This is a genomic window from Enterococcus sp. AMC1086, from assembly GCF_058216575.1.
This window is the reverse complement of the sequence record NZ_CM177100.1, coordinates 2,421,100-2,478,770: the sequence shown is the minus strand read 5'-3', so window position 1 is coordinate 2,478,770 and position 57,671 is coordinate 2,421,100. Positions and strand designations below refer to the sequence as shown.

General features: G+C 35.3%; 58 protein-coding genes, 1 other RNA gene and 1 pseudogene (2 of these 60 only partly in view). 46 read left to right on the top strand and 14 right to left on the bottom strand.

The genetic code is table 11. The features are described 5' to 3' along the window. Both AC4BC4_RS11665 and AC4BC4_RS11660 read right to left on the bottom strand, forming a co-directional pair. A protein-coding gene (locus tag AC4BC4_RS11665; RefSeq protein WP_438756959.1) for a metal ABC transporter ATP-binding protein crosses the window boundary here: on the bottom strand, positions 1 to 470 show its 5' portion. The gene continues 286 nt to the left of window position 1, outside the view; only the first 470 of its 756 coding nucleotides appear in the window; its start codon is at positions 468 to 470; its stop codon lies beyond the left edge, outside the window. A 192-nt stretch (positions 471 to 662) separates the two neighbouring features. Beyond that, on the bottom strand, positions 663 to 1,859 hold the full coding sequence (locus tag AC4BC4_RS11660) for a serine hydrolase domain-containing protein (RefSeq protein ID WP_438756958.1): 1,197 nt from the start codon (positions 1,857 to 1,859) through the stop codon (positions 663 to 665). Positions 1,860 to 2,101: 242 nt separating this feature from the next. Between AC4BC4_RS11660 and AC4BC4_RS11655 the strand changes: the two genes are divergently transcribed. The 5 genes from AC4BC4_RS11655 to mnmA all read left to right on the top strand — a co-directional run bounded on the left by AC4BC4_RS11655 (position 2,102) and on the right by mnmA (position 7,083). Then, entirely contained in the window at positions 2,102 to 3,067 is a 966-nt protein-coding gene (locus AC4BC4_RS11655) for a ribose-phosphate diphosphokinase (protein WP_438756957.1), read from the top strand. A gap of 129 nt (positions 3,068 to 3,196) precedes the next feature. Then, entirely contained in the window at positions 3,197 to 4,093 is an 897-nt protein-coding gene (gene rarD, locus AC4BC4_RS11650) for an EamA family transporter RarD (protein ID WP_490475801.1), read from the top strand. 84 nt (positions 4,094 to 4,177) lie between these two features. Further along, complete coding sequence (locus AC4BC4_RS11645) at positions 4,178 to 5,323, top strand: cysteine desulfurase family protein (RefSeq protein WP_490475800.1); 1,146 nt, start codon at positions 4,178 to 4,180, stop codon at positions 5,321 to 5,323. An 82-nt stretch (positions 5,324 to 5,405) separates the two neighbouring features. Further along, the gene (locus AC4BC4_RS11640; protein WP_438756954.1) at positions 5,406 to 5,747 is read left to right on the top strand and encodes a DUF1831 domain-containing protein; all 342 of its coding nucleotides are present in this window, start codon (positions 5,406 to 5,408) and stop codon (positions 5,745 to 5,747) included. 211 nt (positions 5,748 to 5,958) lie between these two features. Further along, the gene (gene mnmA / locus AC4BC4_RS11635) at positions 5,959 to 7,083 is read left to right on the top strand and encodes a tRNA 2-thiouridine(34) synthase MnmA (protein WP_490475799.1); all 1,125 of its coding nucleotides are present in this window, start codon (positions 5,959 to 5,961) and stop codon (positions 7,081 to 7,083) included. 150 nt (positions 7,084 to 7,233) lie between these two features. On the opposite strand, the gene AC4BC4_RS11630 is transcribed toward mnmA, so the two are convergent. Beyond that, a complete protein-coding gene (locus tag AC4BC4_RS11630; RefSeq protein ID WP_490475798.1) occupies positions 7,234 to 7,689 on the bottom strand; it encodes a hypothetical protein in 456 nt (151 codons plus the stop codon). 166 nt (positions 7,690 to 7,855) lie between these two features. Here AC4BC4_RS11630 and AC4BC4_RS11625 point away from each other — a divergent pair, with 166 nt between their 5' ends. Then, the gene (locus AC4BC4_RS11625) at positions 7,856 to 8,221 is read left to right on the top strand and encodes a DUF1033 family protein (protein ID WP_438756951.1); all 366 of its coding nucleotides are present in this window, start codon (positions 7,856 to 7,858) and stop codon (positions 8,219 to 8,221) included. An 88-nt stretch (positions 8,222 to 8,309) separates the two neighbouring features. Here the strand turns inward: AC4BC4_RS11625 and AC4BC4_RS11620 are convergent, their stop codons facing one another. Beyond that, positions 8,310 to 9,023 (bottom strand): DsbA family oxidoreductase, encoded by a 714-nt coding sequence (locus tag AC4BC4_RS11620; protein ID WP_490475797.1) that lies wholly within the window; start codon positions 9,021 to 9,023, stop codon positions 8,310 to 8,312. 186 nt (positions 9,024 to 9,209) lie between these two features. Between AC4BC4_RS11620 and AC4BC4_RS11615 the strand changes: the two genes are divergently transcribed. The 8 genes from AC4BC4_RS11615 to cydC all read left to right on the top strand — a co-directional run bounded on the left by AC4BC4_RS11615 (position 9,210) and on the right by cydC (position 19,088). Further along, entirely contained in the window at positions 9,210 to 11,291 is a 2,082-nt protein-coding gene (locus AC4BC4_RS11615) for a DNA topoisomerase III (protein WP_490477376.1), read from the top strand. Between the two features lie 126 nt (positions 11,292 to 11,417). Continuing rightward, positions 11,418 to 11,912 carry a nucleoside deaminase gene (locus tag AC4BC4_RS11610; protein WP_490475796.1) on the top strand — a complete coding sequence of 165 codons (495 nt, stop codon included), beginning with the start codon at positions 11,418 to 11,420 and terminating at the stop codon, positions 11,910 to 11,912. 7 nt (positions 11,913 to 11,919) lie between these two features. Continuing rightward, positions 11,920 to 12,219 carry a nucleoside triphosphate pyrophosphohydrolase family protein gene (locus AC4BC4_RS11605; RefSeq protein WP_438756947.1) on the top strand — a complete coding sequence of 100 codons (300 nt, stop codon included), beginning with the start codon at positions 11,920 to 11,922 and terminating at the stop codon, positions 12,217 to 12,219. A gap of 82 nt (positions 12,220 to 12,301) precedes the next feature. Beyond that, positions 12,302 to 12,748 (top strand): hypothetical protein, encoded by a 447-nt coding sequence (locus AC4BC4_RS11600; RefSeq protein WP_490475795.1) that lies wholly within the window; start codon positions 12,302 to 12,304, stop codon positions 12,746 to 12,748. Positions 12,749 to 13,160: 412 nt separating this feature from the next. Next, positions 13,161 to 14,579 (top strand): cytochrome ubiquinol oxidase subunit I, encoded by a 1,419-nt coding sequence (locus AC4BC4_RS11595; RefSeq protein WP_438756945.1) that lies wholly within the window; start codon positions 13,161 to 13,163, stop codon positions 14,577 to 14,579. Continuing rightward, positions 14,576 to 15,601 carry a cytochrome d ubiquinol oxidase subunit II gene (gene cydB, locus AC4BC4_RS11590; RefSeq protein WP_438756944.1) on the top strand — a complete coding sequence of 342 codons (1,026 nt, stop codon included), beginning with the start codon at positions 14,576 to 14,578 and terminating at the stop codon, positions 15,599 to 15,601. The genes AC4BC4_RS11595 and cydB overlap by 4 nt, the downstream gene beginning before the upstream one ends. Then, on the top strand, positions 15,598 to 17,328 hold the full coding sequence (cydD, locus tag AC4BC4_RS11585; RefSeq protein ID WP_490475794.1) for a thiol reductant ABC exporter subunit CydD: 1,731 nt from the start codon (positions 15,598 to 15,600) through the stop codon (positions 17,326 to 17,328). The genes cydB and cydD overlap by 4 nt, the downstream gene beginning before the upstream one ends. After that, a complete protein-coding gene (gene cydC / locus AC4BC4_RS11580; RefSeq protein ID WP_490475793.1) occupies positions 17,328 to 19,088 on the top strand; it encodes a thiol reductant ABC exporter subunit CydC in 1,761 nt (586 codons plus the stop codon). Before cydD ends, cydC begins: the two co-directional genes overlap by 1 nt. Before the next feature lie 203 nt (positions 19,089 to 19,291). Here the strand turns inward: cydC and AC4BC4_RS11575 are convergent, their stop codons facing one another. Continuing rightward, positions 19,292 to 20,272 (bottom strand): polyprenyl synthetase family protein, encoded by a 981-nt coding sequence (locus tag AC4BC4_RS11575; RefSeq protein ID WP_438756941.1) that lies wholly within the window; start codon positions 20,270 to 20,272, stop codon positions 19,292 to 19,294. Positions 20,273 to 20,391: 119 nt separating this feature from the next. On the opposite strand from AC4BC4_RS11575, the gene AC4BC4_RS11570 reads away from it, so the two are divergent. From AC4BC4_RS11570 to AC4BC4_RS11540, 7 genes are all read left to right on the top strand, one after another. Next, positions 20,392 to 21,297: a prenyltransferase gene (locus AC4BC4_RS11570; protein WP_438756940.1), complete on the top strand. Its 906-nt coding sequence runs from the start codon at positions 20,392 to 20,394 to the stop codon at positions 21,295 to 21,297. A 28-nt stretch (positions 21,298 to 21,325) separates the two neighbouring features. Further along, on the top strand, positions 21,326 to 22,537 hold the full coding sequence (locus AC4BC4_RS11565) for an NAD(P)/FAD-dependent oxidoreductase (protein WP_490475792.1): 1,212 nt from the start codon (positions 21,326 to 21,328) through the stop codon (positions 22,535 to 22,537). Between the two features lie 267 nt (positions 22,538 to 22,804). After that, entirely contained in the window at positions 22,805 to 22,951 is a 147-nt protein-coding gene (locus AC4BC4_RS11560) for a hypothetical protein (RefSeq protein ID WP_490475791.1), read from the top strand. Between the two features lie 83 nt (positions 22,952 to 23,034). After that, the gene (locus AC4BC4_RS11555; RefSeq protein WP_490475790.1) at positions 23,035 to 25,401 is read left to right on the top strand and encodes a DNA translocase FtsK; all 2,367 of its coding nucleotides are present in this window, start codon (positions 23,035 to 23,037) and stop codon (positions 25,399 to 25,401) included. Between the two features lie 243 nt (positions 25,402 to 25,644). Next, on the top strand, positions 25,645 to 26,346 hold the full coding sequence (locus tag AC4BC4_RS11550) for a GntR family transcriptional regulator (RefSeq protein WP_438756937.1): 702 nt from the start codon (positions 25,645 to 25,647) through the stop codon (positions 26,344 to 26,346). A gap of 108 nt (positions 26,347 to 26,454) precedes the next feature. Continuing rightward, positions 26,455 to 27,204: an ABC transporter ATP-binding protein gene (locus AC4BC4_RS11545; RefSeq protein ID WP_438756936.1), complete on the top strand. Its 750-nt coding sequence runs from the start codon at positions 26,455 to 26,457 to the stop codon at positions 27,202 to 27,204. Next, positions 27,194 to 29,017 (top strand): ABC transporter permease, encoded by a 1,824-nt coding sequence (locus AC4BC4_RS11540; RefSeq protein WP_490475789.1) that lies wholly within the window; start codon positions 27,194 to 27,196, stop codon positions 29,015 to 29,017. Before AC4BC4_RS11545 ends, AC4BC4_RS11540 begins: the two co-directional genes overlap by 11 nt. A 224-nt stretch (positions 29,018 to 29,241) precedes the next feature. Here the strand turns inward: AC4BC4_RS11540 and AC4BC4_RS11535 are convergent. Next, a pseudogene (locus AC4BC4_RS11535) lies at positions 29,242 to 29,824 on the bottom strand (transposase); the annotation flags it as partial. A gap of 564 nt (positions 29,825 to 30,388) precedes the next feature. Between AC4BC4_RS11535 and AC4BC4_RS11530 the strand changes: the two are divergent. Then, the gene (locus AC4BC4_RS11530) at positions 30,389 to 31,123 is read left to right on the top strand and encodes an arylamine N-acetyltransferase family protein (protein ID WP_438756933.1); all 735 of its coding nucleotides are present in this window, start codon (positions 30,389 to 30,391) and stop codon (positions 31,121 to 31,123) included. 430 nt (positions 31,124 to 31,553) lie between these two features. On the opposite strand, the gene AC4BC4_RS11525 is transcribed toward AC4BC4_RS11530, so the two are convergent. Beyond that, a complete protein-coding gene (locus tag AC4BC4_RS11525) occupies positions 31,554 to 32,057 on the bottom strand; it encodes a hypothetical protein (RefSeq protein WP_490475788.1) in 504 nt (167 codons plus the stop codon). A gap of 202 nt (positions 32,058 to 32,259) precedes the next feature. Here AC4BC4_RS11525 and rlmN point away from each other — a divergent pair, with 202 nt between their 5' ends. Next, entirely contained in the window at positions 32,260 to 33,330 is a 1,071-nt protein-coding gene (gene rlmN / locus AC4BC4_RS11520) for a dual-specificity RNA methyltransferase RlmN (RefSeq protein WP_438756931.1), read from the top strand. 68 nt (positions 33,331 to 33,398) lie between these two features. Here rlmN and AC4BC4_RS11515 read toward each other — a convergent pair whose 3' ends face one another. The 3 genes from AC4BC4_RS11515 to AC4BC4_RS11505 form a co-directional block, all read right to left on the bottom strand. Continuing rightward, positions 33,399 to 34,328: a LysR family transcriptional regulator gene (locus tag AC4BC4_RS11515; RefSeq protein ID WP_438756930.1), complete on the bottom strand. Its 930-nt coding sequence runs from the start codon at positions 34,326 to 34,328 to the stop codon at positions 33,399 to 33,401. 65 nt (positions 34,329 to 34,393) lie between these two features. Then, positions 34,394 to 35,161, bottom strand: a complete 768-nt coding sequence (locus AC4BC4_RS11510) for a DeoR/GlpR family DNA-binding transcription regulator (protein ID WP_438756929.1) — start codon at positions 35,159 to 35,161, stop codon at positions 34,394 to 34,396. A gap of 15 nt (positions 35,162 to 35,176) precedes the next feature. Next, the gene (locus AC4BC4_RS11505) at positions 35,177 to 35,941 is read right to left on the bottom strand and encodes a hypothetical protein (protein ID WP_490475787.1); all 765 of its coding nucleotides are present in this window, start codon (positions 35,939 to 35,941) and stop codon (positions 35,177 to 35,179) included. Between the two features lie 194 nt (positions 35,942 to 36,135). Here AC4BC4_RS11505 and ulaG point away from each other — a divergent pair, with 194 nt between their 5' ends. From ulaG to AC4BC4_RS11420, 17 genes are all read left to right on the top strand, one after another. After that, positions 36,136 to 37,200: an L-ascorbate 6-phosphate lactonase gene (ulaG, locus tag AC4BC4_RS11500; RefSeq protein WP_490475786.1), complete on the top strand. Its 1,065-nt coding sequence runs from the start codon at positions 36,136 to 36,138 to the stop codon at positions 37,198 to 37,200. A 15-nt stretch (positions 37,201 to 37,215) separates the two neighbouring features. Continuing rightward, on the top strand, positions 37,216 to 37,674 hold the full coding sequence (locus AC4BC4_RS11495; RefSeq protein ID WP_490475785.1) for a PTS sugar transporter subunit IIA: 459 nt from the start codon (positions 37,216 to 37,218) through the stop codon (positions 37,672 to 37,674). Between the two features lie 15 nt (positions 37,675 to 37,689). After that, a complete protein-coding gene (gene ulaA, locus AC4BC4_RS11490) occupies positions 37,690 to 39,168 on the top strand; it encodes a PTS ascorbate transporter subunit IIC (protein WP_490475784.1) in 1,479 nt (492 codons plus the stop codon). Between the two features lie 387 nt (positions 39,169 to 39,555). Further along, a complete protein-coding gene (locus AC4BC4_RS11485; protein WP_010764215.1) occupies positions 39,556 to 39,855 on the top strand; it encodes a PTS sugar transporter subunit IIB in 300 nt (99 codons plus the stop codon). A 175-nt stretch (positions 39,856 to 40,030) separates the two neighbouring features. Next, on the top strand, positions 40,031 to 40,669 hold the full coding sequence (locus AC4BC4_RS11480; RefSeq protein ID WP_490475783.1) for a 3-keto-L-gulonate-6-phosphate decarboxylase UlaD: 639 nt from the start codon (positions 40,031 to 40,033) through the stop codon (positions 40,667 to 40,669). Positions 40,670 to 40,674: 5 nt separating this feature from the next. Beyond that, positions 40,675 to 41,535 (top strand): L-ribulose-5-phosphate 3-epimerase, encoded by an 861-nt coding sequence (locus tag AC4BC4_RS11475; RefSeq protein ID WP_490475782.1) that lies wholly within the window; start codon positions 40,675 to 40,677, stop codon positions 41,533 to 41,535. A gap of 16 nt (positions 41,536 to 41,551) precedes the next feature. Further along, positions 41,552 to 42,241 carry an L-ribulose-5-phosphate 4-epimerase gene (locus tag AC4BC4_RS11470; RefSeq protein WP_490477375.1) on the top strand — a complete coding sequence of 230 codons (690 nt, stop codon included), beginning with the start codon at positions 41,552 to 41,554 and terminating at the stop codon, positions 42,239 to 42,241. A 276-nt stretch (positions 42,242 to 42,517) separates the two neighbouring features. Next, positions 42,518 to 43,849, top strand: coding sequence for an APC family permease (locus tag AC4BC4_RS11465; RefSeq protein ID WP_490475781.1), 1,332 nt, complete (start codon positions 42,518 to 42,520; stop codon positions 43,847 to 43,849). Between the two features lie 505 nt (positions 43,850 to 44,354). Continuing rightward, on the top strand, positions 44,355 to 45,317 hold the full coding sequence (gene comGA, locus AC4BC4_RS11460; RefSeq protein WP_490475780.1) for a competence type IV pilus ATPase ComGA: 963 nt from the start codon (positions 44,355 to 44,357) through the stop codon (positions 45,315 to 45,317). Next, positions 45,271 to 46,317 (top strand): competence type IV pilus assembly protein ComGB, encoded by a 1,047-nt coding sequence (comGB, locus tag AC4BC4_RS11455; protein ID WP_438756920.1) that lies wholly within the window; start codon positions 45,271 to 45,273, stop codon positions 46,315 to 46,317. Before comGA ends, comGB begins: the two co-directional genes overlap by 47 nt. A 5-nt stretch (positions 46,318 to 46,322) precedes the next feature. After that, the gene (gene comGC, locus AC4BC4_RS11450) at positions 46,323 to 46,595 is read left to right on the top strand and encodes a competence type IV pilus major pilin ComGC (RefSeq protein ID WP_438758821.1); all 273 of its coding nucleotides are present in this window, start codon (positions 46,323 to 46,325) and stop codon (positions 46,593 to 46,595) included. A gap of 5 nt (positions 46,596 to 46,600) precedes the next feature. Further along, entirely contained in the window at positions 46,601 to 47,047 is a 447-nt protein-coding gene (gene comGD, locus AC4BC4_RS11445) for a competence type IV pilus minor pilin ComGD (protein ID WP_438756919.1), read from the top strand. Further along, positions 47,013 to 47,345 carry a competence type IV pilus minor pilin ComGE gene (comGE, locus tag AC4BC4_RS11440; RefSeq protein WP_490475779.1) on the top strand — a complete coding sequence of 111 codons (333 nt, stop codon included), beginning with the start codon at positions 47,013 to 47,015 and terminating at the stop codon, positions 47,343 to 47,345. The genes comGD and comGE overlap by 35 nt, the downstream gene beginning before the upstream one ends. Beyond that, a complete protein-coding gene (comGF, locus tag AC4BC4_RS11435; protein ID WP_490477374.1) occupies positions 47,317 to 47,784 on the top strand; it encodes a competence type IV pilus minor pilin ComGF in 468 nt (155 codons plus the stop codon). The genes comGE and comGF overlap by 29 nt, the downstream gene beginning before the upstream one ends. Continuing rightward, on the top strand, positions 47,777 to 48,115 hold the full coding sequence (gene comGG / locus AC4BC4_RS11430) for a competence type IV pilus minor pilin ComGG (RefSeq protein WP_438756917.1): 339 nt from the start codon (positions 47,777 to 47,779) through the stop codon (positions 48,113 to 48,115). The genes comGF and comGG overlap by 8 nt, the downstream gene beginning before the upstream one ends. 255 nt (positions 48,116 to 48,370) lie before the next feature. Next, positions 48,371 to 49,378, top strand: coding sequence for a class I SAM-dependent methyltransferase (locus tag AC4BC4_RS11425; protein WP_490477373.1), 1,008 nt, complete (start codon positions 48,371 to 48,373; stop codon positions 49,376 to 49,378). Positions 49,379 to 49,403: 25 nt separating this feature from the next. Continuing rightward, entirely contained in the window at positions 49,404 to 50,591 is a 1,188-nt protein-coding gene (locus AC4BC4_RS11420; protein ID WP_438756916.1) for an acetate kinase, read from the top strand. 60 nt (positions 50,592 to 50,651) lie between these two features. Here AC4BC4_RS11420 and AC4BC4_RS11415 read toward each other — a convergent pair whose 3' ends face one another. From AC4BC4_RS11415 to AC4BC4_RS11400, 4 genes are all read right to left on the bottom strand, one after another. Continuing rightward, on the bottom strand, positions 50,652 to 51,128 hold the full coding sequence (locus AC4BC4_RS11415; RefSeq protein ID WP_490475778.1) for a universal stress protein: 477 nt from the start codon (positions 51,126 to 51,128) through the stop codon (positions 50,652 to 50,654). 98 nt (positions 51,129 to 51,226) lie between these two features. Beyond that, positions 51,227 to 51,505, bottom strand: a complete 279-nt coding sequence (locus AC4BC4_RS11410) for a hypothetical protein (RefSeq protein WP_490475777.1) — start codon at positions 51,503 to 51,505, stop codon at positions 51,227 to 51,229. Positions 51,506 to 51,573: 68 nt separating this feature from the next. Next, positions 51,574 to 51,767: non-coding RNA, 6S RNA (gene ssrS / locus AC4BC4_RS11405), on the bottom strand. Positions 51,768 to 51,825: 58 nt separating this feature from the next. Further along, positions 51,826 to 53,115, bottom strand: a complete 1,290-nt coding sequence (locus AC4BC4_RS11400; protein ID WP_490475776.1) for a replication-associated recombination protein A — start codon at positions 53,113 to 53,115, stop codon at positions 51,826 to 51,828. Between the two features lie 421 nt (positions 53,116 to 53,536). Here AC4BC4_RS11400 and AC4BC4_RS11395 point away from each other — a divergent pair, with 421 nt between their 5' ends. The 6 genes from AC4BC4_RS11395 to AC4BC4_RS11370 all read left to right on the top strand — a co-directional run. Next, entirely contained in the window at positions 53,537 to 54,175 is a 639-nt protein-coding gene (locus AC4BC4_RS11395; RefSeq protein ID WP_490475775.1) for a DNA-3-methyladenine glycosylase, read from the top strand. Next, positions 54,172 to 54,657 (top strand): DUF3013 family protein, encoded by a 486-nt coding sequence (locus AC4BC4_RS11390; RefSeq protein ID WP_438756911.1) that lies wholly within the window; start codon positions 54,172 to 54,174, stop codon positions 54,655 to 54,657. Before AC4BC4_RS11395 ends, AC4BC4_RS11390 begins: the two co-directional genes overlap by 4 nt. A 13-nt stretch (positions 54,658 to 54,670) precedes the next feature. Then, a complete protein-coding gene (gene prmA / locus AC4BC4_RS11385; RefSeq protein ID WP_490475774.1) occupies positions 54,671 to 55,618 on the top strand; it encodes a 50S ribosomal protein L11 methyltransferase in 948 nt (315 codons plus the stop codon). A 1-nt stretch (position 55,619) separates the two neighbouring features. Then, complete coding sequence (locus AC4BC4_RS11380; protein ID WP_490475773.1) at positions 55,620 to 56,369, top strand: 16S rRNA (uracil(1498)-N(3))-methyltransferase; 750 nt, start codon at positions 55,620 to 55,622, stop codon at positions 56,367 to 56,369. 17 nt (positions 56,370 to 56,386) lie between these two features. Beyond that, the gene (locus tag AC4BC4_RS11375; protein WP_490475772.1) at positions 56,387 to 57,034 is read left to right on the top strand and encodes a deoxyribose-phosphate aldolase; all 648 of its coding nucleotides are present in this window, start codon (positions 56,387 to 56,389) and stop codon (positions 57,032 to 57,034) included. A gap of 191 nt (positions 57,035 to 57,225) precedes the next feature. Further along, on the top strand, positions 57,226 to 57,671 hold the 5' portion of the coding sequence (locus AC4BC4_RS11370; RefSeq protein WP_438756907.1) for a RelA/SpoT family protein. It continues 1,768 nt past the right edge of the window; 446 of the gene's 2,214 nt are visible here — the first part of the coding sequence; the start codon lies at positions 57,226 to 57,228; its stop codon lies off the right edge, out of view.

The following is a 57,671-nucleotide window of genomic DNA, read 5'->3' as shown; positions in this document are numbered from 1 at the left end:
TGTGCAAGGACCCGAGCGATGAATACTCGCTGTAATTGTCCACCTGATAATTCACCAATTTGACGCTTAGCAAATTCTTCTAGTTGAACTGTTTTTAGAGCGGCTAAAGCTTCTTCTTTTTCTTTCTTTCCAGGACGTTTCATGATACCGAGTTTTGGATAAGTCCCTAGAAGAACGACCTCCAAAACATTGATAGGAAAAGACAGATCTAATGCGCTACGTTGTTCGACGTAAGCGATTCTTTTCTTTTGAGTATTAAGAGGTTGATCTCCTATAAATACCGTTCTAGAGTCTACCTTAAGCAACCCTAGCATTCCTTTTAGAAAAGTAGATTTTCCTGCACCATTCGGACCGATGATTCCAGTGATTTTTCCAGCAGAAACTTGTAAAGAAATATTGACTAAGGCTTTTTGGCCTTGATAACTAACAGTTAAATGCTCGATTGTAATGTTATTATTATTTATAGACATAAAAAAACCTCCTTTTTAGGTTTGCCTTAAAATGAGTATATGACAAAATTAAATTGAAATCAATCTTTTTTTAGGTAAGCCTAAAAATAAAGAGAAGGCTAGGGCATAACTTTACGAGTTATGTCCTAGCCTTAAGGAATCCGAATAAACGTTGGGAGCAAAAGCAACGCCTTTGTCCCAACCCATTCCTACTTAATATGGTTTGCTTTGATATGGGCCAAGTAAATTGAAAATCGAACTTACCACTTCTGAATGTGATTTGTTTTTAGGATATTGATTTGATAATAAAATTACAGCATTTTTTCGATCTTTGGAAATCATTGAATTTGATTCAAAGCCTGCTTCATTTCCGTGACCCTTAATATAAGTTGAAAAGTTGTAAAGACCACCCATGTATTTTGCTTCAGTTTCTGGAGTCCAAAGTTCATTGATGGTTTGTTGATCAATAATTTTTCCTTCAAATAAATCTGAATAAAATGAATAAAGGTCATCAACGGTCATACCAACATTTCCGGTCCCAACTTCTTGATCGAAGGTTAAATTATTATCTTTGATTTCAGAGGCAACATTTTTATTGTTGGATTTTTCATAGGCATAAGTTCTATTTGTTGATTTTACAAAGTCATTATAGAAACAAGTATGCGATAACTTGAGTTCGTGAATAAATGTTCGTGTAAATAATGTACGGTAAGAAACTCCTGTCAACTGCTCTAGAATGCCAACTAAGATTGAATAATTGACTGCTTCATACCTATATTTACCATAATCGCTCATGGTTGCATTAGAAATGGCAAATTGAACAAAGTCTTCATCAGACATCATGATCGTGGGTTTGATTTTTTGTTGCAATCCAGATGTCATTGAGAGTAATTGACGAATTGTTATTTTTTTGCTATCTGGAACAGTTGGATAAAACTGGTCTAGTGTATCATCTAACGAAAGCTTCTTAGCTTGAATTTGTTGCGAAATAAGAGCCGCGGTAAACGCTTTTTGGATTGAACCAATTTGAAAGGTAGATTGAGAATTATTTAGTCGGCTTTCAGAAAAATTAGCATAGCCAAACCCTTTTTTCAAAATAATCTGTCCGTTGTGAATAATTAAAGCTGTACCAACAAACTGAATATCCTCTAGTTTTTGATTTAATTCTTTAGCAAAATCAGAAGTAGGCTGAATGTCTTTATTTTCAATTTGCTGTATGTTTTGAGTAGAAGGGAGAGTAGATTCTGTTGTTTTCGCAATCGTCTCACTTGAATTTCTCTTAATATCAGATTCAGGATGATGTTGAAAAAATAAAAGATAGACTTCAATTCCAATTAAAATGATTAAGATGAAGAGAATGAATGCAGGAATAAAAGGATTGCTTTTTTTATGGTGTTTCTTATGATGCATACGTAAAACCTCCTCTGACTAGTATATATTTTACCTATACAGCGCAAAAAAACAATATGATTGTAGCGGATTTAACGAACAGTTTTGTAAGTACGAATTTTCTTCGCTCAAAAGTCGTTATATTTTCAAATTTTTGTCACAAGAAAGAAAAAGATTCATGATTTTTTTAGGAATCAATGTTAGAATAGAATTTGAAGTTTTTAACGATAAAAATAGAAAATATCTAGACCACGGAGGAAATCATGACCCAAAAATACAAGGATAAAACATTACGAATCTTTAGTTTGAATGCCAATCGCCCTTTAGCTGAAAGAATTGCTGAAGTTGTCGGGACTGAACTGGGAAAAAGTACGGTGCGCCAATTTAGTGACGGAGAGATTCAGATCAATATCGAAGAGAGTATTCGTGGGGACCATGTTTTTCTTGTTCAATCGACCAACCTGCCAGTCAATGATAATTTAATGGAATTATTGATCATGATTGATGCGTTAAAGCGAGCAAGTGCTAAAACAATTAATGTCGTTTTACCATATTATGGATATGCTAGACAAGATCGGACAGCTAAACCAAGAGAACCGATTACTGCAAAATTAGTTGCAAATTTATTAGAAGAAGCAGGAGCTACACGTGTGTTGACGTTAGATTTACATACCGTTCAAGTACAAGGTTTCTTTGATATTCCAGTAGATAATCTGTTCACAATGCCATTATTCGCGCACAATTATCGCCAGCAGCAGTTGACAGGAGAAGACATCGTTGTGGTTTCCCCTAAAAATAGTGGTGTACAACGTGCTAGAAGTTTGTCTGAGTATTTAGATGCAACATTAGCGATCATCGATCAAGATGAAGTAGACGGTGTACGCTCAGGTTATGTGATCGGAGAGGTTAAAGATAAGACGTGTATTTTAGTCGATGACATTTTAAATTCTGGCAGTACGATGGCGACTGCGGCAGCTATTTTAAAAGAAAATGGTGCAAAAAGTATTTATGCTTGTGCCTCTCACGGCCTACTATCTAAAGGGGCAAAAGAGACGCTAGATGCATCACCGATCGAACAAATTTGTGTGACTGACTCTGTCTTCATTTCTGAAGAGCGTAAACCAAAAGCTTTGAGCATTGTTTCTTGTGCTGAACTGATGGGTGAAGCTGTCAAACGAATTCATGAAAACACACCAATGAGCCCATTGTTTCGTTTAGAAGAGAAATAATAACGTTCTGTTTAAATTAAGAAGGAGGTTCAGTTATTGTTTTAGACTGAACCTCCTTTTAGTATTTATGTCGGTCAAATAAAAAATAGTCAAGAAAACGAGTATGAATAAAAGAATGGAGTTATACATGTGAAAGAACAGAAAAAGGGTGTTTTATTAGGATTTGTTGCGTATGTTTTTTGGGGGATCATTCCAATTTACTGGAAGTTGTTACCTATGGTCGATCCGCTGGATATTTTGTGTTATCGAATTGTTTGGTCTTTTGTCTTTATGATCATCTTTATTTTAGTCATGAAAAAATGGTCATTGTTTTTGACTGAGGTCAAAACTGTTTTACAAGATAAGAAAAAATTAGTTGCGATTATTTGTGCGGCTATTTTAATTTCAGTCAATTGGTTTACGTTTATTTACACGGTCAGTCAAGGACATGTGACCCAAGCTAGTTTGGGTTATTATATGAATCCTCTTGTCAATGTTTTGTTAGCAACGTTGATCTTGAAGGAAAAATTGAGTCGTTCTGGTATGATTGCTTGTGGATCAGCCTTAACAGGAGTTTTATTATTAACGATCCAAACAGGAGAGATTCCTTATGCACCGCTGATTATGGCTGTTACATTTAGTTTTTATGGATTGATAAAAAAAGGTGTTACGGTAAGCTCCTATACTGGTTTGACGATTGAGACGTTTGTCATTTTGCCGGTTGCCTTGATTTATCTTATATTCTTTTCGCGACAAGGATTTATGCATTACGAAGTATCAGCTAATCTATTATTGATGGGCGCAGGTATTGTTACAGCGATTCCGTTATTACTTTTTGCGCAAGCAGCAAAACAGATCCCTTATATTATTCTAGGCTTTATTCAATATGTTGGACCAACGTTAATGTTGATATCTGCACTATTTTTATACCACGAACCTTATTCCTCAGAACAATTTATCGCCTTTGGTTTTATTTGGATTGGTATTGCAATTTTTACGTATGGTAATATTTATACCTATCGTAAAGAAAAACGATTTGCCAATTAAATAGCATAAGAATCAATCTTTGAGGAACCTTTTTGGTTATGTTAAACTAATCTCATTAAAACTGTTTTAGAAAGGACGAGTTCAGTGGAACCCATTTATTTAGATCATGCAGCAACAACACCAGTACATCCGTCAGTTATTGAGATAATGGCCAGTGAATTAGCCAATACATTTGGTAATCCGTCTAGTATCCATACCTTTGGCAGACAGGCACATCGCAAATTAGAAGATATACGTCAGGTGATCGCTGCCAGTCTTGGCGTGAAGACACATGAAATTATCTTTAACAGCGGTGGGACAGAAGGGGATAATACAGCAATCATTGAAACGGCACTTTCTAGAAAAGAACAAGGAATGCATCTGATTACGACTGCGATTGAACATCCAGCTGTTTTAGAGACAATGAAGTATCTGGAAAGTTTGGGCTTTGAGGTCACCTATTTACCTGTGGATAAGAAGGGAAACCTTTCAGTTAGAGATGTGGAGAAAGCATTAAGGGAAGATACGACATTGGTTTCTGTGATGTATGGTAATAATGAAATTGGCAATTTAATGCCAATCAAAGAAATCGGAGCATTGTTACAGGCACATCCAGCAGTTTTTCATACAGATGCTGTACAAGCATATGGTTCACAAAAAATTTTACCGCATGACTTGGGTATTGATTTACTAAGTATTTCTGCTCATAAAATCAACGGACCAAAAGGTGTCGGTTTCTTGTTTAAAAATGATCAGATTTCGCTACCTTCTTTTTTACATGGTGGAGAACAAGAAGAAAAACGTCGGGCAGGAACTGAAAATTTAGCTGGTATTGCAGGAATGGGTAAAGCAGTTGAACTTTTGACTGACGACGAAAAAGAATACCGCCATGAAAAATATACTGATTTTGAGAGAATTATTTTGACCGAACTAGACAAAGCCCAGATTGCTTACCAAATTAATGGCGATCCTAAAAAAAAGCTAGCACATATTTTAAATGTACACTTTTCAGGTGTCTCCAGTGACTTATTACTGATGCATTTAGATTTAAAAGGTGTTGCGATATCAACGGGTTCAGCTTGTACCGCTGGAACAGTAGAACCTTCTCATGTCTTAGAAGCAATGTACGGCAAAAATCACTCAGCCATCAAAGAATCTGTGCGCATTAGCTTTGGTTTTGGCAATGATGAAAAACAGATTCAACAATTTACAGCAATATTAATCGAAACGATCAAAAAAATTAAGCACTAATTCAAGAAAATTAGGATTAGAGCTAGTAAAAAGAAAGCATACCATCTATAATAAAAGAGACAATGAATGAAGAGGTGGAAAAATGGCATTTAAAGAAAAAGCAACAGTAGAAGGCTGTACAGTATTTTATAAAGTAAATGAGCAAGCCAAAAAATACACATTGAAAGACAATGGCTTCACAGAAACAAATTCTGGAAACTTTCAATTGATCCGTCCATTGGATGGGACACCACAAAGTAAAGAAGGCTTTAAATTAAAAATCACGATCGCTGAAGATTTGAAAACACTAAAAATGTCAGTAACGACAGCGAATGGTTTGAAAGCGATGAATATTTTCAAAAACGAATCTCACGCAATGAGTCAAGAGAAGTTTTATTTCTTGATGGATGGTATGATCAGTCGAGGCGTTTTGGAAAAAGCTTAAATTTTGGAAATAAGACAAGATCGAAAAAGATTGAGTCTTATTTTTTTTATAGTCCAGCATACAAAACAAAGAAAATTATACTAAGAAGCAAGTTGATCGCCCTTAATATCTTTACTTCTTATAAAATACTAGTATAATAAGTATCACTGAAAAGTTACGACCTTCAAATCGTAGATGAGTTCAGAATCTAAATTGAAATGATGGTGATCAAATGACAGATAACAGCAAAACTCGTGTCGTTGTTGGCATGAGTGGAGGTGTAGACTCTTCTGTTACGGCGTTGCTTTTAAAAGAGCAAGGCTATGATGTCGTGGGTATCTTTATGAAAAATTGGGATGACACGGATGAAAATGGTGTATGTACTGCCACCGAAGACTACAAAGATGTAGCAAAAGTTGCTGACCAAATCGGTATTCCTTATTATTCAGTCAACTTTGAAAAGGAATATTGGGATCGTGTATTTGAATATTTCCTTAAAGAATATCGCTTAGGACGGACACCAAATCCTGATGTGATGTGCAATAAAGAAATCAAATTCAAGGCCTTTCTAGAGTACGCAATGCAACTAGGAGCAGATTATGTAGCTACAGGGCATTATGCTCAAGTCGAACGAAAAGAAGACGGCACTGTGCGCATGTTGCGTGGTGTGGATAATAATAAAGATCAAACCTATTTCTTGAGTCAATTATCTCAAGCCCAATTAGCAAAAACGATGTTTCCTTTAGGCGGTATGGAAAAATCTGTTGTTCGAGAAATTGCTGAACGAGCTGATTTAGCCACAGCGAAGAAAAAAGATTCAACAGGAATTTGTTTTATTGGAGAAAAAAACTTCAAACAATTTTTGAGTACCTATTTACCTGCAAACAAAGGAAATATGGTCACTTTAGACGGTGAAATCAAAGGGCAGCATGACGGTTTGATGTATTATACGATTGGTCAACGCCAAGGCTTAGGCATCGGTGGTGGCAAAGGCTCGCAAGAACCTTGGTTTGTGATCGGTAAAGATTTAGCGACTAATACATTATACGTTGGCCAAGGTTTTCACCATGAACAATTATATGCGACACACTTAGATGCCAGCGAGATTCATTTCACAGTAGACACAGAAATGCCGAGAGAATTTGAATGCAGCGCAAAATTCCGTTATCGTCAAGACGACATACCAGTCAAAGTTGTGTTGACTGGTGACGGAACGACTGCTAAAGTCATTTTTTCTGAGCCAGTTCGCGCTATCACTCCAGGACAAGCAGTTGTTTTTTATGATAGCATGGAATGTCTTGGTGGTGGCTTGATCGATCAAGCCTATCAAGAAGAAAAAGTATTACAATATATTTGATTTTTATGAAGCAGAATAACGCTAAGTTTGGTAACGAGTATTCGTGAAAAAAAACAACTATATAACTGTTGGACTAATCATTCAACAGCTATATGGTTGTTTGAGTTTTTATGCTGGTAAAAAAAACGTTCCTTCGATTCGATCGATAGTTTAATGGTCGTTATTTTTATTATAATTTCTTAAGTAAGCCCTTGATTCAGAAGCACAAATTAAGTAACTAGCTGAACCTAATTCAATTATGCGAAAAGCCAACATAATTGATTTTGGAAAAAGACTGACCATAATCGGTGGATAAAAATATTGCAAAAAAATAAATGGAATAAAAAGAATAGTGAGAAGATACCCTTTTTTTCCTCCAGATAATAGTCCTGCAATGACAATTATGTAGACAAGAAAGATCAAAAGTTGATACCAAATTTCAGAAGTGAAAGAACTATGACCTTCAACTACTGCTTTTAAAGTCATGATTAAAGCGATAATAATTAAGATATTATTGTATAGAAGCAAATAAATTCCAAAAGAGTTCCAAAATGCAGGTTTTTTCATCATAAGAAATGTTCCTTTCTGTTCTTTCCATATTTTAGCAAATGCTATTTCTATTGGCAATCAAATAAAGAAAAAACGAGGTTTATTCTTTCGTACTAATACATTTCATTGTAGAATCAAAATAATGTTTGTTAAAACAAAAAAAGATTTCACAAGCACTTAAGTTGAAAGTTTTGTACTAAGTGACTAAAATAGCTATTGTATAAAGAATTGGAGTGATAGATCAATGTATCAAGTTGTTACAATATATGGAGACAATGAACCTTGGTGGTTTTTTGAAGACTGGCAAGAAGATATCGAAGAAAATAAATCATTTGATTGTCTAGAAGATGCAGAGCGTTACTACATAGAAAAATGGCAAGAACTCTCTTCAACATATGAATACATAAATACAAAAGTGAATTATTTAGCAGCCTTCTGGAATGCTGGAGATGAACGCTGGTGTGAAGAGTGTGATGAGGATCTGCAACAATATAAAGGATTAGCTTTATTGAAAGATTTACAGGCGGTAACGTTTGAAAGCGGCGACGATTTTCATGAGCGCCATAATGATTGTGCCAAGCCGAAATGTTGTAAATCAAGTTTGGTCTAGATAAGTAAAAGTCAAGAAAACAAGTTCACGTATACGTGTATTGTTTCCTTGACTTTTACTTGTCTAACAATATAAATAGAGCTGCAATTTAATCCTTACAGACCCATTTTCCATCTTCCATCTTGCATGAGCTATTTTCCGAATCACTAGTTTCAAGCACTTCAAGAGTCGTCATTTCTTTTTCTTTGATTGTTTGAATTGCTTGGATGATTTGATCCATTGGTTGGGCACCGTTTATTAGGTACTTCCCGTTAATGATCAGTGCTGGGACACCCGTAAGCTGATACGCATTTGCCAAACGAAAGTCATCTTCAACTAATGTTAAAGTAGCTGGATCAATCAAAGCTTGTTGCCATTTATCAAAATCGATCGAACTCTCTTTAACAATCGCTTCGATCACAGCGAGGTCATCAATATTTTGACTATCTACAAACAACCCTGTTTGCAACGCATCAAAGATCATCCAATAACCAGCTTCACCTGCTACGACGCCTGCAGCTTTGGCAGCAAGTAAACCATTCATAGAAGTTGGAAAAAGAAAATTAGCTTCTCTCATTCCTTCAATATTAAAACGATGAAGATCGTCATTTTGATTAGCGTGGACCCAGTGGGATAAAATTTCGTTTTTGGCATTTTCTCTTGAACCAAACATTTGCTCATGGTCTTCGTTATCTTTAGCTAAAGCAAAAGAGCGATGAATAATTTTTATTTCCGGCATTTGTTTTTGGACTTGTCTCATTCTATACGACATGGGAAAACAAAAACTGCAGATAACATCGTGAAAAAATTCAATTGTGATCATAGTTTCTCCTTAAAAATCATTATTTTAGTGCTTACAATTAGTAAGTATAGAATTCTTCTATTTACATTTCAATTAAAATGCTTAATAAGAGGCGAAAAGAATAAGCAGAGTGTGGTAAAATTAACCTATTGACCTTTTAGAGATTGATTCAATTTGCATAGGGAATTGAGAAAGTGAGTGAATAAAGTGGCAAATAAACAACTAATTATTGCTGAAAAACCTAGTGTTGCCAAAGATTTAAGTAAAGTACTAGGCGCAAATCAAAAAAATAAAAGTTATTATGAAGGTCCAAATGTGATCGTGACATGGGCATTAGGACATCTTTTAGGTTTAAAAATGCCAGAAGATATCAATAAAGAATGGCAATCTTGGCAAATGGAAACTTTACCAATGGTGCCTAAAAATTTAGGGATCAAACCTTTACCAAAAACGGGGCATCAATTAAAGGCAATCAAACAATTGGCGAACCGCAAAGATGTCACCGAGGCAGTTATTGCAACAGATGCAGGACGTGAGGGAGAACTTGTTGCTCGCTGGATCTTAGAATATGTACATTTCAATAAACCAGTCAAACGCTTATGGATCTCTTCTCAAACAGATAAAGCGATCAAAGATGGATTTAAAAAATTAAGACCAGCGAAAGAATATGATAACCTCTATTATTCTGCATTAGCTCGCGCCAAAGCAGACTGGTTAGTCGGATTGAATGTCACAAGAGCATTAACAGTGAAATATCAAGATAGTTTATCTGCTGGACGTGTACAAACGCCAACATTATCTTTAGTCCGTCAACAAGAAAAGAAAATCGAAGGCTTTAGACCGCAAACGTATTTCTCAGTAGAGTTACAAGTTCAAAAAGAAAAAGCTAAACTAGTCCAAAATAACCCATATGCGTTTAAAGAACGTAACGATGTTGAAGCGTTTGTGAAAAAATTAAGCGAAGGTAAAGGTAAAGTAACAGATATACAAGAAAAAAGTAAAACAGAACAAGCTCCTTTGCCTTATGATTTAACTGAAATCCAAAGAGAAGCCAATCAGCGCTATCAATTTTCAGCGAAGAAAACCCTCTCTCTGGTTCAAAGTCTTTATGAATTTCATAAAATCGTGACCTATCCAAGAACGGATAGCAAATATTTAACCACAGATATGAAAGCAACGATGAAAGAACGTTTGCAAGCGGTGAGTGATTTTGCACCAGAAGTCAAAACGTATATCAAAGAGGGCGGTCAAGTCAAGTTGACCAAAGTATTCCAAAACGAAAAAGTAACAGATCACCATGCGTTGATCCCAACTGAACAACGTCCGCGTTATGAGAAGTTAAGTGGAGATGAACAAAAAATCTATAATATGATCGTCACTCGTTTTCTAGGAATGTTTGCTGAAGCCCATCGGACAAAACAAACAAAAGTAACAGTGAACTTTGGCAAAGAGCAATTTATCTTCCGTCAAAGCAAAGTTGAAGTTGCCGGCTGGAAACAAGAAAAAGAAGATGTTATCCCATCTGTCGACTGGAAATTAGGGATGGTGATTCCACCGAATTTCACTATCAATAAAGAACTGACTGCACCACCAAAACCATTGACCGAAGGAACGTTGCTTGGTTTGATGGAAAAACACAGCCTAGGTACACCAGCCACTCGTGCAGAAATCATTGAAAAATTGATCAAGTCAGAGTTGATGGAACGTAATACCAACGGGCTGAATGTTTCGCCTAAAGGCAAGCAGTTGCTTGAACTAGTCAACCCATCTTTAGTAACACCTGAGCTAACAGAAAAATGGGAAAAAACTCTGGAAGCAATCGCCAAAGGCAAACAGAGTAGTACTGCTTTCCTAAAAGAAATCGAACAAGATACAAAAAAATTAGTCAACGAGATCAAACAAAGCGAAAGCAAATACCAAGATTTTTCAATCACACAAAAGAAATGCCCGGAATGCGGCTCAAACTTACGTGAGAAAAATACTAAAGACGGAAAAATCTACGTGTGTTCCAATCAAGATTGTAGCTATCGCCGCAGAAAAGACCCGAAAGTGTCCAACCATCGTTGTTCACAATGTCATCGTAAAATGGAAATCATTGATGGGAAAAATGGCGCTTATTTCAAATGTAAATACTGCTCAATCACAGAAAAAATGCAGGATAAAAAAGAACGCAACAAGAAGCTTACAAAACATGAAGAACGTAAGTTGATGAAAAAGTACTCGCAAAAAGAAGAACCAGAAGAAAGTGCGTTGGCACAAGCATTGAAAGCAGCAATGAAACAAGATTGATTTTTAAACAAAACCATCAATTCTCAGAAGCAGTGAGGATTGGTGGTTTTAAAATTATAGCATGAAACCGCTTGATTTCATGTTATAATTTAGACAAAATAACAATCAGAAAAGAGTGTATAAAATATGATACTAAATACCGAGCAAGACAAATTAGATACGAAATTCATGAAACAAGCACTAGAACTAGCCCAAGCTGCTTCAAAACATGGGAACGAACCATTTGGTGCATTACTCGTAAAAGACAATAAAGTTGTTTTGACTGGAGAAAATCAGATTCATACTGAAAGTGATCCAACCTATCATGCCGAATTAGGGATCATCCGCGATTTTTGTTCTAGCCAAAAAATAACTGATTTATCTGAATACACACTTTATACAAGTTGTGAACCTTGCTGTATGTGTGCAGGTGCGATGGTTTGGAGTAGTTTAGGCAGAATGGTTTTCAGTTTATCACACGATGAATTAGCCGCGATCGCCGGTTTTAATATCATGATTGGAAGTGAAGAAATTTTTTCTAAAAGCCCGAATAGACCTGAAGTTGCTAAAGGCGTATTAAAAGAAGAGGCAGTTCCAGTTTATGTCGATTACTTTCAAACAGAACGAGAGGAAAAGGAGTAGTCAAAAGATGCAAAAAAATGAATATCTAGCCTTAGTTGCGATGGAAGAATGTGCAGAAATCCAGCAAGCATTGTCAAAAGCAATCAGATTTGGCTTTGACGATCATCATCCATCCAGAGCAGATGAAACGAATGAAGAACAACTGTTGACTGAATTTTATCAATTAACGGCGATGATCGAAGAATTGCACAAGCAAGGGATCATTTCAGGATTTACGCAAGAGAAAATAAAGCAAGTGAAGCAAGACAAAATTGAGAAAGTTTATAAATATATGGACTATTCTGCAGAAAAAGGGCTGTTAGAATAAAGGATAAATTTTTAACCAAAAATGATAATAAGGATAGAACTTAAACAACAATCATATTTAGAGTGCTATTGAGGTGAAGTAGATGGCAAAAAAAATATGGATTTTTCTATTGTTGACTCTTGTGATTGGTTATAGTATTTCAATAAGTGGCAAAAAAGGGAAAACTGAAAATGTAGTCATCACTATTGGAGAATCACGAAATTTTAAGGAGAGCGAAATTAACACAGCTGTTGCTCGTGTGAGGAAAGAATTTAAAGGTTTTGTTCATTGTGAGATGACCAGACTATATTATGATGAAGAAAAATCGAATAGGGAAATCAAAAATTATTTTAAAGAGAATCAAGAAATTAAAAATGTAAAAAATGCGGACAAAAATGACTTTATTGTATTGTACTCTGATTTCGATGTTGGATTAGAAAAGAATCAAAATTCTGGTTTTACGCCAGGCTCTAATTATACGAATTGGATGTGGTTATTAAAGAAAGGACACTTTGGGAATTCCTGGGAAATTGTGACTTTCGGAGTTTGAGATAGGAATCATCTGATCTAAAAATAGATCATTTTTGAAAAAAATTAGCCGTTTCGTTATGACCTAAACAAAATTTTTACAATGAAGAAAAGCATTTCATTCGAAGTGTTTTTTTTCATATTCCATCATTTGAACCCACTTTTCTTATTTTTCTGCAAGAACAAAGGAAAATTTTAATGAAAAATGCACAGAAACATTTGTATTTTGCAATAAAAGGAGTATACTCTAAATTGGAATCATTCTAAATTTAATAAAAAGAGTTTCCACACACACATAATGAATGTAGGTTTATTTTATTCTTCGTTTTGATTCATTTTGACAGTCCCAACCAACTGTGTAAGTGAATAATTATTTTGAATAAAATTAGCTTCTTTCTTTTTGTGGAAACAGAAAAAAACAAGGGGGATTATTGATGTTTGATATTGTAACATTAGCAAGATTCCAATTTGCAATGACGACAGTCTTTCATTACTTTTTCGTACCGTTTTCAATAGGATTAGCACTTGTAGTTGCAGTCATGGAAACGATGTATATTGTAAAAAAAGATGAACGTTATCGCAAAATGGCGAAGTTTTGGGGAAATATTTTTCTATTGAGTTTTGCAGTCGGAGTCGTAACAGGAATTATTCAAGAATTTCAGTTTGGGATGAACTGGTCAGATTATTCTCGTTTTGTTGGAGATATTTTTGGGGCTCCACTAGCGATCGAAGCGTTACTTGCATTCTTTTTAGAATCAACGTTCTTAGGTTTATGGATCTTTACTTGGGATAAAGTAAATCCTAAACTGCATTTAACATTTATTTGGTTGGTTGTAGTGGGTTCAATGATGTCAGCTTTCTGGATTTTAGCGGCAAATAGCTTTATGCAACATCCAGTTGGGTACACATTAAATAATGGCCGTGCAGAGTTGATCGATTTTGGGGCCGTAATTGGGAATCCGAAAGTTTGGTATGAGTTTACGCACGTTCTATCTGGTGCAATTGTGATGGGCGGAATGATCGTTGCTGGTTTGGCAGCGTTCCAAATCTTGAAAAAACGTGATGTGAATTTCCACAAAACATCTATGCGCATTGGTTTATGGATTGCCTTATTTGGTTCACTCTCTGTTTTATTTACAGGTGACTTACAAATGAAAGCATTGATCAATGATCAACCAATGAAATTTGCAGCAATGGAAGGCGATTACGAAGATTCAGGTGATCCAGCTGCTTGGACATTGATTGCTTGGGCAGACGAAGCCCAACATAAACAAGTATTTGGGATTCAAATCCCTTATATGCTAAGTATTCTTTCTTATAATAGTTTATCTGGTTCTGTTGATGGAATGGACACTGTGAATGAACGGTTGAAAGAAGAATATGGAGATGATAAAAATTATTATCCGCCAGTAAATACATTATTCTGGAGCTTTAGAGTCATGGCTGGATTTGGCGCATTGATGCTTTTAGTTTCAGCATTAGGGTTATTCTTTAGTCGTAAGAAAAAACCTTCACTTTATGAAAAACGTTGGATGGTTTGGATCGTGGCATTATGTACGTTCGCACCATTCTTGGCAAATACAACAGGTTGGTTGATCACGGAACTTGGTCGTTATCCTTGGACCGTATATGGTTTATTTACGATCGAAGATAGTGTTTCGCCAAACGTATCAGTGGCTTCACTATTAACATCAAACATTATTTACTTTATTCTTTTTGCAGGTCTTGGTTCAGTAATGGTGTACTTGATCACGGTAGAACTTAAAAAAGGACCAGATTACGAAGAAAAGAAATTAGCAGAGGCAAACTCTACTGATGTAGATCCATTTGATAAGGAGGTCTTTGGCGAATGAGTACGTTACAATTACTTTGGTTTGTGCTGATTGGTATTTTATTCTCAGGCTTCTTCTTTTTAGAAGGTTTTGACTTTGGCGTGGGAATGTCGGTCCAAACATTAGCGCACGATGAAGAAGAAAAAGAACAGATCATCCAAACGATTGGACCGGTTTGGGATGGTAATGAAGTATGGCTATTAACAGCAGGTGGGGCAATGTTTGCTTCTTTCCCATACTGGTATGCTTCATTGTTTAGCGGATTTTACTTGATTTTGTTTATCATTTTAGTTGGGTTGATCATTCGTGGTGTGTCATTTGAATTCCGTCACCGTATGCCAGATGGCAAACGTCGCAGAATGTGGAATTGGACATTATCGATCGGTAGTTTTATCGTACCGTTTTTCTTTGGGGTTTTATTCATTGATTTAGTTCAAGGAATGCCACTTGATGTTGACGGTAATATGATGGCCTCATTTACAGATTATATCAATGTATTTTCTGTTGTCGGTGGTGTTGCATTGTCATTATTGTGCTATTTACATGGGTTGAACTACATTACACTTAAAACGGAAGGTCCAGTGAGAGAACGTGCACGTAACTATGCATCATTATTGTATTGGATTTTATATGTTGGATTAGTTGTATTTGCAGTATTGTTATACTTTAAAACAGACTTTTTCGATAATAATTTCTTATTGACGTTAGTACTTGTCTTGGGAATTGTTGTGATGACTGTTATTGCAAATGTTAGTGTCTTTAAGAAAAAAGAAATGGTTGCTTTTCTTGCTAGTGGCTTAACCTTGATTCTTTTAGTTGCTTTATTATTTAGTGGTCTATTCCCACGTGTGATGGTCGGTAGTGAAGGGTTTTATGATATCTTAATTAAAGATGCGTCAAGTTCACCTTATACCCTTAAAACAATGACATGGTTATCATTAACGATTTTACCATTTGTATTAGCTTATACAGGTTGGTCTTATTATGTCTTTAGAAAACGTATCAAACATCCAGCAATTGCTGCTGTGGGGTATGAAGGATGATCGATAAAGCCATCTTAAAAATGCCGAAAATCAAAAATATTATGATCTTGCTTGCAGGTTTTTCTCTCCTGCAAGCAGTATTTATTATAGGACAAGCATTTTATTTATCTAAAGCCGTTGTTGGGTTATGGGAAGGTGGTCATTTAAAGGACCAGCTGTTGAATATTTTGGTGTTCTTTTTGTTTTATACTGGCAGACATGTGGTGACATTTCTTCGTGAGAAAATGTTAGATACATTTAGTTATGATCGTTCTCGTGAATTAAGAGAAGCGTTGTTGCAAAAGGTTTTTCTGTTAGGACCAACAGTGGTTCAAAAAAATGGCACTGGAAATATGATCACAATGGCACTCGAAGGAATCAGTCAAGCTGAAAATTATCTTCATTTGATCTTGATGAAAATCATGAATATGATGATCATTCCATGGATCATTTTGATTTTTGTTTTTACCTTGGATATTCGATCAGGTATTGTTTTACTGGTTGTATTTCCGATGATCATTATTTTTATGATTATTTTAGGCTATGCAGCACAAAGTAAAGCAGATAAACAATACAAAGCGTTTCAGATTTTATCTAATCACTTTATCGACTCATTACGCGGATTAGACACATTGAAGTTGTTTGGATTAAGCAAAAAATATGCAGGCAGCATTTATAATACGAGTGAACGATTTAGAGAAGCGACAATGAGTACGCTAAAAATTGCAATTTTGTCAACGTTTGCTTTAGACTTTTTTACAACATTGTCTGTAGCAGTTGTGGCAGTGTTTTTAGGCTTAAATTTATTAGATGGTGGGATTTTATTGTTTCCAGCTTTGACGACGTTGATTTTAGCGCCAGAATTCTTTTTACCAGTTCGTGATTTTGCCAGTGATTATCATGCGACATTAGACGGAAAAAATTCATTCCAGGCAATTCAAGCTGTATTGGATTTACCAGAAATGACTGAAACGGATCGTCTGGTTTTAGAAGATTGGACCGCATTGAGCGCATTGTCTGTTGAACAATTGACTTTTCAATATGAAGAAGCAACACAACCAGCATTAAAGGACGTAAATTTTTTAGCAAAAGGGTATCAAAAAATTGGAGTTATTGGTGCAAGTGGTTCTGGTAAATCTACGTTGATCAATGTATTAAGTGGATTTTTAGAACCAAATGTTGAGATAACCAATATCGAAGTTGATGGACAGACAATTCCGCATTTTCTTCAAAAAGAATGGCAGAAACAAGTTCTTTACATTCCTCAGTCACCTTATATTTTCCAAGATACGTTAGCGAACAATATCCGTTTCTATACGCCAGATGCGACAGATGAACAAGTTTTAGCTGCTGTTCAATTAGTCGGGTTAGAAACGCTTTTAGGAGAACTTTCAGACGATTTAAACACCGTGATTGGTGAAAGTGGGAGAATGTTAAGCGGTGGTCAAGCACAGCGTGTGGCGCTTGCTAGAGCCTTTTTAGACAAAGGACGTCGAATTCTACTATTTGATGAACCAACTGCTCACTTAGATATCGAAACAGAAGTAGAATTAAAAGAAAGAATGTTGCCGTTGATGCAAGATCATCTTGTCTTTTTTGCCACACATAGACTGCATTGGATGGCAGAAATGGATTATATTCTAGTGATGGATAAAGGACAATTGGTTGAAGCTGGAACATTAGCTGAATTGACCGAGAAAAATGGTTACTATGTGAATTTAGTCAATCAAATGAGGGGGACAGAATAATGGAAAATACCCCAACAAATAAAGAATTGTACGAAAAAGATCAATGGGTCAAACCATTCTTGAAAAAGTATAAAGGGTTATTGTACTTAGCGTTGATTTTAGGCTTTTTAACCTTTTTTAGTGCAGGAGCCTTGATGTTTAATTCTGGTTATTTAATTAGCCGAGCAGCGTCACTACCAGAAAATATTTTAATGATCTATATTCCCATTGTCTTAACACGTGCCTTTGGGATCAGTCGTCCTGTTTTCCGTTATATCGAGCGTTTAGTTAGTCATAATTGGGTTTTGAAAATGACGTCTGACTTGCGTTTGAAGCTGTATATGGTTTTAGAGAAAGATGCAATTTTCTTTAAATCAAAATACCAAACCGGGGATATTTTAGGTTTGTTATCAGAGGATATCAACCATTTACAAAACTTGTATTTACGGACTATTTTTCCCACTGTGATTGCTTGGTTGTTATATATTTTTATTATCATTGGGCTCGGTTTGTTTTCATGGTGGTTTGGTTTATGCATGTTGCTGATGTTAGGTGTAGTGATTTTTCTACTGCCTTTGATTTCAGTTTTAGTGAATGGAGCCAGACAAGAGAAACAAAAAGTCTCTAAAAATGAATTGTATAAAACATTGACTGATAATATTTTAGGTGTGTCTGATTGGGTATTTAGCCAACGTGGACAGGAATTTGTTCATTCTTATGAAAAAGAAGAAGCGAAGTTACGCCAATTAGACGAACAAATCAAACGATTTAATCGTATTCGGGATTTTGTTTTACAAGTTGCTTTTGGTGTGATCACGGTCGCAATCTTAGCTTGGACCAGCATTCGTTTCCCAGGAAATCATGGAGGTGCTGCTAACTGGATCGCAGCTTTTACCTTGACCGTTTTTCCGTTGATTGATGCTTTTGCACCGCTGCCTGATGCAGCACAAGAGACAAATATTTATAAAGATTCAATCAAACGCTTGAATGATTTACCTGAACCAGAAGAAGTAAAAGTTGTGCCAAAAGATCTAACGATCACAGAGACACAAATCAACATCAATGATGTCTCTTTTGCTTACGAAGGAACAGCTAAATTCGTTCTAAAAGACCTGAATCTGACGATCCATCCCAAGGAAAAGCTAGCGATTTTAGGACGCAGTGGATCAGGTAAAAGTACCTTAGCAACGTTGATTCGTGGGGATTTAGAACCTAATAAAGGATCGATTACCTTAGGTGGCATTCGTACAGCTGAGTTTGGGGATCAAATCACGAAATCAATTGGTGTGATCCACCAAGCACCTTATCTCTTTAGAACAACAATTTTAAATAATGTCAGAATCGGTCGTGAAGAAGCGTCAGAAGAAGACGTTTGGCAAGTATTGGATAAAGTGGGCTTAAAAGAGATGATCGAAAGCTTACCTGAAGGTTTACTAACTATGGTGGATGAAGCAGGTTTGCGTTTTTCTGGTGGTGAGCGGCATCGGTTGGCATTAGCTCGTATTTTACTGCAGGATACCCCTGTTGTATTACTGGATGAACCAACGACTGGACTTGATCCAATTACAGAACAACAATTATTAGATACATTTTTTGATGCCTTAAAAGACAAAACCATTATTTGGATCACCCATCACTTACAAGGGGTTCATATGATGGATCGTGTCATTTTTATTGAGGATGGTCAATTGGAAATGAGTGGTTCACCACAAGAATTATTAGCAGGAAATTCTCATTATCAGCAGCTATATGCAATTGATCGAGGCATGAACAAACGTTGATAATTTGACGAAAAAAAGATAAGGCTAGGACATAACTCGTAGAGTTATAGCCTAGCCTTAAGGAATCCGAATAACCGTTTGAGCTTTTTTAAATAAGTTGGCATTCACAAAAATTTGAAGCACAATTTTTGTGAATCCCTTCTTATTTTTCGGAGTTGAACACTTTTGTCCCAACTTCACACTTTTAAAGCCGGAATCGTTTATTAAAACGATCGTTGCAGCAATAATTGTGTTAGTAAAGTTAATTGTTCTTTTCCTAAACAATCAGGTAGTTTTTCGATATCCGTCATGGCCTTCTCAGTAACGTGTTTTGCAAAGCATTTTGCATCATTGACACCATTTAGTTCATGAACGAGTTGGGAAGCTTCAATCGCTTCTTCTGCCGTGATAGAGGAACCTTTTTGGAGATAAACATTTACACGTTCCGGTGCTTTTTGCATGGCAAAGATCAATGGCAGCGTGTAAACGCCTTGTGCTAGATCTTCTAAGACAGGTTTTTTTAGGGTATTGATATCTGCTGTATAATCCAAAATATCGTCATACACTTGAAAGGCGATCCCGATATTGCGGCCAATTCGTTTGGCCAGACGTTGTACTTCTGCACAAGCATGGCCAAAATGAGCTCCCTCCAGACAGCTTAGGGAAAATAATTCAGCAGTTTTTCCATTGACACTACGTAGGTAATCAGAAACAGTCATATCTTTTTTGTAACGCATATGCATTTGATCTAATTCACCAAGTAGCAGTCTTTTCATTGCAGAAGCGTTTGTATGTAGAAAATCAGACCCATTCATTGTATCAGCAAGTAACGCGAAAAATTCTGTAAACAATAAGTCACCAGTGTAAACAGCGATATCTTTACCATAGCGGGATTGAATGGTAACGACGCCTCTACGTAGTGGAGAGTCATCAATGATATCATCGTGGATCAATGTTGCCATGTGCAGGATTTCGATTGATGCGGCGATTTTGATTAATTGGTTGGAATCTTGTTTTTTTTCGTCACCGATTTGAGCAAATAAGAAGAAGAAAGCTGGGCGTAGTAATTTACCGCCGGAAGTTGTTAATTCAATTAAAGCAGCTTCAATTTCTTTGTTTCTTATTTTAACTTGTTGTTTGATCAATTCACACGTTTCATTTAATTGTTGTTGGATAATAGGAAATTCTTTCCAAAAATCATTCATAACGCAATAGTCCTTTCAGTAGTTCAATACTATTGATTGTATACGATGTTGGTAAAGAAATACAAGCAAATTATTCTGTGAGCATTAAACTAAATATTGTAAGGAGAGAAGAGTATAATTTGAATAGAGAAGTTTTTTTTGAATTAGTTGAATTAAAAGCAAAGACAGCCAGTGTTTTACCTTTCCTTTTAGGGATTTGTTTTAGTTGGTATCATTATGAAAGTCTACATTTAGTTTATGTTCTTATTTATTTTATTGCGATGTTCATTTTTAATATGGCTGTTGATATTTTAGATAATTATAATGATTACCACCATGCTAAAGAAGGGCATGATTATAAAGAGAAAACCAATATTATCGGTCGGGAAAATTTGTCCTTATCAATGATTCGTCGCTGGATCATTTGGATGGTGGCTATTTCAGCGTTAATGGGTATTGGTTTGACTATGGTTGTTGGCTGGCCATTGTTGTTTCTAGGACTGTATTGTTATTTGATTGGAATCTTTTATTCTTCTGGACCAAAACCATTATCAAGCCTGCCTTTAGGTGAATTCTTTTCAGGATTTACGATGGGCTTTATGATCATGTTGATTTGTGTCTACATCAATACATTTGATTCTTTTCAATGGACAACGGTCAATCTGGGCAGTATCTTTTTGGTGTCATTGCCTAACACCTGTCTGATTGCTAATCTCATGTTAGCAAATAATATTTGTGATTTAGAAGAAGACGAATTGAATCATCGATTTACCTTAGTTCATTATTTAGGGAAGAAAACATCGATTGGTTTGTTTGTCGGTTTGATCGTGCTTGCATTTGCTTCGATTGTTTTGAGTACTTTTTTAGGATTAACACCAATTACTATGTTGTTGACGTTGCTCGTTCTGCCATTTATTTGGAAACAAACAAAGTTATTTTTAAACGAGCAGGTCAAAACGAAAACATTTAGTTGCGCTGTGAAGATTTTAGCAGTTGGCGCATTAGCACAAGTTGTATTTTTTGCCATAGGATTGTGGCTTAAATAATAAATAAAGAGATAAAGAGGGGATTTAAATGAGTAAACACGTCGTTATTTTAGGAGCTGGCTATGCCGGATTAAGAGCATTACATGAATTACAAAGAGGAAACAACGAGTTGAAAATCACATTGGTAGATCAAAATGACTACCACTTTGAAGCCACAGATATCCATGAAGTCGCAGCAGGGATCCAAACATCGGAAAGAATCACGTATCCAATTAAAGATGTTGTAAAAACAGCTTGCACGACATTTGTACAAGGAACTGTAGAAAAAATCGATAGTGAAAACCAATTGGTTCAGTTGAAAGATCAAGAAGCACTTTCTTATGATTATTTGATCGTAGCTTTAGGTTATGAATCAGAATCATTTGGGATTCCTGGAGTTGAAGAGTTTTCACTAAAAATGGTGGATATTCCAACATCAGAAAAAGTTTACCAACATCTTACAGAGCAAATGGAAGCTTATAAAGCAACGAAAGACGAAAACTGTCTGAAAATCGTTGTTTGTGGCGCTGGTTTTACTGGGATTGAACTATTAGGTTCATTGAATGAAGGAAAGAAAAACTTAGCAAAAATCGCAGGTGTTGAACCTGATAAAATTCAATTATATTGTGTGGAAGCTGTAACTCGTCTATTACCAATGTTCAGCGAAAAACTTGGTGGTTACGGTATCGATCATCTAAAAAAATGGGGCGTCAATTTCTTAGTTGGAAAACCAATCAAAGAAATCAAACAAGATACTGTTGTATATTTAGATAATCAAGAAACAAATGAATTGAATGAATTAAACGCGAAAACAATTATTTGGACAACGGGTGTTAGTGGAAGTCACGTTGTTGGAGCATCTGGTTTTTCTGCAAAACGTGGTCGTGTGATGGTTAAACCAGATTTAACAGATGCAGATCATAGTAATGTTTATATTATTGGGGACTGTTCTGCTGTGATGGATAAAGAATCTAACCGTCCTTATCCAACAACTGCCCAAATTTCACTTAAAATGGGTGAGCACGCAGGTAAAAATATTAAAGCCCAATTAAAAGGCGAAGCAACAAAAGAGTTTACTTTCAAATCATTGGGTTCTGTTGCGTCAATTGGCAATAGCCACGCATTTGGTGAAGTAGGAAAAATGGAAGTTAAAGGATATCCAGCTTCTGTGATCAAAAAAATGATCATGGACCGTTCATTATTTGAAACAGGCGGTATCAAAGAAATGTTAGCAAAAGGTCGTTTTGATTTTTACCGTTAAAATGTAGAATAACAATGAATGCTATGAAAGATTCCAAGTAAAGTGCAGTTTTGATATGACCGAAAGTCAACGACTGTAGTTGTCCAAAACACATGATTGAATTACAAGTCTGGAGCGAAATAGCTTATTTTAGAAATGATGGTTTTATTGTTGTCGTCATTCGGAGGTTGGACAAAAGCATTTATTTGGATTCTTTAAGGCTAGGTTATAACTCTTGGAGTTATAACCTAGCCTTTAATTAGTTTACAAGAAGATTGAGTAACCTAAATGGAGCAAATCGATGTCTTGTTGACGAGAGGCAGTATCCAAAGTATGATGTGGTCAGTATCAATGATTTTGTTGATTTTATTTTTGGTACCAAAATTCATAAAAAACATGACAGCTAATACAGCGAAGAGTGCTTTAAATCATTAAAATTTTAAGAGAAATAATGGGGGTACTTTTGTTCGGCTCGTTTTTTAGGTATAATGGATACTGATTGAAAAGAGGGATGTTACATGGCACAAAAAAGGAAAAGTGCGAAAAAGAAAAAAACAAAAAAACAACAGCAACAACAAGAACACCTTAATTTCATTTTTCTTGGTATCTTTTTTATCTTCTTTGGATTATTTGGACTATTAAAATTAGGATATCTTGGCACTTTAATTGCCAATGGCTTACGTGTAGTTATAGGAAATACATTTCCAGCAGCAGCTATTTTACTGATGCTTTATGGACTTTCTTTAGTAATTTTCGGCAAAGAATTTCCTGTCAAAAAGAGTCGGCCAATTATTGGCGGCGTATTTATTTACTTAGGTATTTTACTTTTTCTACAAGCGTACATGTTTCGTAATGTCGGTACTCAAACTCCAGATATTATGGGAACTACGTGGGCATTTCTTAGAATGGACTTAAAGGCAAATCTTGTTGCACAAAATGTTGGTGGTGGAATGATTGGGGCTGGACTGTACAGCCTGACGTTCTTTTTAGTTGCTCAGTTTGGGAGTTACTTGATTGCAAGTTTGCTGATAATATTCGGTTTATTTTTAATGAGTATGCTGGATTTACAGCAAGTCATGAATGGATTGCAAGTCATTCGGGAAAAGCTTAGTGGCTTAACTGCAAAAAGTGAAGAACGTCAAGCTGAAAAAGAAGCGAAGCGAGCAGAAAAACGTGCAGCTAAACAGGCAGAGATGGAAAAACGAGCTCAAGAACGTCTGAAAAATGATGTACGAGAATTGACACCTGGTGAAAAATTAGCACAAGAGGCACTGAAGCAAGAGGCAAACAAAGTGCAGGAGCCAGAACAGTTGACGCTGGTTCCAATTGACAGCTTCCAAAGTCAAGCTGAAGCACAGCCCATAAAAGAAAAAGTAGCTGCTGAACCTGAAACGGATGAAAGCGGCGAATTAGATTTTGAAATTTCAGAAGAAGCGGAAGATCGTGATTATGAGTTACCTCCATCAACGTTATTAGACTCGATTCCTTCTGCTGATCAAAGTGGGGAATACCAAAAAATCGAAAAAAATATTGGGGTTTTGGAACAAACGTTCAAAAGCTTTGGTGTTGATGCAAAAGTTGTAAAAGCAAGTCTGGGCCCTGCTGTAACGAAATTTGAGATCCAGCCGGCAGTAGGTGTAAAAGTGAGTAAAGTCGTTAGTTTAACGGATGATATTGCGTTAGCTCTTGCTGCAAAAGATGTACGGATGGAAGCACCGATTCCGGGAAAATCATTAATTGGGATCGAAGTGCCAAATAGTACGGTCAGTACCGTTTCATTTAGAGATATCATCGAAGCACAACCAAGTCATCCTGATAAATTGTTGGAAGTACCTCTTGGACGAGATATTTCAGGGATGGTTCAATCAGCCGATTTAGCTAAGATGCCTCACTTATTGATTGCCGGATCAACGGGTAGCGGGAAGTCAGTTGCGATCAACGGGATCATTTCCAGTATTTTAATGAGAGCAAAACCACATGAAGTAAAACTGATGATGATCGATCCCAAAATGGTAGAGCTGAATGTCTATAATGGAATCCCCCATCTATTGACGCCTGTGGTTACAAATCCACGGAAAGCCGCACAAGCGTTGCAAAAAGTAGTCCAAGAAATGGAATTGCGCTATGAAAAATTTGCAGCCGCTGGTGTTCGTAATATTTCTGGGTACAATGAACTAGTGATTCAACATAATTTAGAAGACGGGGAAAATCGTCCGATATTACCATTTATTGTTGTGATCGTTGATGAGTTAGCTGATTTGATGATGGTTGCCAGTAATGAAGTGGAAGATGCAATTATTCGTTTAGCCCAAATGGCTCGAGCAGCTGGAATTCATATGATTTTGGCAACGCAACGTCCGAGTGTGGATGTTATCACAGGAATCATCAAAGCCAATGTCCCTTCAAGAATGGCATTTGCTGTTTCAAGTGGTACTGATTCACGCACGATCATTGATAGTAATGGTGCAGAAAAACTTTTAGGACGTGGAGATATGTTGTTCTTGCCGATGGGCGAAAATAAACCGATCCGAGTTCAAGGAGCCTTTATTTCAGATCATGAGGTCGAACGGATCGTCGCTTTTGTAACGGAACAACAAGAAGCTGATTACCAAGAAAGTATGATGCCGACAGAAGAAGCAACTAGCAGCAGTGAAGCGTCACAAGATGAATTATATGAAGAAGCAAAAGCTTTGGTAGTAGAAATGCAGACAGCTAGTATTTCTTTATTACAAAGACGTTTTAGAATCGGTTATAATCGTGCAGCTCGTTTGGTTGATGAATTAGAAGGACATGGTGTAATAGGGCCATCTGAAGGGAGCAAGCCGAGAAAAGTTTTTCTTGAACCAGAGACGCAAGAGATGCCGGTAGATCATGGTCCTGAGTAAAAATAAGATTCAAAAAAAAAATGGAGTAAGCTTAGAAGCAAGCTTCATTTTTTCGATGGATCAAGACATATATTTTTAACTTTTTTTAATAAATCTTCTTAAAATGTATGAAATACTATCATAAAAATAGATGAAAAGTTGAATTTAATCATAAATACGATTAAAATTAAGATAGTTCAATATAAAAGACTGACAAATTATAATGAAGTGATCGATTAAATAAAGAGTATGAGGATGAATCGTATGAGAAGAAAAAGCGTATTATATTTAGACGTAGCAGAGCAAATCAAAGCTGATATCATGAATGGTACATATCCTGTCGGTTCCTTATTACCAACAGAAGCTGAATTAGAACAATTATTTGATGTCAGTAAAATCACTGTTCGTCGTGCAATCGAATTATTGTCATCAGAAGAATTAGTCGAGAAAAAAAGTGGAAAAGGAACAACTGTCTTAAGTAATCGACCGTACAATAAATTGTCTAAAGCAGGTACCTTTACAGAATATCTAAATGATTCAGGACAGAAAGTAGCAAAGAAAATATTGAATTTAGAAAAAGTGACATTAACTTCTGATTCTCCCGTCTATCAATCTCTAGGTGAAAAAGCCGTAAAAGTTTCACGTTTATATACACTAGATGATCGACCGTATATCTATTTTAATTATTTTCTACCAATCAGTTTAAGTGATGTTCCATTGGAAGAGTTTGAAAAGGAATCGTTGTATCGCTTGATGGACCAACATGGTATCGAGATTATTAAATTTGAAGATAGTTTTCAAACGATTGAATTAACAACAGAGCAACAAGAAATTCTAGCGACCTCTGAGAAAAATGGGTTAAAACGAATTAGAAAATCAATCGGATTATCTGGAAAAATCGTTGAGTTTTCCGAAGCAATCTATAATACGGCTCTTTATCCGTATGTGATTGAATATGAAGCATAAAAAAATAACAGATTGCTTACAAAAGTGTAAGCAATCTGTTATTTTTTTCAATGGTGTATTCGTCAAGGCTGCATTAAACTAGTGAAGTAGAGAAAAGGAGAGATGGACATGTTACAAGTAGAAAATTTAACTAAAACATATGGAGAACAAATTAAATATGAGGCACTAAAAGGCTTGAGCTTAACTGTTAATGATGGTGAATTTGTCGGAATCATGGGGCCATCAGGAAGTGGGAAAAGCACATTTTTAAATCTACTGGCAACAATTGATCAACCAACATCTGGACACATTTTATTAAATGGCAGTGATCCAAATCAGCTGAATCAAGAAGAAATAGCTAAGTTTAGACGTAGAGAGTTAGGCTTCATTTTTCAAAGTTTCAATTTGATGCCTACGTTGACGGTTGAAGAGAATATTATTCTACCACTAACCTTAGATGGAGAAAAAATTTCAGTTATGAAGAAGAAATTAAAACTTTTTGCCGACCGATTAGGAATTACTAGTTTGTTGAAAAAACGAATTGCAGAAATTTCTGGTGGACAGGCACAACGTGTCGCTGTAGCTCGGGCAATGATCCACCAACCTCAATTATTACTTGCAGACGAACCGACAGGAAATTTGGATACAAAATCATCCAAAGATGTTATGCAATTGTTACAGCAATTAAATGAAGAAGAAAAAGCAACGATTTTGATGGTTACTCATGACCCCTTAGCGGCAAGTTACTGCAAACGAATCGTATTTATCAAAGATGGTGAATTGATTGATGAAATTCATCATAATGGAAATCAAAAGATGTTTTATGATGAATTAATGGTGAAACTATCTGAGATTGAAGGTGTCGATGATGAATTTTAGACAATTTGTTATTCGTAATACCTTAAGAAATAAACATCTTTACATGGCATATTTTTTAAGTACATTATTTTCAGTAATGGTCTTTTTCACATTTACAGTATTTGCATTTCATCCTGCATTGTCAAATGGGCTAAATCAAAAAGCTCAAATTGGAATGTTGGCCGCCGCGATTATCATTTACGGTTTTGCTTTTTTCTTTGTTCTGTACTCGATGGATGTGTTTATTCAATCACGGAAAAAAGAATTTGGTCTGTTGATGATTCAAGGAATGAGTCCTAAGCAACTAAAAAAAATGGTCTTTATTGAAAATTTAGTTATTGGTTTTTTTGCAACGATTATAGGAAGCGTTGCAGGAGTTGGTTTTTCACAACTGATTTTATGGTTAAGTAATAAATTGATGCACGTCAACTTTGGTTTTTATTTTCCAACACAAGCGATTCTATTAACGATTGTTTCATTCGCCGTTTTATTTTTAGCAATCTCGTTTTTCATCCAGTTCCGTTTACCAAAATTAAGTTTACAGGAATTATTGAAGGCAGGAGATCTTGGAAAAGGGACAATCAAAAGCTCATATGTTAAAACTATTTTAGCACTTCTATTGATTGGTGTAGGTTATGCAATTGCACTGTTAGCTAAAGGGACGTTAGTAGCAATGGTCATGTTTCCTGTAATTTTCTTGGTCGTTGTAGGGACACGCTTTTTATTTAATCAATTAAGTGTTTCAGTAATTGAGCGATTGAAAAAGAAAGAAACGATTTTTTGGAAAAAAACAAACATGGTAGTATTCTCTGATTTAGCCTTTCGTATGAAGGATAATGCCCGTTCATTTTTCTTAGTCTCAATTATTTCAACGGTGGCTTTTGCTGCAATCGGAACATTATATGGTTTTCAAAATATGATTTTAGAAGGGATGAAGCAAAATCCATATGAGTTTGAAATCTCAGGAACAGTTGAAGAAACAGCAGCAATCAAACAGGACTTCACTCAATTATTAGCAGAAAAAGGAATTCATGTGGACGAAGGAGAACTAACAACTTATACAGATGCGGAGCAAGTTCATTTTATTAAAGAATCTGAGTATAATCATCTTGCTGAATTAGTTAAACAATCAACGATTCAAACGCAAGGCAAAGCTGTTCAGCTAGTATCAACCAATGCTATAGATGGAACCGAAGAAGCAATACATGATGTGAAAATTCCTGATGGAACTTCGCTACCTGTGATCAAAAAAGAAAAAACAACGGTTGCTTCTGCCTATGGAAAAACGTTAGTTGTGCCAGATGCGACTAATCTGCAAAACATGGAAAGTACCACAATGACCGTTTGGCAGCCCAAAAATACGAGCTATGAACAATTAGTTTCAATCGGTAAATTCCAAGAAAAAAATATACCGTTTACGGCTAAAAGCTATACACAACAATCAATTACTGATATGTATGCACCTATCTTATTTGTTGGAATCTTTATTGGCATCGTGTTCTTTGTTTCAGCTGGAAGTTTCTTATATTTCAGATTATACAGCGATATGGATGTAGATGTAGAGAAATTCAAGATGATTTACAAAATGGGCTTAGCGAAAAAAGAGTTGAAGAAAATGATTTATCAACAAGTAGGTATATTGTTCTTTACACCGATCATTGTTTCTGTGATCCATGGAGCAGTAGCTTTGACAGCAATGTACCATATGTTCGATCAAGGTATGCAGTTGGCAGGATGGCAAGTGTTAGGAGTCTTTGTTCTGATTCAAGTCGTTTACTATCTTATTGCTCGGGTGTTCTATTTCAAAAAAGTTTATCGTTTAGTTCAATCATAGAACATAGAAAGAAATTATGAAAAATGTCTTTAGTTCTGAGAAAGTTAAAAGTGGATAGTACTTGATATAGTAGACAAAAAATAGCAAAACTTTAGACTACAAAGTCAAAAGATAGTATCAAAAATTTCATTCTGTTTTAAAATTTAGGCTCTTTGTCAACTAATGTTGGTGAAGAAAATCCAAAGAATTAAATCAATTATTGTAAGGCCTAGAGGAAAATACCTCTAGGTTTTTCTATTTGGTTGAAAAAGAACGGTACCAAAACATAAAGCAATTCTCAATTTGAAATTATAAAAGTTACGAAAACCATACGCATTTCTCTTTAATACTTTGATATGGTTGTTCAAACATTCCAACGATCCATTGGAATAAGATAATTCGAGGTCGTTTTTAAGTTCATTTTGAACTTTACTAAAAGTTGAAAAAACCGTTTGCTAATAGTCAGGAAGCGTAGGATATTCTTTTTCTACTAACGTGTGAAATCGTGTATAATCTCTTGTTAGTACGGCATAAAAAATATCCTGATAACAGGTGTACCCAGCTTTTAATTCTTTATCATACGCAAGAAGTCGATCTACGAGTTCCGTTTCTGTTAAATAGGCACGAAAGGAAGGACGCCAACGTCGGTTTTCAACGATATCAATCAACTGTTTTGTTTGACCGATTTGAATTCATCAAAACAAAGGACTTCGGGCAAGGTCAGGCGATTGATTTTTTTCGGTTCATAAAATTGTTTCAAGACACGGTAAACAGACGAGACAGAAACGTTTTTTGACGCGCAATCTTACTCATAGACGTGACTTGTTTCTGCGACGAATATTCTTTCACATATTTTGCATTAAAAAAGATGCCGGTGATTTCTCACCAACATCAGAAAGTTTAGAGCCAAAGTAATAACCATGCATACAGAATACCGTTTAAAGCTCAAATCAACCCTAAAAAATAAGAAGTAAGTGTGAAGAATGATTAATAAAAGCAGATAGCCAAACAAGCAGAGGAAAAATGCTAAGATAGGTGAATCTTAATGATAACTTTAAAGTTATTACCTAAATGGCGATTAGCGGTTGTTATTTTTTTAGATCAATAAATAGCGCAAAATAACGTATTGATCAGTATAACGATTAACTCAATAAGATTTTAGTTCTATCTATTTTATTATAAAAATGATAGCTTATACAAAAAATATTGAATTTTAATATTGATAAATAATTTAATCAAGAGTATACTTACTTTAAGTAAGTGTGAAGCTGTGTGAAATGGAAAGTCAATCTAGGTGATTTACGAATCTATTTCAAAGTTTTCTAGTACTACAGCTAACTCGAATAACACATTTGACAAAAATATACAGACTGAGAATAGAGGGTACAAAGAATGAACATAAAAAATTATTTGAATCGTTTAACTATGGAAGATGATTTAACCTCAACTATTAAACGATTAACGACGCTTCAACGAAACCATGTTAAAAGAATCCCTTTTGAAAATATAGATATAATGAACAATCAAGAGATTGTTTTAGATGAAGAACAGTTTTATAAAAAAATAATTGAAAATAATAGAGGTGGTATTTGTTATGAACTTAATGGATTGTTTAATTTGTTACTGAACAAATTAACGATCGATAGTTACTTAATTGCAGCCACAATAACGAATTGTGAAATGGAAAAAACGCATGCATGTATTATTTCTACGATTGATACGAATAAATTTTTAGTAGATGTTGGCTTTGGAAATATTTATCAGGGACCTATTCCTTTAGATGGTAAAATGGTTGAAGATGTAAGTGGAAGCTACTACATCAAACATGTTGCGCATGACGAATATAGTGTAATTAGAATCAAAGAGAGTGAGGAAACTGTTCTTTACAATTTTTTTGATACTTCAGTATCGTTAAAATCGTTTTCTGAGGCACTATATTTTAATACCCATAGTCCAAAATCAGTATTTAATAAAAAAGAATTGATCACGATAGCGACTGATACAGGAAGAGTCACTCTGACAGATAAAAGCATACTAAAAATTTCTACAGGATCAGATCAAATTAAACAAAAGATAACTAACTATAAAAATACGTTAGAAAAGTATTTTTATATTACGACCATATAACTTGAAAACGTACGTTACAATGTACTCATTCCCATATCAAATAGAAGTGTTGAAGATACCCTAAATCAGATTAAGAGGTATCTTTTTTATACGCAATTATGGAATGAAACACAAGTAAAATATACATTCATGTTCATTCTCTTGTTTAAACAAAAAGAAGGTTGGGACAGAAGTGTTTATTTCCGAAGGAGTTGCTTCTGCTCCCACCGTTTATCCGGATTTATTAAGGCTAGGGTATAACTCGTAGAGTTATGTCCTAGCCTCCTCCTTGTGATTAAAAAAATACCATTATTAAAGTAAGCTAGATAGTGCTGCATAGTAGATAACGAAAAAAGAAGATAAAGTTCTAAAAAAAATTAATATAGTACATGAGAATGGTTTATTGAAAAGATAGCCATTCAAGAAAAAAACTAAAATCTACTTTGGTTAATTAAGGTTCTACAATTCCTTGATCATCAATTCGACCGGAAATTTCAACATCATGTTCCGCATAAAAAGACAAAGGCGTATCCGTAGTTGAAGGTGATTTTATAGCTTCCAGCACGTCTGATTTAAATTGGTCGATGCCCTCATCACTTGTTGTGTCATATAAAATAGTGGCGTGGCCTAAATCAAATGCTAAGGAATCAAGATGTTTATTTTGAATTTGAATCACGTTCTTCTTTAGTGCTTTGGCATAGCCCAATTCATAATAAATATTTGGGTCATGACTGGATAAATCAACAATGACTAGATCTGCTTTGTCTAAACCGTTGTGAATCTTTTGCTCTGTTGTTTGAAGATCGTCACTTAAATCAATCATGATCAGCTCAAATCCAAGTTGGTTTTTAGCAAAGACATCTCGGATATAGCCAGAAAGTAAATCAGTATGACCTTCAAAGTTACTGGCATCTTCATTGATAGGACTTGCGAAGAAACATATATTCGTTTTCATAAAAAAAACCTCTTTTCTTATCTTTAATTATATCAACGATGTAAGGACGAAACAAACAATAAGAATGAGTACCGCTGAAATTAGAAACAAGGGCATAAAAAATAGTTAATTTTGCTACCTAACCTAGATAACATATAGACAAATCCAATGCGATACGTTATAGTATGAAGCGAATGTTAAGAAGAAATGAGGAAGAAAACTAGTGGAAAAAGCATCCATTTATGGTTTAACCAAAGAAGAGTTGATCGCATGGTTCATCGAACATGACGAAAGAAAGTTCCGTGCCACACAAGTCTGGGAATGGCTTTATATCAAACGTGTCATGGCCTTTAGCGACATGACGAATTTATCAAAAGATGTCATTGAATTATTAGAAGAAAACTTCATTATCAATCCATTGCGTCAAGTGATCGTTCAAGAAGCGAAAGATGGCACAGTAAAATATCTTTTTGAGTTACCAGATAAAAATATGATCGAGACAGTTTTGATGCGTCAAGAATACGGCATGTCTGTTTGTGTAACAACGCAAGTGGGTTGTAATATTGGCTGTACGTTCTGTGCAAGTGGTTTACTTAAAAAGCAACGTGATTTAACAGCAGGAGAAATTGTTGCCCAGATAATGTTGGTCCAACATTATTTCGACGAGCGTGGACAAGGGGAACGTGTCAGTCATATTGTTGTGATGGGGATCGGTGAGCCTTTTGATAACTATGATAATTTAATGAATTTCCTACATACGATCAATGATCCAAAAGGGCTGGCGATTGGCGCTCGCCATATTACCGTTTCAACGAGTGGCTTAGTGCCGAAAATCAAGGAATTTGCGAATAACGGCCTACAAGTAAACTTAGCGATTTCTCTACATGCGCCAAATAATGACGTTCGGACCTCTATTATGCGCATTAATCGCAGTTTCCCAATTGAAAAGTTAATGGAGGCTGTTGATGAGTATTTAGAAAAAACGAATCGTCGGATCACATTTGAATATATTATGTTGAGCAATGTTAATGATCGCCCAGAGCATGCGCAACAATTGGCAGATTTGTTGAAGGATAAGAAAAAGTTGACGTTTGTTAATTTGATTCCATATAATCCAGTTAGTGAACATGATCAATACAGTCGGAGTGAAAAAGCGGATGTATTGAAATTCTATGATATCTTGAAGAAGAATGGTGTCAACTGTGTGATTAGAAAAGAATACGGAACAGATATTGATGCAGCTTGTGGACAATTGAGAAGTAAGCAAATCAAAAGAGAAAAGAAAAGTGTTTAATTTTTAATAAAAACTAAACCATTAAAAAAGTCCCTAATAAACCAATTTCGGTTTTATTAGGAATTTTTTTATTTTTCAGGTAAAATTGTAAATCCATAATCAATGATATGATCTTTTAAATAACGTAAATATTCGTTTCCCATAGGTGATAACGACATCTGTGCAGGATGAATCCAACCAATCTCCATTGTTTCATCAACTTCTAAAGGCAAGGCAACAATATTTTCATCATTCAATTCTCGACTCAATACGCCAGAACTTATCGTATAACCGTCAAGCCCGATCAAAAAATTGAATAACGTCGCCCGATCACTGACACGAATGCTTTTTTTATGATAGCGAGTACTCAAGATCTCCTCTGAAAAATGAAAAGAATTAAATTGTCCCTGTTCAAATGAAAGATATGGAAACTCTTCTAAATCTGTAAGCGTTACTGATTTTTTCCCAACTAAGGGATTTTTTTTACTCACAAAAACATGGGGATGTGCCATAAATAAGGGATGAAAAATCAATTGTTTCTCTTTTAATAATTTTCGAATAACTTTTTCATTAAAAGGATTAAGATACAAAATACCTAATTCACTTTGAAAAGTACTGACATCTTCAATAATATTGTTTGTTTGCGTTTCGCGAAAGGTAAATTCGTATTCATTTTTTTCGTATGATTTGATCAATTGGACAAATGCATGTACGGCAAAAGCATAGTGCTGTGCAGAAACAGAAAACAATCTTCGACGAGTCTCCGTTCCTTTATATTTCTCTTCCAGCAAATCGACTTGTTCCAAAATTTGTCTAGCATAGGATAAAAACTCAGTCCCTTCTGTTGTAAGGATCATCCCTTTTTGTGTTCGCTGAAAAATCTGAATATTCATTTCTTGCTCAAGTTCTTTGATGGCAGTTGACAGGCTCGGTTGAGTGATAAATAGCTGTTTGGCTGCTTCGTTGACTGAACCTAATTCAACAACTTTTACAATATAATCCAATTGTTTAATCCGCATAGTATCGTCCTCCCTAAATATAAAAACATAACTAGACAAAATTTAAAACAACTAAATTGGTCGCTTTAGATTTCAACTTGGATTACTTGTACACCTTGTTTTTCAATTTCTCGAATCACTTCAGGAGAGGCAAAAGTATCGGTGATCAAATAATTGATATCTTTAATATGCCCACTAGTAAAGTTAGACGAAAAACCAATTTTTCGATAATCTGCAACGACGATCACTAAACCATTTGTTCGCTCGATGATCAGCGAATTTATTTTAGATTCATGCAAAACAGGCGTCGTGATTCCATTCTCAACACTAAGCCCAGAGCAGCCGATAATTGAAATATTAGAAGACATTTTTGAAAAAGAATCAATTGCAATATCACCAACTAAAGCTTCTTTCGGAAAACGAATTTCCCCTCCGGATAAAATAACTGTTGAATTTGGATTGTGATCAAGATTGGCAACTTTGACATTATTTGTGACGATTGTAACGCGTTTATTTTCCAGATTTTTTAAAGAAGATAATGCTGTTGAACCTGTATTGATAAATAACGTATTGCCATCTTTAACGAATTCTGCAGCTTTTTTTGCGATTGCATTTTTCAAAATTTCAATTTCTTCATTGTAATCTTCTGTGCCAATTTTCGAAACAATTTGAGCTTTTCCGTGGGCACGTTGTACCAACCCCATCTTTTCTAATGCAATCAGATCACGTCGAACAGTAATCTCTGAAACAGCCAATTCCCGACTGATCTCTTTCACCAGTAAACTTACTTCTGCAGTTAATAGTTCAAGTAGTTTATCTCGACGATTTTTGATTGTCTTATGCGAACTTTTCATCTAAATTCCTCCCTTCTAACTCATTTGAGTAAATACAAGTGTATTTACCAGCGCTTTTGCCTCTTTTAACAAACGATAACCTCTTGATGGTTCATTCAGTTTAAGTAAACATTGACCTTTTAAATACAAAAGATAGGCTAATTCTCGATTATTTAGTCTATTTTTATCGATCAAGTCTAATTCACTTAAACATTTTTTATGTCTATTTTGATGGAAATATCTCATTCCCGCAATTTCATTCCATGAAAACAATCCACGCATTTGCTTCTTCTTAACGTTTTTTAACTTAAATAAATGTTCTAGACAATGATTTAGATTTTCTTCTTCGTTTAAAAAAGAAAAGCAGTACATTTGCGTATGATAATAAATGAAGAGGTAATCAAATGTGGAATGAAAAAAAGATTTGTTTTTATCTAGATGATCTAAACAATTCTGATAATTTCCTTCGTCTAGCAAAAGTAAGCTGTCAAAAATAATAATAGACTGTTTGAAGCCATTAAACAAATCTTTTTTCTTTAGAGCGTCTTTTAGAACAATCGCTTTTTTTAAATCACATTCAACAGTCAAAGCGTAAATCATTTTTTCATAGATGTTTTTTAGATACTCAAAAAGGACAACGATCCCTAATACGATCCCACCTATAAAACCAAAAATAAGTTTTGCCCCGAATGCATGAGTAGTTGCGACCAGATAAAAGATATAAGCCGCAAACAACGAATATACGACCCATAACAATCCTTTTTTTCCAAAATAAATACTTTTCCAAACTACATTTTTCATCTTCTTCACCTCATCGAAACTATATCATAAAAAATATAATATGAACATAAAAAAAGATGTTATAATCATTAATTTTCTTAATTCAGATTTAAATGTTCTTAAAAAGGTATAAATGATCATAAAAATGGATTGAAAACGGTTTAAAATATTGTAGAATAAAAAGTGTAAACGAGAATGAGATATGGAGGGATTATATGGCAACAATTCATGATGTAACAAAAGAAAGTTGGATTTTAAGTACTTTTCCTGAATGGGGAACCTATTTGAATGAAGAGATCGAACAAGAAGAAGTCAAATCAGGTACTGTTTCAATGTGGTGGTTAGGCTGTACAGGAATTTGGTTAAAATCACATGAAGGAACGAATATTTTATGTGATTTATGGTGCGGAACTGGAAAAAGAGCTCACGGTAATGGAAAAATGAAAAAAGGCCATCAAATGATGCGTATGAGTGGTTGTGAAAATATGCAGCCAAATCTTAGAACACAGCCTTTTGTGATTGATCCATTTGCAGTCAAAGACGTTGATGCTTTAGTCGTGACACATATTCATTCCGATCATTTAGATATTAATACGGCGGCAGCAGTTCACCAAAATTGCCCAAATGCGCGTTTTATCGGCCCAAAAGAAGTCGTTGCTACTTGGTTGAAATGGGGAATACCTAGAGACAAAACAACAATCGTAAAACCTGGTGATCAGGTATCCATCAAAGATGTAAATATTGTAGCTTTAGAAGCGTTTGATAGAACGGCATTAGTAACTTGTGAAGATCCAGAAGTAACTTTAAAAGGAAAATTACCTCAAGATATGGACGAAATTGCTGTTAATTATTTATTTGAAACGAGTGGCGGCGCTATCTATCACGCAGGCGATTCACACTATTCTAATATGTTTGCCAAGCATGGCAATGAACACAAGATTGATGTTTGTTTAGGCGCTTACGGAGAAAATCCAAGAGGGATCACAGATAAAGTCACATCGGTCGATATGTTACGTATGGCGGAATCTTTGAATGCAAAGGTTGTTATTCCAGTTCATTATGATATTTGGGCAAATTTTATGGCTGATCCAAAAGAAATCACAGAAATTTGGAAATTTAAAAAAGACCGTTTGGACTATCAATTTAAGCCCTTTATATGGCAAGTCGGCGGGAAATTTACGTATCCAAATGATAAAGATAAGCTTGAATTCAACTTTTATCGTGGGTTTGACGATGTCTTTACGAGAGAAAATGATACACCATTTCCATCATTTCTATAAGAAGGGAGAAAGTAAATGCTAAAGTATTTTTATGATAATGATCTGATTCGTTTTTGTGATAAAACACCAGATAATTGGGAAGATGCAGTGATTTTTAGCTGTCAAACGCTATTGGAAAAAAGCATCATTACGCAACAATATGTAGACGAGATCGTAGCATGTGTTCAAAAATATGGCCCTTATATTGTAATCGTCCCAGGCGTTGCGATGCCTCATTCATCAGAAGATAGTCAAGGCGTTTTAGGAACAGCTATTTCATTTACAAAAATGAATCAAGATGTTGTTTTTGAAGCAGGAAATTCAGAAAAAAATGCACGTTTATTTTTCACATTAGCGGCTAAGAATAATGAAGAGCATGTGGAAAATATTTCTAAATTATCAGAAATGTTGATGACCGATGGCTTAATTGATGCCTTGATGACAATCGAAACGATGGAAGAGTATCAAAAAGTAATGACAACTTTTGACAGATAGAAAGAAGGGGAGTAAATGACACAAGTATTGAATTTTCTGATGGGGATATGGGATTATTTTGCTGCAAATATTTTAACTCAACCAGCGTTTTTAATCGGATTTATTGTTTTATTGGGCTATGTTTTATTAAAAAAACCATTATATGAAAGTATTGCTGGTTTTTTAAAAGCAACGGTCGGTTACTTGATTTTGACTGTTGGTTCAGGCGGCTTAGTCAATAACTTTAGACCGATTCTAGTTGGCTTAAAAGAACGCTTTAATTTAGATGCGATGGTCATTGATCCTTATTTTGGTCAAAATGCTGTAACTGCAGGAATCGAAGAAACTTTCGGACGAACATTTAGTGATACCATGATTTTATTATTGATTGCGTTTGTCATGAATATTTTATTGGTGCGTTTCAAAAAATATACAAAATTACGAGCGGTTTTTACAACGGGAAATGTTCAAATTCAACAGGCGGCAACAGCGTTTTGGATTTTGTTATTTTGTTTTCCTGATTTAGGGCAAATTCAAATATTATTGATTATGGGTCTTATTCTAGGTTGCTATTGGGCAGTTGGATCGAATCTAACGGTCGATATTACACAAGATTTAACTGAAGGGGCAGGTTTTGCAATTGCTCATCAGCAGATGTTTGGGGTTTATATCTTCGCTCGATTAGCAGAGAAAATGAAAAAAGATAAAAATAATCGCAAACTGGAAGATGTTCAATTACCTGGTTTCTTGTCGATTTTCAATGAGAACATGGTTGCAACGTCAATCTTGATGCTCTTTTTCTTTGGCATTATTTTAGTTGTATTGGGACCTGCGTATTTAATTGAGGCAGGATTCATGGTGGAAGGACAAAGTTTCTTTTTCTATATTTTGCAAACAGCACTATATTTTGCCGTTTATCTCGCTATTTTGCAATTAGGTGTACGAACCTTTGTTTCTGAGTTGACAGAGTCGTTCCAAGGAATATCTAATACGTTGTTGCCCGGTGCCGTTCCTGGGATCGATGTTGCAGCAACATTTGGTTTTGGTTCACCCAACGCCGTGACAATTGGCTTCTTATTTGGTGCTTTAGGGCAATTTATAACGATTGGATTATTGATTTTGTTTAAATCACCTGTGATCGTTATTGCAGGATTTATTCCGTTGTTCTTTGATAATGCAGTAATTGCTGTATATGCAAATAATCGTGGAGGATTTAAAGCGGCTTGTATATTCCCTTTTATTTCAGGTGTGATCCAAGTTGTAGGATCTGCTTTAATAGCAGCTTTCATCGGATTATCACAATACGGTGGTTATATCGGTATGTTTGATTGGGCAACCGTTTGGCCTGTGATGACTATCCTAATGAAATATTTAGGCTATTTCGGGGTTGCTTTAGTCGTAGTTTTATTGCTGGCAATTCCGCAATTACAATATCGAGCAAATCCAGAAGGATATTTCTTGATTGTTGATGATTATGATGAATACGTAAAAAAGATGGCGACAAAGAGTGCGTAACAATTAATACCTAGCTTCAAGAATTAATTTTTCGGGAAAAAGATAAAACATAAAAGAGACAAAGAGCGTCTCAAATATGTTTTCCTATTTTCCAGTCAAGGCTGAACGAACTCGTTTAGCTTTTACGATTATCTAGCTTCACGAGCTAGCCTTTCGGGAAAAAGATAAAACATAAAAGAGACAAAGAGCGTCTCAAATATGTTTTCCTATTTTCCAGTCAAGGCTGGACGAGCTCGTTTAGCTTTGACCATTATCTAGCTACGTAGGCTAGTCTCTAGGAAAAAAGATGAACTATGTATATGACAAAAAAAGTCACAATCGTATGTCCTTATTTTTCTACAAGCCTAAATTAGCTTACTACGCTTTCAAATTTAGGAGGAAATTAAAATGAGAGTATTAGTATCGTGTGCAAATGGATCAGGAACAAGTTTAATGATGAAAAAAAGTGTGGAAAAAGCACTGAAAGAACTGGGCTTTAACATTACCAATATTCACCATTGTGCAATTTCAGAAGGAAAAAGTACGGCAGGACAATATGATGTTGTATTTTGTCCAATGAATTTTCTAAATATGTTTGATGATGCTAAGAAAAAAGGCATCACAGTTGTTGGGGTAAAAAATGTTATGTCTGCTAAAGAAATCAGTGAGCGCGTGCAAGAGACAGAGCTAGCGGCCAAATTCAAATAGTCAATGTAAGGTAAATAACAGGTCAATGAGGCTAGGACATAACTCTACGAGCTATGTCCTGGCTATAAGGAATCCAAATAGATGGTGGAAGCAAAAGTAACGTCTTCACAGTTTAACGCTTCTGTCCCAACCTTATCAATCGAAATCATTACAAACCAACCAAGGAGAGAGAGAAATGAGTAGACCAAATTTACAGGTAGCTTTAGATCATTCAGATTTGCCTAGTGCAATCAAGGATGTGGTTCAAGTTGGAGAAATTGTAGATATTGTAGAAGTAGGAACGATTCTTTGTTTGCAAGCAGGAGCGGAAGCGGTTCGCTGTATTCGTGCATTATATCCAGATAAAAAAGTAGTTGCAGATACAAAATGTGCTGATGCTGGCGGAACGGTTGCAAAAAATTGCCGTGATGCTGGAGCGGATTGGATGACGGTCATTTGTTGTGCAACGATTCCTACTATGGAAGCAGCAGCGAAAGAAGTCGAAGAAGTTCAAGTTGAATTATATGGAGATTGGACATATGGGCAAGCTGAAAAATGGTTAGATGCTGGAATTTCTCAAGCAATTTATCACCAAAGTCGAGATGCACTTTTGGCAGGTGAAACATGGGGTGAAAAAGATCTAGAGAAAGTAAAAAAATTGATAGAAATGGGTTTTAGAGTGTCAGTAACTGGCGGATTGGATGTTGAAACGTTAAAACTATTCAAGGATCTTAATGTATATACGTTTATTACAGGTCGAGGTATCACAGCTTCTGCCGATCCTAAGAAAGCTGCACAAGATTTTCAAAATGAAATAAAACGGATTTGGGGGTGAAGTTGATGACTTCAATAGGCATCTATGAAAAGGCGCTTCCTAAAAATATGAGCTGGAAAGAGCGACTTTTGCTCGCAAAAAAATTGGGATTTGATTTTATTGAAATGTCGATCGACGAAACGGATGAGCGTCTTAAAAGATTAGATTGGACAAACGAAGAGCGTAAGGCAGTGAGAGAATCCATTCATGAAACGAATGTAAAGATATTATCGATTTGTTTAAGTGGACATCGACGCTTTCCTTTTGGCTCTAAAGAGCCCAAGACAAGAACAGCTGCGTTGATTTTAATGGAAAAAGCTATAAATTTAGCCTCTGACTTAGGTATACGTACCATTCAATTAGCTGGTTATGATGTTTATTATGAAGTTAAAACGTTGACATCAAGAGAATATTTTATTGAAAATTTGAAAAAAGCTGTTGCAATAGCAGCCTCAAAAGAGGTTGTTTTATCAATAGAAATCATGGACGATCCATTTATGAATTCTATTTCTAAGTTTTTAAAAGTAAAAGAACAGATTCGTTCACCATATCTACAAGTATATCCTGATTTAGGTAATCTATCTGCGTGGCCAGAAAATGATGTTGGCTATGAATTAGAACGTGGGATCGACCAGATTTCCGCTGTTCATTTGAAAGATACTCTGGCTGTAACGGAGCAGTTTGCTGGAAAATTTAAAGAAGTTCCATTTGGTACAGGCTGTGTCGATTTTTTAGGTTGTCTCAAAACATTGAAACGATTGCATTATAATGGTCCCTTTCTAATTGAGATGTGGAGTGAAACTAGTGACACGCCTGAAAAGGAAATCGAACAGGCAAAAGAGTTTCTATTTCCATATTTAAAGGAGGTTGGATATCTTGATAAATAAAGACCTGATTCAAGAAATGAAAGACCGAGTTTTTGCTGCAAACTTGGCTTTACCTGATGCGGGATTAGTCAAGCTTACTTGGGGAAATGTTAGTGAAATCAATCGTGAAGCTGGTTTGATTGTAATTAAACCTAGCGGAGTTCCTTATGATCAGATGAAGATTTGTGATATGGTGGTAACTGATTTAGATGGAAAAATACTAGAAGACGGATTGAAACCATCTTCTGATTTGGCAACTCACGTTGAATTATATAAAGCGTTTAACGAAATTAATTCAGTAGTACATACACATTCAAAAAATGCAGTGATGTGGGCGCAAGCAGGTCGAGGAATACCTGCATACGGCACTACTCATGCGGATACGTTTTACGGTGTTGTTCCTTGTACTCGTCAATTAACATCTGAGGAAGTTGCATCAGCTTATGAACTTGGAACAGGGAAGGTGATCGTAGAAACATTTAAAGAAAAAATAATTGATCCCTTAGCTGTTCCTGGAGTATTGGTGTATGGCCATGGTCCATTTACATGGGGGGAAACGTCCAAAAAAGCTGTAGAAAACAGTATTGTTTTAGATGAGATCGCTGAGATGGCTTCTATGACGGAAGCCGTAAATCATGAAGTTCTCCCCATTCCTCAGTATCTCCTAGATAAGCATTATTTTAGAAAACATGGTGCAAATGCGTATTATGGACAAAAAGAAAAGTAAAATACGTTCGTTTAGATTGAGGTTGGGACAAAAGTGTTTAACTCCAAGAAATAAGAGGGGATTTACGAAAATTACTCTTCAAATTGTTGTAAATTTCAATTTATTTTCGAATGATCCGCTTAAAATCTCGTCGTTTATTCGGATTAATTAAGGCTAGGGTATAACTCGTAAAGTTATACCCTAGCTTTTTTTGCTTTTTTATTTGTGAAGTGCTTGAATTTAAATTCAGAATAGCTATACTAGAAAAATAACTTAAAAAAGAGAGAGGGAATGCATATGGGGGAGAAACAGTTAAAACGTGAAATTTCTTTATTTGGTGCTTTTTCAACAGTTATGGGTACAGTTATTGGTGCGGGCGTTTTTTTTAAAACTGCAAGTGTGGTAAGTTTTGCCAAATCGCCCAGTTTAACGATCTTTGCTTGGATATTAGGTGGTATTTTAACTTTATGCGCTGGTTTGACGAGTGCTGAGTTAGCTACAGCTATTCCAAAAACAGGAGGAGCTGTCAAATATATTGAATATACTTATGGAAAATTACCAGGTTTTTTACTTGGTTGGGCTCAAAGCGTGATTTATTTTCCAGCTAATATTGCGGCTTTATCAATTATTTTCGGTACACAATTTATTCACTTATTTCATTTATCTAATGGATTTCTTTTGCCGATAGCAATCGGAACGGGGTTAAGTGTAACGCTAATCAATTTATTAGGAACCAAAACAGCTTCGAATTTGCAATCATTCACATTAATTATTAAAATGATCCCAATTGCTTTAATTGTGTTGGTAGGATTATTTATGCCAGCAAATGTTGAAGTATCGCTATTTCCTATAAAGGCTGGTGAAGATGCTGGTTTTATCCAAGCACTTAGCGGTTCTTTACTTGCAACGATGTTTGCGTATGATGGTTGGCTGGGTGTTGGGGCTGTAGCAGGTGAAATGAAACAGCCCGAAAAAGATTTACCCAAAGCCATTTTTTTAGGATTGACATTTATTACAATTGTTTACGTTTTAATTAATTTTGTTTTCTTAAAAGCATTACCGATTGAACAACTTTCTGGAAATTTAAATGCTGCTTCAGATGTTTCAAATAGAATTTTTGGTTCTATTGGCGGTAAGTTAGTCACTATTGGAATTCTGATTTCAGTATATGGTGCGTTGAATGGTTACACGATGACAGGAATTCGTGTGCCTTATGCATTAGCATTGGAAGAAATGATTCCTTTTAGTCAACAATTTCAAAAACTGTCAAAACGTTATGTTGTCCCTTATATTGCAGGAATTTTTCAATTTAGTGTTGCAGCAATCATGATGTTTTTGGGAAGCTTTGATTTATTGACAGATATGTTGATTTTCGTTATGTGGCTTTTTAATTTATTGATTTTTTCTGCAGTATTGATTCTAAGAAAAAAAGAACCAGCGTTGAATCGTCCTTATAAAGTTCCTTTTTATCCTATAGTTCCAATCATTGCAATTGTTGGTGGTTTGTTTATTTTGATTACTACGTTGTTTACACAGACAATTTTAGCTAGTGTTGGGATTGGCATAACCTTGATTGGTATCCCTGTCTATCTGATAAATCAAAAAGTAGAAGCATCAAAAATCAAATGATTAGCATTTATTGTCAAAAATTTATCACTTTACACTAAGTTATTGAGAATATCTTCCCGATTTATTTGGTATAATTAGATTGATCTAAGTCTTTGTCGTTAGATAAAGCAGTGCTCTTGCTTAACCCTTTTAAGCAAGAGTTCCTTTTTCTCAAAAATTTTAATAAAATTGATAATTTCTGAAAGTTATTCTGGTCAATTTTTTAGTATAATAGATATATCAAAACGATAAACTATTTTGGGGAAGATAGTGCATCAGAACTCTTGATAAAGCTGTAAGTGTTGATTTTTGACACTTATAGCTTTATTTTGTTTTAAATAAGGATAAGAGAAGTAATATATAAATATTTTTTAGTCAGTAAAGAGGTTGAGACAGAAGCGTTTAACGCCAACCGTTTATCTGGATTCATTAAGTCTAGGATATAACTTGCAGAGTTATATCCTAGATTCTTTTTTTTCACCGACTTTGTATTTAACTGCGTATATTATTTTAAGGAGGGAAAAAGATGGATATAAAAGAACTTTCTCTGAGATTAATCGAATGGGGGATAAAGGAATGTTTACAGGATATATATGTACTACCTAATAAGAATAGGGTACAGATATTTGCGAGAAAAGGAAAACAGCGAATTATTTTTGAAGAATTGAATGAAAATGAGGGGGAAAAATTAATTTTTCATTTTAAATTTATCGGTAGTATGGATGTCGGTGAAAGAAGAAAGTCACAGGTTGGAGCTGCAACTTATCCAACCAATCAGCAGGACATTCGGTTACGTTTATCAACAGTTGGTGATTTTAGGCAAAGAGAGAGTTTAGTTATTCGCTTTTTGCATATTTTTGGAAACAGCCAAGAGAACTATTTTTTGCCACAACAATTAACAAGTGTTAGAAGCCACGTCAAACGCCGTGGGTTACATTTGTTTTGTGGTCCTGTTGGATCAGGGAAAACTACGTTGATGTATAAGTTAGCAAAAGAGACAGATCAATTTCAACAAGTGATCACAATAGAAGATCCTGTTGAGATCGAAGAGGAATCATTTTTGCAACTGCAAACAAATACTAAAATCGATTTGACTTATGATGTGCTAATTAAAGCCTGCTTACGACATAGGCCGGATATTCTGATTATCGGAGAAATTCGTGATAGTCTTACTGCGCAAGCTGCAATCAGAGCAGCACTTACAGGGCATACAGTATTTGCTACGATTCACGCGAGAAGTGTTGGCGGAGTATATGAACGGCTAGCTGAATTGGGTGTAGAGCAAAGAGAAATCGTTGAATGTTTAGCAGGGATTATTTATCAAAGATTATTACCCTTTAAGACTGCTAATCAAGAACAGATTAGTGGATTACTTATGGACTATGATTTTTCAAGAAAAAGGACTTCTAAGTGGTCAAAAGAATTAAGGAAGGTTTGGGCGTATGGATTTATCAATGATCAAACATTTGAGGATGAAAAAAAGGAATAAATTATCCAATCAACAACAACAATTGTTCATTCAATTACTTGCAGATTTATTAAGTAATGGTTTTACGATTCATGAAAGCTTGCTATTCATGAAGAAATCTCATTCGATTTCAAATTATACAATCGACTATTTGATTGAATTTATGGAACGTGGGGATTCGTTACACAGTGGTTTGGTGCATATTGGATTTAAGACGACAATTGTTACCCAAATTGAATTTGCTCAAACACATGGAGATATAGCAGGAACACTGAACAAAATCAAACAACATATGATAATTGTTGAGAAACATCAACAAAATTTCTATAAGGTTATCAGTTATCCTGTATTACTGCTCCTTTTTTTAACCGTTGTTTTGATCAGTATTCGTCAAGTATTGCTTCCTCAATTAATGTCAAATGGAACGGTTCAAGGAGAGAATATAGGCATCCAATTTATTAAGCAAAGTCCATACTACATACTGACCTGTTTGTTGAGTGTAATCATTATGCTTCTTTTTATACGTTGGTATTTGAGTAAAAAAGCTTACTTACAAAGAGCTGTATTTATATCTAAGCTACCATTGATAGGAAAACTTTACAGAGTATACATTTCAGCTTTCTTTGCACTTGAGTGGGGTAAGTTATTTTCTCAAGGGCTAGAAATTAAAATGATCATTCAATTGATGCAAGAGACAGATCAGCAATCTTTAATGAGTGAATTAGCTGCAAAAATCGAAGAGCAATCAATGTTAGGGGATACGTTTTATGAACAATTACCCAAATTCACTTTCTTTTCACCTGAGTTATCTTTGATTATTCAACAGGGGCAAGTTAAAGGGAATTTAGGAAAAGAGTTGATTTTGTATAGCGAACTTTGTTGGCAGCATTTCTTTAAGCGAATGGAAAAAATGATTCAATGGATTCAGCCAATTATATTTTTAGTTGTCGCATTATTAGTAGTTAGTATTTATGCAGCGATGCTGTTGCCGATTTATGGTGGAATGGAGGAATTTTTATGAAAGAGATAAAAAAACAAATAAATTATAAAGGATTTACCTTATTAGAAATGCTCGTCGTTTTATTGATCATTTCAGTGTTGATCTTATTGTTTGTGCCAAATCTTTCTAAGCATAAAGAAGGTGTAGATAAAAAAGGCAATGAGGCCATTGTCAAAATAGTAGAAACACAGATCGATCTTTACACTATGGAAAAAAATCAAACACCTACCCTGGAGCAACTGCTAAAAGAAGAGTATATTACACAAGAACAATATAACAAGTATCAGTCGAGTAAGTAATAATTATGAATATGAAAGGTTTTACTTTAATAGAGATCCTTGTCGTATTTCTGGTTTGTACCCTTTTTATGCTACTTCCAACGCTTGCTATAAATAAATGGAGACAGGTAGTAGAAGTGGATCAGTTTTTATCGTCTTTTGAAAAGAAAATGGTTTTTACTCAGCAAATGGCTGTTGTAAATGCAGTTGATACACAGATCATATTTTTGGAGAAAAACCAACACATCAACTTTTTGATTCCCAAAAATGAACAAATAGTAGAAGACGAAATACTAGAGATTCCAGCATCTTTAGAAATAAGTGGATCTGATAAACTTACATTTAAAAAAGGTTCTGGAAATATTAGCAAACTATCAAAGTTTTCTTTTTTATGGAAAGATAAAAAACAATTGATCGAATTCCAATTTCAACTAGGGAGTGGTCGCTATATTAAAAAAATCAAGCAATCCTAGAGGGTATATTTTACTCGAAAGTCTGATTGCGTTAGGTCTACTATGTTTAGTAACGGGAAGTTATATCGTATTAAATACACATTTATTAAAAAAAAATAAACAAGCAACCAATCAATTACAGCTTCATAGAATTTTATATGAAGAAATGAAACGTTATGAAAATCATGGTGGTCCGCAGATTCAAGAGGTACAGATAGAAAATAATAGCTATCAACTTCATTTTTATAAATCTGAAAATAAGTTAGCTGAGGTGGAGATTATCGGTGGAGATGAGAAGGTCACAATTAAAAAAGAGTAAGAGACAAAATCGATTCTTAGGCTTCACCTTGCTCGAATGTTTGCTTGCGCTATTACTATTATCGATTATCTGCATGCTTTTTTCAGCTTCGATTAAAAATGCGGCGATCGTGACAAATCATTTGAATAATGTAGGGGAAAAAGAATGGCAAATATTTTTGATCCAATTAGAAAATGAGCTGAAAAATTGTCATTACGAGAGAACGCAACCAAATAAAATCATTCTTAGAAATAAAAAAAATAATAAGCCAGTTTGGATTGAGCACAAATTAGACAAACTCGTAAAAGTAGACAATGGCGGTTATCAGCCACTTTTAATTGGAGTTAAACAAGCAGCTTTTATGGAGCAAGATAAAACGATCATAATAAAAGTAGCCTTCGAAAATAACTTGAATGTTGTGGCAAAATGGATCATTACACAGGAGCACGAACATGACTAAAAGATATAAAGGGGGCGTTTTATTTACTGCTTTACTGTTTGTCTTTTTATTTAGTTTCATTTTTACACTAGTTTTGGAAGATTTTCAGTTGACACAACGATTTACAAAAAAGACCAAGGAGTATTATATCGCCAAAACGATGGTAAGTATGTTTATTTCTGATGTTCGACAGGAAAAACAATCGCTTGCAAAACAAGGATATCAAAATTTTTCGACAGGTACGTTAAAGTATCGTTATGATCAAGTAACACTTAGTATTGTCGTTGAATTAAACCAAATGACCTATACATTTCAAGAAGCATATCAACAAGATAAAGAAGGGGGAAAATAAAATAGATGAAGTCATTGAATTAAAGGTCAAAAAAAACTGTGAAATGTGTATCAAACTAATAATAGAAAAACTGATACAGAGAGGAATTTTAAAATGAAAATTCATTATTCTCATTTTATTATTTTTCTGAAATAAGGGTCGTTCATTGATTTGTAAATATTATATAGGAAATTGATTGATTATTGTCTGGTTTTTCGTTAAAATAGAACAGATATGAAAATTGTTATATTATAGAAGGAAATTGAGGTGTTTCTTTTGTTCCCTGAGAAAATAGAAAAGGCTTTCGGATTAATGGAACAGGCCATCGGATTGCTTAAACAATCTTTAGATACTTCTTTCTTAGATGCTTATATTGAAAATGGTGAGAATATCATCGATACTTATCAAGTACGGGTACAAGATGGTGTTCCAAATGAACAAACTGTTCAAAAACTTAAAGCTATTTATGAACAACTGCAAGCAATCGAATTGGAACCAGAAGAGATCAGGCGTTTGTCTCAGTTGATTTTACTTAAAGGGAATAAAGTCGAGTCTTTACAAGCAAATCATCAACTAACGCCAGATAGTATCGGTTTCTTGTTTGTTTATTTGATCGAGCAACTGTATAGCCCGAAGCAATCACTAAAGATATTAGATATTACAAATGGTATGGGAAATCTTCTTTTGACGATCATTCTAAATTTAAACATAGCGAAATATACAGTTCAAGGGTTTGGTGTAGATATCGATGATACCTTACTTTCTGTTTCAGCAACTAATAATGAGTGGACGAAGGCTACGATCCAGTTATTCCATCAAGATGGGTTACAGGACTTACTCGTTGATCCTGTCGATGTAGCAGTTAGTGATTTACCGATTGGTTATTATCCAAATGATGAAAAGGCAATAGATTTTGATTCAGCAGCAGAAGAAGGTCATAGTTATGCCCATCACTTATTGATGGAACAAGCAATGAAGTTTGTTAAACCTGATGGATTTGGATTGTTTTTGATACCTACTAATATTTTAGAGACCGAACAAAGTTCGTTTTTCAAAAATTGGTTGCAAAAGAATGTCTATCTACAAGGAATGATCCAATTACCAGACGAGCTTTTCAAATCAGTTCAATCAAGTAAAAGTATTTTGTTTGTGCAAAATAAAGGTGATCATAGCAAACAAGTAAAAGAAGTACTTGTTGCAAAATTAGGTTCATTGAAAGATCCTGAAAAAGTAACACAATTTTTTCAACAATTTGAGGCTTGGAAGTCTTCAAATTTAAAATAAAACAACTGATAAAGAGGAGAATATTATGTCTAAAACAATTGCAATCAATGCTGGAAGTTCAAGTTTAAAATGGCAGTTATATCAAATGCCAAATGAAGAAGTTATCGCTAAAGGAATCGTTGAACGAATTGGCTTAAATGATTCGATTTTTACAATCAAATTTGGCAATGACGAGAAATATGAAGAAATCATCGATATTGATAACCATGATGTTGCGGTTAAAATGTTATTAGACAAATTAACTGAATTGAACATCTTAGCATCTTTTGATGAAATTACAGGTGTTGGTCATCGTGTTGTTGCAGGTGGAGAAGACTTTAAAGATTCTGTTGTAATTGACGATGAAGTTTTAGCAAAAATCGAAAAATTAGCTGAACTTGCACCATTGCACAATCCAGCTAATGCAATGGGAATCAAAGCATTCAAAAAAATCTTACCAGGTATTATCAGTGTTGCTGTATTTGATACGTCTTTCCATACAACAATGCCAAAACACAATTTCTTATACAGTATTCCAACAGAGTATTATGAAAAATTTGCTGCCCGTAAATATGGTGCACACGGAACAAGCCATAAATTTGTTGCAGAACGTGCAGCTGAAATGTTGGGTCGTCCAATTGAAGAATTAAAAATCATTACTTGTCATTTGGGAAATGGCGCTTCAATCACAGCAGTTGATGGTGGTAAATCTGTTGATACATCAATGGGATTCACACCACTTGCAGGTGTAACAATGGGAACTCGTTCTGGAGATATTGATCCTTCTTTACTCGCTTATCTAATGGAAAAACTTGAATTGACTGATATCAAAGACATGATTGATATTTTAAATAAAAAATCAGGGTTACTTGGTTTGACTGGCATTTCTAGTGACATGCGTGATTTAGAAGCAAACATGGATAAAGAAGCTGTTCAAGTAGCGTACGATATCTTTACAGATCGTATCCGTAAATACATTGGTAGTTACGTAACTGTTTTAAACGGTGTAGATGCAATTGTCTTTACTGCTGGAATCGGCGAAAATGATTCACACGTTCGTAGCGAAGTAATCAAAGGTATGACTTGGTTTGGTTGTGAGCTAGATGATGAGAAAAATAATGTTCGTGGAAAAGAGTCAGTAATTTCTACAGAAGACTCTAAGGTTAAAGTATTGTTGATTCCGACAGATGAAGAATTAATGATTGCACGCGATGTTGAACGTTTAAGAAAATAATAATCACAAAAAAAGAAGCAACTCGATCAAATCGGGTTGCTTCTTAAATTTATTCAAAAATTATTCTTCGTTTTGTTGAACAGGAATTTTATTGTCTAAATCAGTTCTCACCACTAATACATCAGATGTTGCATTACGAATAACATATTCTGAAACAGATCCAATAAACAATCGTTCAACAGCGTTCAGCCCTGTTGCACCTAACATGATCAAATCAACTTCGTGATCTTGAGGCAGCTGTTTTGCAATCAATGGTTTTGGAGAACCATATTCAATAATGCTCGATACTTTTTCACAGCCGTGCTCTTTTGCTTGTTTTTTGTAACCTTCGAGTGTTTGTTTTGCCATTTCACTTGCTTGCTCAGCTAGTACACCATCAAAAGAAGAAACGGATTGGAATGCTCGTGTATCAATAACATGAGCTAATAGTAATTCTGCATTATTTCTCATAGCAACATTCATTGCTTTTTGAAAAGCTAATTCTGATTCAGATGATCCATCAACAGCAACCATGATTTTACGATAATTTTGTAACATTGTGACCACTCCTTTTCAAATAGTTGAAAACACATTGTTCTTAATAGTTTAATTGTAGAACAAAACAGTGAAAAAGGAAAATAAAAAAGAAGATACTATCATAGAATCTTCTTGGCAAACATTATACTGAATACAGCTGAAATCACAAGTAAACTAAAAATATAGAACAACGAAAAAAACTTTAAATTAAACATACCAACTAAAATTCCAATTGCAGCTAAAATTAAATAGAAAACACCAAACTGATGCAAAAATTGCTTATTTTCATCAGGTTCACCATTGTGCATCAATGGCAAAAAAACAGCTGCTTTTTTTAATAAATAAGTCCCAATAATCACTAATAACGCAACAGATGCAAAAATAAGTATGCGTACCATGCATTGCCCCTCCATCAAATAAAAAACAATTTGCTCTCCGCAAATTGTTCGATAATCTAAAAAAAATGGTAAAATCCGTCGATGCCGTTATTCGTCCTATAGTATTGAACCCGCAAACAAAGCAGGTGGGTTCCACGACTGACAGCTTTGAACTACCAAATGAAAAGGCATGTTACCAGCTTAGGTACCAGAAGGATCCCTAGATATCAATAAAATGTTCGGTCAACACACAAAAAAGACAACGCGTACATCACAGATTTACCATCTTTATAATAGCACAACATAGCGCAAACAGCAACGAGAGCGCTTGAAATTGGAAGTTATTTATTATCTAGTGTTTTTTCCTTTTTCCAGTCTTTGATTCGTTGGAATTGTTGATGTAAGGCTTGTTCATATTTGCCTGTATCGATGGGTTCATAATAATGTGCATTTTTTATTTTATCAGGAAGATACTGCTGATCGACCCAAGCATTTTCATAATTATGAGGATATTGGTAACCAATTCCACGGTTCAATTCTTTAGCACCGGAATAATGACTATCACGCAAATGATCAGGAACATCTCCAGCCTTTCCTTCACGGATGTCAGAGAGTGCAGCATCAATTGCACTGATGGCAGAATTGGATTTTGGTGACAGACAGAGGTCAATGACCACACTAGCCAGTGGAATACGAGCTTCAGGAAAACCAAGTTTTTCAGCTGCTTGAATAGCTGTTACTGTGCGAGCAGCAGCTGGCGGATTTCCTAAGCCAATATCTTCATAAGCGATCACCATTAAACGACGGCAAATGATTGGTAGGTCACCTGCTTCAACTAACCGTGCAAGATAATGAAGTGCTGCATCAACATCACTACCACGGATTGATTTTTGAAAGGCTGAAATCACATCATAATGGGCGTCACCATTTTTATCATGAGTAAGTGCTTTACGCTGTACACATTCTTCGATGATTGAAAGAGTGATCACCACTTCTTCCTTATCTTCGGGAGTTGATTTTACAGCTAATTCTAGTCCATTCAAAGCACTGCGCAAGTCACCATTTGTTGCTCGGGATAAATGCTGTAGTGCTTTTTCTTCTAAAATTACTGGAAATTCTCCTAATCCGCGCTCTGAATCAGACAAAGCTACTTTAATCGCTTCTTGAATATCTAATTCAGTTAATGGCTTGACTTCAAAAATTTGTGTTCGACTTCTGATGGCTGGATTAATCGTAATATAAGGATTCTCAGTTGTTGCTCCAATCATAATGATCCGACCGCTCTCAAGATGAGGAAGCAGGAAATCTTGTTTTGTTTTATCCAAGCGATGAACTTCATCTAATAATAGAATCACTGTACCGCTCATTTTAGCTTCTTCTGCGACAATTTGCAGATCTTTTTTTGTATCCGTTGCTGCATTCAGTAAGCGAAAAGCATAATTCGTCGAACCAGCAATTGCGCTGGCAATACTTGTTTTACCAGTACCAGGCGGACCATATAAGATCATGGAAGAAAGCATCTTGGCTTCTACCATCCGACGAATGATTTTCCCAGGACCAACAAGATGCTGTTGTCCAACGACTTCATCTAAATTACGTGGTCGCATACGATAGGCTAAAGGTTTTTGCATCGTTGAACCTCCTTAATATAAAAGCGTAGCGAGCTCGTTCAGCCTTGACAGAAAAATAGGAAAATAGGAGAGCGGCGTTTTAAGCCGCAATTCTATTTTATCTTTTTTCCGAAAGGCAAGCTCGTAAAGCTAGACAATATAAAAGCGTAGCGAGCTCGTTCAGCCTTGACAGAAAAATAGGAAAATAGGAGAGCGGCGTTTTAAGCCGCAATTCTATTTTATCTTTTTTCCGAAAGGCAAGCTTGCAAAGCTAGCTAAAAAATTCTTTATAGAGTGATTATACCACAAAGAACGTACGTTTGCATTCGAGCCTGTTTAGTCTATTAGAGTAGGAAGGAAATATGAATTTATCTTGCGAATCGTTTGTTATTTCAATGGATAATAGGCCTAGATTCGTGTATGATAGAAAGTGGTGAAAATAATGGATGATACGATAAATTTTTTTAATACACAGTCAACTGAAGAAATTGCTCAGTTTTTATTAGGGATGTATTTAGAACATGAGACTGAATCTGGTACACTCGCAGGATATATTGTCGATACAGAAGCATATCTAGGACCGGAGGATGAAGCGGCTCATAGTTTTGGATTGAGAGATACGCCGCGTTTAAAAGCAATGTATGAAAAGCCAGGTACGATTTATTTATATACAATGCACACGCACTTGATTTTAAATATGGTAACGCAAGAAAAAGGGAAACCACAAGGGGTCATGATTCGGGCTGTCGAACCTATTAAAGGAATCGCAAAAATGGAAGAAAATCGCAAAGGACGCAAAGGACTTGATTTGACTAATGGTCCAGGGAAACTTGTTGCAGCTCTTGGAATCAAGCGAGATTTATACGGTCAATCGATTTTTAATAGTTCATTGCGAATTGTTCCGGAAAAAAGAAAAATACCAAAGAAAATCATCGCACTTCCTCGAATTGGCATCCCAAATAAAGGCATCTGGACGGATTTACCTTTAAGATATGTGGTTTCAGGGAATCCCTACATTTCCAAGCAAAGAAGAAGTGATATCGATAAACAGGCTTTTGGCTGGAAGGAAGAAAATAGATGAAAAAAGATACTATGTTGACCTATTTAGATCAACAAATCACTAAAAAGATCACAGAATACGATGTAGCACTTGACTGGAATACCAGAAATCATTCCATCGAAGTAATTTTCCGTTTATTTGCAGAAAATAAGCTGAACGAACAAATCGATGATGCTACGGGGACGATCTCTGAAGAGGAGATCATTGAATTTGAAGACGGCGTTTTATTTTATAATCCTGAGAAATCTCCTGTGGATGAAAATGATTATTTAGCTGTTATTCCTTATGAAGGAAAAAAAGGAATCAAACAATCGGTATTAGATGGGTTTGTCGAATATTTAAACGAAGTGTTAGCAGAAGGTCAAAGTGATTTATTAGACTTTTTAACGGACGACGAGCAAGAAGTTTTTGAACTGAAATGGTCGAATGAAGACTTTGAAGTAGCAGTACAAAAGCATCAAAAAACAGCTGGCGATACCTATATCGCGTATCCAAGCTATTAAAAGAGGTGATAATATGAAGTGGACAGAAGTCAAAGTTGAAACAGCAAGTGAAGCAGTTGAAGCAATCTCAAACATTATGATGGAAGCTGGAGCAAGTGGTGTTGCAATCGAGGATTCTTTAGACGTAGAAAATTTTCAAAGTGATATTTATGGAGAATTACTGGATAAAGAGCAATTTACGCATATTAAAGAAGGTGCGTTGGTAATGGCGTATTTTCCTGAAACAACTTTTTTACCTGAAATTTTACCCTTTATCAAAGAAAGTATCACTCGCTTGCCGGAATTTGGACTGTCAATCGGTAAAAATGAAGTGAATGTGAGTGAAGTGGCAGAAAGTGATTGGGCAACTGCATGGAAAAAATATTATCATCCAGTTCGCGTGACTCGTTTTCTTACAATTGTACCAAGTTGGGAAAAATACGAACCACAAGATACAGTTGAAAAAATCATAACGTTAGATCCGGGAATGGCATTTGGTACAGGAACGCATCCTACAACACGTTTGACATTACAAGCTTTGGAAACCGTATTGCGAGGAGGCGAAACGCTTCTTGATGTTGGGACTGGTTCTGGTGTGTTGAGTATCGCTAGTAAATATTTAGGGGCAAAAGAAGTTTATGCCTATGACTTGGACGATGTAGCGGTGACCGCTGCCAAAGAAAATATGGATATGAATCCGATCGCAAGTGAAGTTCATGTTTCTGCAAATGATTTGCTAAAAGGAGTAACTATTGAAGCAGATGTGATCGTGGCAAATATTTTAGCGGATATCATTACATTGATGATCGAAGATGCTTGGCGTTTACTGAAAAATGATGGAACGTTGATTGTTTCAGGTATCATACAGGAGAAAAAAGCCATGATCATTGAAAAAATGACTGAAATGGGTTTTCTTGTGGATCAAATTTTCCAACAAGGGGATTGGTACGCAATTATCTTAAAGAAAACAGAGGAAGAGTAAAATGCAACGTTACTTTCTGACTGAACCTTATGAAGCAAAAGAAAGCTATACGATCAAAGACGAAAATTATCATCATATCGTTCGAGTGATGAGAATGGAGCCAGAACAGCAAGTTTACTTAGCGTTTGGGGACCGCTTGGCTATTATTGCTGAAATCACCGAAATCACAGAGGATGCTGTTTATTTAAAAGAAATTAGTAAAGAACAAGCAGAAAAAGAATTACCCGTCAATGTTACGATTGCTTGCGGTTATCCTAAAGGGGATAAGCTGGAGTGGGTGGTACAAAAAGGAACGGAACTTGGCAGTCATAAATTTATTGGATTTCCGGCTAAAGCATCTGTTGTAAAGTGGGACCATAAAAAGTTAGCAAAAAAAACAGAGCGTTTGAAGAAAATCGCAACCGAAGCGGCAGAGCAATCTCATCGGCAGTTTGCACCAGATATTGTATTATTAGAGAAAGAACAAGAGCTGATCGATGTTTTTTCAAGTTATGACAAAGTCTTGATTGCTTACGAAGAGTCTGCAAAAGTTGGGGAGCGCAGTCGCTTTGCTACGGCACTTTCTGAATTATCTATTGGGGAATCAGTCTTGATTATTTTTGGTCCAGAAGGTGGCTTTTCACCAGCTGAAATAGAAACATTTCAGGAATATAGCGCTATTATCTGCGGCTTGGGTCCACGTATTTTACGTGCTGAAACGGCGCCAATGTATGTATTAAGTGCTATCAGTTATCAATTTGAATTAGTGTAAGGTTTAGGGGGTTATTTATGGAGTTAGAGTTACAAAGGCTTTCCATTATGGTAATGGATCAATCATTTACAGATCAACAGTTCACAGAGGAAATCCTTTTTTTGAAAGAATTTCCAGTTCGTTCAATTTTTGTTTTACCCTATAATGTACCAAGAGCAAAACAATTATTAACAGGGACGATGATTCAAGTAGGCAGTTTCGTTGATTTTCCGCTAAGTGGTGGAACGTTAGCAAAAAAAGCATTTGAAACAGGGCAGTTATATCGAGATGGGGCATCGGATGTATTTGTGACCATGGTGCCAGAGCAGTTGAAAAGTTATGAGAATCATAGTTATCAAGTGTTAGAACAGCTGTCATTTGGGCGAAATGCTCTAGGTTTTTTCTTAGATAGTAGCCATTTAACGAATGATCAAAAGCAAGGCTTAACAATGAAAATTGCAGAGACAAGTATTAGTGCTATTTCTCTAGGCGTTGATTTGACGATGGAGCAAGCGATTTATGATATGAGTATTTTTAGAACTGTCAGAAAAAAACAAATGACATTTCAAGTAAATGTCAAAGCACCAACGTTACTTGAAATTGAACTTCTTTTCCAGGCAGGTGCGTCATATATAGGGATCAGTAACGGTCGGGAGATTTTACCTCTGATTTCAAAATGGAATTAAGATTTGAGTAATTGAAAATCTAGAAAAATGTTAGTATAATAAAAGATGCTGAAAGTGCTACTGTTTCAAGTGGTACTTTTCTTTTTTTTTAAAGAGCGTAACGCATTAACTATTTTGCGTTTTTATGTACATAAATCGTTCAGACATAAATGTTAGAGAATGTTTGACACAGGGACAAAGGAGTGACAAGAATGCCAAAAGAGGAAATTATGACTGGTCCAGGGGTCATCAAACTTGTATCGAAATATATGACACCACAACATGTTGCATTTGTTCAAAAAGCGTGTGACTATGCTGAAAAGGCACATGAAGGTCAATTCAGAAAATCTGGTGAGCCTTATTTTATTCATCCAATTCAAGTTGCGGGGATTTTAGCAGAATTACGGATGGACCCACATACTGTTGCAACAGGTTTTTTGCACGACGTAGTAGAAGATACGGATGTAACACTTGACGATCTATCAAATGAATTTGGCGCAGATGTTGCGATGTTGGTTGATGGCGTGACGAAACTTGGGAAAATAAAATACAAATCTCATGAAGAACAATTAGCTGAAAATCACCGTAAAATGTTATTGGCAATGGCACAAGATTTACGTGTAATCATGGTGAAATTGGCTGACCGTCTGCATAACAT

Bases quoted from the DNA above. Each gene is read 5' to 3' on its own strand.
- AC4BC4_RS11480 (WP_490475783.1), top strand. From the start codon at position 40,031: ATGAGTAGACCAAATTTACAGGTAGCTTTAGATCATTCAGATTTGCCT.
- AC4BC4_RS11640 (WP_438756954.1), top strand. From the start codon at position 5,406: ATGGCATTTAAAGAAAAAGCAACAGTAGAAGGCTGTACAGTATTTTAT.
- AC4BC4_RS11465 (WP_490475781.1), top strand. From the start codon at position 42,518: ATGGGGGAGAAACAGTTAAAACGTGAAATTTCTTTATTTGGTGCTTTT.
- AC4BC4_RS11530 (WP_438756933.1), top strand. From the start codon at position 30,389: ATGAACATAAAAAATTATTTGAATCGTTTAACTATGGAAGATGATTTA.
- AC4BC4_RS11515 (WP_438756930.1), bottom strand. From the start codon at position 34,328: ATGCGGATTAAACAATTGGATTATATTGTAAAAGTTGTTGAATTAGGT.
- cydB (WP_438756944.1), top strand. From the start codon at position 14,576: ATGAGTACGTTACAATTACTTTGGTTTGTGCTGATTGGTATTTTATTC.
- comGA (WP_490475780.1), top strand. From the start codon at position 44,355: ATGGATATAAAAGAACTTTCTCTGAGATTAATCGAATGGGGGATAAAG.
- comGD (WP_438756919.1), top strand. From the start codon at position 46,601: ATGAATATGAAAGGTTTTACTTTAATAGAGATCCTTGTCGTATTTCTG.
- AC4BC4_RS11525 (WP_490475788.1), bottom strand. From the start codon at position 32,057: ATGAAAACGAATATATGTTTCTTCGCAAGTCCTATCAATGAAGATGCC.
- mnmA (WP_490475799.1), top strand. From the start codon at position 5,959: ATGACAGATAACAGCAAAACTCGTGTCGTTGTTGGCATGAGTGGAGGT.
- AC4BC4_RS11505 (WP_490475787.1), bottom strand. From the start codon at position 35,941: ATGAAAAATGTAGTTTGGAAAAGTATTTATTTTGGAAAAAAAGGATTG.
- comGG (WP_438756917.1), top strand. From the start codon at position 47,777: ATGACTAAAAGATATAAAGGGGGCGTTTTATTTACTGCTTTACTGTTT.
- AC4BC4_RS11560 (WP_490475791.1), top strand. From the start codon at position 22,805: ATGGAGCAAATCGATGTCTTGTTGACGAGAGGCAGTATCCAAAGTATG.
- AC4BC4_RS11625 (WP_438756951.1), top strand. From the start codon at position 7,856: ATGTATCAAGTTGTTACAATATATGGAGACAATGAACCTTGGTGGTTT.
- AC4BC4_RS11610 (WP_490475796.1), top strand. From the start codon at position 11,418: ATGATACTAAATACCGAGCAAGACAAATTAGATACGAAATTCATGAAA.
- AC4BC4_RS11660 (WP_438756958.1), bottom strand. From the start codon at position 1,859: ATGCATCATAAGAAACACCATAAAAAAAGCAATCCTTTTATTCCTGCA.
- AC4BC4_RS11475 (WP_490475782.1), top strand. From the start codon at position 40,675: ATGACTTCAATAGGCATCTATGAAAAGGCGCTTCCTAAAAATATGAGC.
- comGF (WP_490477374.1), top strand. From the start codon at position 47,317: ATGAGAAGGTCACAATTAAAAAAGAGTAAGAGACAAAATCGATTCTTA.
- AC4BC4_RS11655 (WP_438756957.1), top strand. From the start codon at position 2,102: ATGACCCAAAAATACAAGGATAAAACATTACGAATCTTTAGTTTGAAT.
- AC4BC4_RS11540 (WP_490475789.1), top strand. From the start codon at position 27,194: ATGAATTTTAGACAATTTGTTATTCGTAATACCTTAAGAAATAAACAT.
- AC4BC4_RS11395 (WP_490475775.1), top strand. From the start codon at position 53,537: ATGGATGATACGATAAATTTTTTTAATACACAGTCAACTGAAGAAATT.
- AC4BC4_RS11600 (WP_490475795.1), top strand. From the start codon at position 12,302: ATGGCAAAAAAAATATGGATTTTTCTATTGTTGACTCTTGTGATTGGT.
- cydD (WP_490475794.1), top strand. From the start codon at position 15,598: ATGATCGATAAAGCCATCTTAAAAATGCCGAAAATCAAAAATATTATG.
- AC4BC4_RS11605 (WP_438756947.1), top strand. From the start codon at position 11,920: ATGCAAAAAAATGAATATCTAGCCTTAGTTGCGATGGAAGAATGTGCA.
- AC4BC4_RS11595 (WP_438756945.1), top strand. From the start codon at position 13,161: ATGTTTGATATTGTAACATTAGCAAGATTCCAATTTGCAATGACGACA.
- AC4BC4_RS11420 (WP_438756916.1), top strand. From the start codon at position 49,404: ATGTCTAAAACAATTGCAATCAATGCTGGAAGTTCAAGTTTAAAATGG.
- AC4BC4_RS11485 (WP_010764215.1), top strand. From the start codon at position 39,556: ATGAGAGTATTAGTATCGTGTGCAAATGGATCAGGAACAAGTTTAATG.
- AC4BC4_RS11545 (WP_438756936.1), top strand. From the start codon at position 26,455: ATGTTACAAGTAGAAAATTTAACTAAAACATATGGAGAACAAATTAAA.
- AC4BC4_RS11510 (WP_438756929.1), bottom strand. From the start codon at position 35,161: ATGAAAAGTTCGCATAAGACAATCAAAAATCGTCGAGATAAACTACTT.
- prmA (WP_490475774.1), top strand. From the start codon at position 54,671: ATGAAGTGGACAGAAGTCAAAGTTGAAACAGCAAGTGAAGCAGTTGAA.
- AC4BC4_RS11565 (WP_490475792.1), top strand. From the start codon at position 21,326: ATGAGTAAACACGTCGTTATTTTAGGAGCTGGCTATGCCGGATTAAGA.
- AC4BC4_RS11495 (WP_490475785.1), top strand. From the start codon at position 37,216: ATGCTAAAGTATTTTTATGATAATGATCTGATTCGTTTTTGTGATAAA.
- AC4BC4_RS11415 (WP_490475778.1), bottom strand. From the start codon at position 51,128: ATGTTACAAAATTATCGTAAAATCATGGTTGCTGTTGATGGATCATCT.
- AC4BC4_RS11470 (WP_490477375.1), top strand. From the start codon at position 41,552: ATGAAAGACCGAGTTTTTGCTGCAAACTTGGCTTTACCTGATGCGGGA.
- AC4BC4_RS11410 (WP_490475777.1), bottom strand. From the start codon at position 51,505: ATGGTACGCATACTTATTTTTGCATCTGTTGCGTTATTAGTGATTATT.
- AC4BC4_RS11375 (WP_490475772.1), top strand. From the start codon at position 56,387: ATGGAGTTAGAGTTACAAAGGCTTTCCATTATGGTAATGGATCAATCA.
- AC4BC4_RS11555 (WP_490475790.1), top strand. From the start codon at position 23,035: ATGGCACAAAAAAGGAAAAGTGCGAAAAAGAAAAAAACAAAAAAACAA.
- AC4BC4_RS11400 (WP_490475776.1), bottom strand. From the start codon at position 53,115: ATGCAAAAACCTTTAGCCTATCGTATGCGACCACGTAATTTAGATGAA.
- comGB (WP_438756920.1), top strand. From the start codon at position 45,271: ATGGATTTATCAATGATCAAACATTTGAGGATGAAAAAAAGGAATAAA.
- AC4BC4_RS11575 (WP_438756941.1), bottom strand. From the start codon at position 20,272: ATGAATGATTTTTGGAAAGAATTTCCTATTATCCAACAACAATTAAAT.
- AC4BC4_RS11390 (WP_438756911.1), top strand. From the start codon at position 54,172: ATGAAAAAAGATACTATGTTGACCTATTTAGATCAACAAATCACTAAA.
- ulaG (WP_490475786.1), top strand. From the start codon at position 36,136: ATGGCAACAATTCATGATGTAACAAAAGAAAGTTGGATTTTAAGTACT.
- AC4BC4_RS11550 (WP_438756937.1), top strand. From the start codon at position 25,645: ATGAGAAGAAAAAGCGTATTATATTTAGACGTAGCAGAGCAAATCAAA.
- ulaA (WP_490475784.1), top strand. From the start codon at position 37,690: ATGACACAAGTATTGAATTTTCTGATGGGGATATGGGATTATTTTGCT.
- cydC (WP_490475793.1), top strand. From the start codon at position 17,328: ATGGAAAATACCCCAACAAATAAAGAATTGTACGAAAAAGATCAATGG.
- AC4BC4_RS11380 (WP_490475773.1), top strand. From the start codon at position 55,620: ATGCAACGTTACTTTCTGACTGAACCTTATGAAGCAAAAGAAAGCTAT.
- AC4BC4_RS11620 (WP_490475797.1), bottom strand. From the start codon at position 9,023: ATGATCACAATTGAATTTTTTCACGATGTTATCTGCAGTTTTTGTTTT.